Raw genomic sequence first — 57,671 nt, forward strand, 5'->3', positions numbered from 1 at the left:
TTTGGTACTTTAGGCCCACGTTATCAAGATCGTCCAGGTGGATACTTGCGTATTATCAAATGTGGTAATCGTGATGGTGATAATGCACCTATGGCCTATGTTGAGCTAGTAGATCGTGACTAATATTTGATTGGGTTTTAGAACTCAATTTAGTATCAGCAATCTATTGGCCTATGTGCTAAAAAAGAACCTCAGTAACTGTTTAAATTAATGTTATTAAACATGATTTAAGTTAGTTGCTGAGGTTTTCTTATGTCAACTTGTTGTGGTATGAAGCAAGCTATTATTTATCAGCTTAATACAAATATTTGTCTGCTATCACGCTATTAGCTAACAATCTCAGTTACATCTGCAGCGCCTTGACGTATTAATTCTGGGGGGAATTTAGTCATATCAACTACTGTGGTTAGTTTGGTAGTCAGAATACCTGCGTTTATCAATACATCGACATTATTGTATAGCTTTTCTTCGATATCGAATGGATCATCTAATGCAAGCTCCATATTAGGTAGTATTAATGAGCTGGTTAAGATAGGTTCACCCATCTTTTCTAATAATGCTTGTGCAATTGGATTTTCTGGTACTCTAATCCCTATGGTTTTCTTTTTGGGATGTGATAGTTTTTTTGGTACATCTTTCGTGGCTTCAAGAATATATGTAATTGGAGCAGGGGTATGGGCTTTAAGTAGCTTAAACTGTTGGTTATCAACTGTGGCGTAGGTAGCAATTTCACTGAGATCACGGCAAAGTAAAGTGAATTGGTGTTTGTCATCAAGTTGTCGTATTAAACGTAGCTTTTCAATCGCATGCTTTGAGCCAATTTTGCAACCAAAGGCATAGCTGGTATCAGTTGGATAGATAATAAGCTCATCTTTGTTTAGAGCATCAACGACTTGGCTAATGAGTCGTGGCTGCGGGTTTTCTGGGTGAATGTATAAGGTTTGCATGTGATAACTCCTTGTTTGTGTCCGTCATACAGTAGGTAAAATATAAGCAGTCAGACAATGTAGCTAGCTTTCTGTTAGTGTATCATGACAAACATAAGCCAGTGCAGTTAAAAGCGTCCGTGCGTCTTTAGGTATAGTCTCAGGATGCTGGATATAGTGCTTAGTCTGTGCAAAAACGTCAACGGCAAAGGTGCTTTGGCTGGTATCAAAGTTAGCATGTAAGTTATCTTGCGATACATTAAAGCGCCTGCCACACATTAGGCTGAACAAACACTCGATCGCTTGCGGTTTTATTTCAACTTTTTCAAATGCGTGTTGCTGTGCTTCGGTACGTCCATCGGGTGCATACCAGTAACCAAAATCGGGTAGGGTGCGCCGATGAGCGCCTGCAATAGACCAGTGGCTAATCTCGTGCAGTGCACTTTGAAAAAAACCATGTGCAAACTCAATGCGAGCAGGTTGCTGCTTATCTGCTTCAGCGGGGAAATATTCGGGCTCATGCAAACCACGAGCCAGTATGACGTTCTGATCTGCAAATAATAGATTGAACAGAGTTATCAACCATTCCACTTGTTGTGCTTCAATAGACTCTAAGCTGACTTGTGCATGTCGCTGAATTTCAATAGTATGTTGCCATTGTTGTTTTAACTGAATCAGTTGCTCATGCTGCTGGCTTATTGAGGTATTTGCTTGTTGTAGCAGTACCTTTTGCAGTTTTTTAATCGGTAAATCAATAAAGTTGGGTGTGGTGTCATTGCTAGTTAACATATTATTTTCAAAAACCTATTTGGCTGTACTTTATATTAGAGGTTTAAAATATAGTAGTGATTTAAAATAAACGGGCTATCATTGTATTAATACCAAATCTGAAAATTAAGATATCGAGGAAAAAGAGTGCAAACGCTACAAGTAGTAGGTTTAGCGAGTTTGACAAAGATAGGTTATTTTTCAGAAAAGGTATAACACTATGATTATAACATTACCCAGTGAACCGCTGCTAAAGAGCAGACGGCTGATGACAGTCACAACAGGTAGACAGTTAAAAAAGACAGCTAAAAAAAGACAGTTTCAAGAGCCAGTTTCAAGAGCCTGTTGAAAAAGCCAAAAGAGCCAGTTGCAAGAAACAGTGGGCTTGAAACCTTAGCTTTAGCAACTCATATAGATATAAATAGCCTTAGATAGGAATCCCTTTAATCAACACGCAACTTGGCTGATTAAAGTAGACGACATTCAAAAATACTTTTAAAATTAAATGGATACAACATTGAAAAATACTACTGAAAAAAGTGCTGCTACCTTACCAAACCATGTTAATTTAGAAAAATGGGAAGAGGTAGGCTATACTTGGTCAGGTTCGGTAAGCCCAAGTCAGTTTAAGCGACTGCTGGATATTGTGCCTGAACAATATCAGGATCAGCCGATTGAATTGGTTTGTGAGTTAAACAAGCAAGGTCAATTGTTGGCATTGAATCTAAGTTTTACCGGTGATATCTGGACAATTTGTCAGCGCTGTTTAAATCCACTCAATATTGATGTGACTCATGATGCGCAGTTGATTTTATTGCAGCGTGAAGAGCAGCAAAGCTTGGTAGATGAGGCGGATGACTATCTGCTGCTAGAAGAGCTTCTAGCTGAGCAACCTGAAAATAAAAAAGGTGATCGTTTATTGCCACTGAAAAAGCTGGTTGAAGACGAGCTTTTACTTGATGTGCCTTTGTCTGCTAAACATGATGATTGTGAAATGGCAGTGGTGCAAGTGGGTGAAATCGTTGAAGAAGAGGCAGAAAATCCATTTGCTGCTTTGGCCTCATTAAAAGGTAAGTTGTCTTAAGCCGGCTCAGTTGCTGTGAGATAAGATAGCAGCTGAATGATGTTGTTAATAGTTGTAATCTAAGCCTCAGAGACTATAATACACAGTGACAAAAAGTGACATTTGTCACTGTTAGTAGACTCCCTTAACGATTAGCCCTTTATTTTATCTGATAAAGGGAGTATAATCCCTCGTTTATTATTCCCAGATTTTCAACCTATTTGATTTTTAATAAGAGTTGCTCTTATTGAGGTCAATAGAGAACTCATTTTGCAAGGTGTATTGGCTCTTAATTTATTAGATAATTGTCATGAACTTTTATTGTTGTTAACAGTTATTTGCATAATATTAGAGTCTATATTGTTTGCAGTATATTTTAGAATAGGAGCAAGACCCATGGCTGTTCAAAAAAGTCGTAAAAGCCGCTCACGCCGTGATATGCGTCGTTCACACCACCATATGACTGTTGCTGAGATTAGTATCGATGCTACTACTGGTGAAAAACATCGCCGTCATCACATGACTAAAGATGGTTTTTACCGTGGTCGTCAGCTGTTCAAAGCAAACCAAGAAGATTAATTACTCACTATCTTAGATGATAGTGGTGTAATATAAGAGCTAAGTCTTACTAATAAGTATAAGTTATTAGTGGTACTTGGCTCTTTTTTTTGTATCTCTCTTTAGATATCTTTAGAAAAAAGAAGGCTTATAATGTCATTTAAACAATCGCAAGTAGTTAAGAAACAAGGTCAAATCGAAATGCCACGTCGAATAGCTGTTGTTTTTCCTGGTCAGGGCTCACAAGCGGTAGGCATGCTAAATGAGCTGGCTGAAGTGTATCCTATCGTAGAGCAAACCTTTAATGAAGCTAGTGAGGCTTTAGGCTTTGATTTGTGGGCTATCTGCCAAGACGAAGTTGAATTAGCAAAAACTGAATATACTCAGCCAGCGCTATTGACAGCCAGTATCGCTGTTTGGCGCATACTGCAAGAAGCCACTGATATTGAGCCTATTTATTTGGCAGGCCACTCATTAGGTGAGTATAGTGCATTATGTGCTGCTGGAGCCATTTGTTTAGCAGACGCTGTAAAACTGGTGCATGCACGTGGTCAATTGATGCAACAGGCTGTGGATGGTATCGCAACTAAAATGGCAGCAGTGTTGGGATTGGATAATAATCAAGTCATTAGTATTTGTGAGCAAATTGAAAGTAACAATGATGATGCTATCGTTAGTCCTGCTAACTTTAATAGCCCAGGACAAGTGGTAGTAGCAGGTAACCTTAGAGGTATGGAAATCTTAAGCCAACAAATACAGTGTACTGGTAAACGTATGGTACCGCTTAAGGTCAGTGTGCCATCGCATACAGCTTTGATGCAGCCAGCTAGTGAGGCCTTAGCTGAAAAACTGGCAGAGTGTGAGTTTCAGTCACCCAATATACCTGTCATTCAAAACAGAGATGCTAGTGAAGAAAAAACAATTATAGCCATTAAAAAAGCGCTAGCAGAGCAGTTGAGCCATCCTGTATTATGGACTCAGACAATGCAAAAGTTAGCAGATAAACATATCAATTTAATTATTGAATGCGGAGCAGGGACGGTATTAAGCAATCTAGCAAAGAGACAAGAAACGCCTATTACAGCGTATGCTACTGACAAGCCAGAGCGTCTCACTAAGCTATTTGAAAAACTAAATGAGGAGTAGTTATGAGCCGTACAATTACCTTAGTGACTGGTGCCAGTCGCGGTATTGGTAAAGCTATTGCCAAGAGATTTGCCAAGGAAGGGCATTTTGTGATTGGGACTGCAACCACAGTAGAAGGTGCGCAGTCGATTGATGAGTATTTGCATGATGCTGGTGGCATTGGTCGAGTTTTAAATGTCACTGATCAAGAGCAAATTGATAAGCTGTTTGAAGAGATTGAAAGTGTCTATGGTAGTGTACAGGTACTGGTTAATAACGCTGGTATCTCGCAAGATGGTTTGCTAATACGCATGAAAGATGAAGATTGGGATAAGGTGCTCAATACTAACTTAACTTCAATTTATCGTATGAGTAAGCGCGCTATCAAAGGCATGATGAAAGCACGTAAAGGCAGAATTATTAATATCACCTCTGTGGTAGCACAAATGGGTAACGCCGGTCAGGTCAACTATGCTGCCACCAAAGCAGGTGTTGAAGGCTTTAGTCGGACCTTGGCACGTGAAATCGGCTCTAGGCAAGTGACGATTAACTGTGTTGCACCAGGTCTTATTGAGACTGACATGACAGATGAGCTGGATGAGCGTTTACTAAACTCTATGCTAGATGCAGTACCAGTAGGGCGTTTGGGTCAGCCAGAGGATGTTGCGGCGGCGGTATCCTTTTTAGCCAGTGATGAAGCCAGCTATGTCACAGGTGCTGTAATTCCAGTTAATGGTGGTATGTATATGTAAAAAAATGTCGGTATTTGCAATAAAGTTGCAGACATGAGCATTTATTATTGCTAAAATGAGTGAACAAGTGTACATTAAGTCCTAGGCCATTAGGTAGATATGGTCATACAAGGTTGCTAACCTTATCAATTTAATTTACCATTAACTTATTTATAGTATGATACGATAAATTTAGAGACGACAACTAAAGGAAGTTTTTATGAGCGATGATATTGAATTAAAAGTAAAATCAGCAGTGGCTGAGCAGTTAGATGTTGATATTGATGATATTAAAAATGAGTCTTCATTTATCAATGACTTGGGTGCTGATTCACTGGATCTAGTAGAGCTGGTAATGACTTTTGAAAATGATTTTGACATCACTATTCCTGATGATGATTCTAACGAAATTACCACAGTACAAAAAGCGATAGATTATATTAAGTCAAAGCTAGAATCATAATTTTGACTTAACCTATAAGCCTTAAGCTTTAGTTTTGCAAAAGACCACCTTATGAGTGATTCATAAGGTGGTCTTTTTTTGATGGTTATCAGTTATGTTTATTATTAGTAATTTGTTGTTAATAAGTAGTGTTTTTAATAATAAAAACCTGGTTGAAATTAACATGAATTCAGATATGATAAATACAAGCTATATTAGTAGTTATTTAATTTAAAAGTAAACTTAGATAACTTACAACATAGTTTAGCAACATAGTTTAGGACATAAGGCTGATTTAGAACGTAACACTAAATATTTACATAGCTAACATCTAAATTTAGAGTTCAAAAATAACAACATTAGGAGAATACCATGGGTATGTTTAGTTTTGCCAAAGATATTGGCGATAAAATTTTTAATCGTGATGATGCAAAAAAAGAAACCGAATCAAAAGCCGATGCCGCAAATGCACCTGCTGCGACGGAGCCTTCTGCACAGTCTGTTGCTAACCTATTATTAAAGCGTATTCAGCAACAAAACTTAGATATTTCTGAGTTAAAAGTAAAATTCAATGGCGCCACAGACACCGCTGAAATCAGTGGTAAGGCAAAAACGCAAGCTGATCGTGAGAAAGCCATCATTGCTGTGGGGAATGTACAGTATGTCGCCAAAGTGGTTGATAATATTGATATTGAGCAAGATGCGCCTGAGTCGGCCATGTATACAGTTAAATCTGGTGACACCTTGTCAAAAATTGCGCAAGAGGTGTATGGTTCAGCGAATGAATATAACAAAATCTTCGAAGCGAATAAGCCAATGCTTTCAGATCCTGATAAAATCTATGTAGGTCAGGTTCTGCGTATTCCAAAGCCATAAATATTATTAGGATACAGTCCCTAATGGCTAGGGTTTGAGTAGATAATAATTGACAAAGCCACTGACACAGTCGGTGGCTTTTTTTATCCCTAATACACTGAGACAAAAATACGTCTTAAATTGAGCTGTGTCCCGTTTTTGATAGTTGCTCATTAATGGCCCAATGAATGTGTTCATCAAGCATGTCATTATGCTTGCCAAGACGCTGTTGTAATGCCTGAATGTGCACCTGTGCAAAAGGTGCATTACCAATAGCAATGGATAAGTTACGCAAAAAATTAACATAGCCTGTGCGCCTTATGGGGCTACCTTCGGTATATTTTAAAAACATATCTTCAGTCCACTGCCATAAGTCTAGCAATAGGCTGTTATCCAAATTATGGCGGGCATGAAAGTCATCAATAGGGCTAACTTTGGCATAGCGATTCCAAGGACAAATGAGTTGGCAATCATCACAGCCAAAGATTCGGTTGCCAATGGCTTTACGGTATTGCTTGTCAATCACTCCATCATGCTCAATAGTCAAATAAGAGATGCAGGCTTTTGCCTTGAGCTGATAAGGGGCGATGATGGCTTGAGTTGGGCAAATATCAATACAGGCCTGACAGCTACCACAATGTGCGCTAGTCGGTTTGTCTTCAGGCAACTCTAGGCTTAAAAACAACTCTCCAAGCACAAAAAATGAGCCAGCTTGACGGTTAATTAACAAGGTATGCTTGCCAGTCCAACCCATGCCTGCTGCATCTGCTAACGGGCGTTCAAATATGGGTGCAGAATCACTAAAAGGACGAAATACAAAAGGGCGCTCAGCACTGATTTTTAAATGTTGCCACTGAGGTAGCATATTTGCAATTTGTTGCGCCAGCTTTTTGAGACGTGAACGCATCACTTTATGATAGTCACGTCCTCGTGCATAGCGAGCAATGATCGCATAATTTGGACGTAGGTTGTCTTCAATACGCCTAGGCTTAGGTGTGACTTCAAGATAGTCCATCCTTACTGAAATAATGGTGCGAGCGCCTGCTACTAAAAGCGCAGGGTTTGCACGTTTATCATGGTTTTTTTCCATAAAGGTAAGTTGACCATGATAGTCTTGCGCCAGCCATTTTTCTAATCCTTGCATCTGTGCCTCAAATACTGGATTATCAACACTGATAAAGCCACAATCAGCAAAGCCCAGTGCTTGCGCCTGTTGTCGGATCCAGATTTTGACATCATCTGGATGTTGAAAAGGATTAATGGCTATCGCACTGTCGTCTTGTATAGGACTGGTGTTACCGTTCAGCATCATAAACTTAGGCTCAAGGCTTAACTAAAGCGTTATGATAAGTGATAATAACAAGAAAACAAAGGGAGTCGTCCATATATGCTAACGTCAGATACAAGTGCTACTAGTGAGCGCATACCGTCGGTTCAGGTACAGGTGCCACAGAAGTCATTACCTTTATTTGTACCTAAGCAAGTTTATGCTATTGAAAAGCAGTGGTTTGCACAAGGCAATCCTAGCTATGGCCTGATGCAACAGGCTGCTTGGCAAATGGCACAGTGGATAGATCAAACCTATCACCCAAGTAGGAAAGTTAGCGTCTGGGTGGGTAATGGCAATAATGGCGGTGATGGCTGGCTAGTGGCCTGTTATTTGACTCAGATGGGTAGAGTAGTGCAAGTGATTGAAGTGGCAGAAGCGACCAGTACAGATGCGATTTCTGCTAAGTATCAAGCCATTAAGCAAGGTGTGCGGACAACTCGGTTATTAGATATTCTACCGAATCTGGTTCTATTATCTGCAGATATTATGATTGATGCCTTATTTGGTATTGGCTTGGATCGTGCGCCAAAAGGGCAGTATGCAGAGGCGATAGTTGCCATCAATAAATTAAGAGGACGGCAAGCCTCATATCAGGGGCGGCATGCTGTAAGGACAGTTATCAGCCTTGATGTGCCTAGCGGCTTGGTTTGTAGTACAGGGCAGGTGTTTGATGGCTGTGCGGTAAAGGCAGATGTCACCTTGTGTTTGGTAGCACGTAAGTTGGGGCTACATATCAAGGATGGCCCAGATTATAGCGGTCAAGTACTAGACTTTCCACTGATTCCAAGTGTGCTAGAGATGTCGCCGACTGCTAGGTTATTACAAGGTGCCACGCCCATGACCTCAAGGGCGTATAACTCACACAAAGGCAGCTTTGGCCATGCGCTGATTATCGGTGGTAATCAGGTTGCTGGCTCGCAAGGCATGGGCGGTGCAGCGCTACTGTCTGCCAGTAGTGCACTATCTGCTGGTGTTGGTAAGCTGACGGTGGCTTGTCATTCAGCTTTTCATGGTAGCTTAATTACCAAATTACCCAATGCCATGAGTTTAAATTTACAGGATGTGGCTGGGGTCAAGGCGCTGATTGCTGAGTGCGATACAGTGGCAATCGGGATGGGAATGGGGCGTGACACATCAAGCTTACAGCTATGTCATCAATACTTACAAGCAGTACTAGATAGTAACGCAGATCTGATTATTGATGCAGATGGCTTGTTTCATTTGGCGACTTTGACCCAAACTCATCCTCAGCTTATCAAGCAATTGCAGGCTCATGCGAATACACATCAAGTTTGGTACACACCGCACAGTGGCGAAGCGGCTAGATTATTAAATATAACGTCAGCACAGGTTGAGGCTGATAGGGTCAGCGCTATTTCTCAGCTGGCACAGCGATATCAGGGCAGCTGGCTGCTCAAAGGTGTGGGTTCTTTGGTGCTAGATCAGCAACAGCTTTATGTGTGTGCAGCTGGCAATCCAGGGATGGCTACCGCAGGCATGGGCGATGTGCTCTCTGGGTTGGCACTTGGCTTGTTGGCACAAGTTGATTTATCACAGCAGCAACGTAGTTTGCAGCAAGCAGTGATGATCCATGCGCTAGCTGGTGACTTAGGCCAGCAGCGTCTAGGAGAGTGGGCGTTACAAGCCAATGACATGGCGGCCTTGATTGGTATAGTGTTGAAGCAGTTGTATGACCTGCGATAAAGTTGTTATCAACGTTAATGCTAGTGCTAACGTTGTTTTAGCTGATGTACTACCCAGCCGAGTGCCATTAACAAAAGTGGAATCAAGGTTAGCCAGCCAAAGCCTGTGATTAAAAAGCCACAACTGGCCAAGCCTAAAATGCCAATTAAGTAAGCAAACCAGCCTTTATTTAATTTTAAATAACACACAATAGACAGCACATAGACCAAGATAAAGTTTTGGTTGACTAATGCCAGTCCATTTTCTAGAGGCAGAATGCCACTAAATACCAGGTAGCAGACCAAACACAATGCTGCTCCTGTGGTCAGGACACTGGCTTTAGGAATACCGTTTGCACTTAGCTTACTTAGGTATATGGGTAGAATTTGTGCTTTGCCCGACGCGTACAGTGAGCGACTGCAAGCGAATACCCATGCGTTCACATTGGCCAAGATAATGAGTACAATTAGTGCATAAGCAATACGCTCAAAGGGCGTGTTTTCTAATAATGCAAGCAGTCCAGTAACACCACTGACTGAAAAATTGTTGATCGCAGCGCCAGCCGTTAATACCGCTAAGGATAGATAAATGGCGCTGACGATGACAAATGCCCAAGCATAAATCCATTTAATCGCTCGCTTGGTAGCTTCAGTATCACTGCCACTGATTTCTTCACTACCAAAGCTCATATTTTCCCAGCCTAAAAACGCCCAAAATATAATGGCACAAACCGCCCACATACTTTCAAAAGAGACGCTATCGATATGATGAAAAGCATTGGCATAGACGACAAGGCCGGAAGCTAAAAAGTTGTGATGCGCTAAGATCATAAGCCCAATTAGGATAATCAAAGAGGCAACTGAGAGCGTGTTGAGCCAGCCTGAGGGTTTTAGACCCAAATAATTAACTAAGATAGACAGCGCTAAGATGCCCCAAATTAGCCATAATAAGTCTTGATCTGCTAGGCCTAATATTTGCTGCAAATACATGCCGCCCATATAAATACCAAGCGGAATACCAAAAGTGAAGGTCACTGCTAATAGCAATCCCACAGCAGTTTCAGCCCATTGCCCAATAGCAAGGCCTGCAAAGGTTGCGACACCGCCTGCATTACGTACTTGCAATGACAGCTGCATAAAGATGACAACCAGCGGAATGGATAGCAAAATAGAGGCAATCCAACCTAAGGCTGCTACTTCAATACCACCAATTTTTACCGCTAGTCCAGGCAGGCATAACAATCCTGATCCAACCAAGCTACAAATGGCGAGCACCACCCCTTGTGGGATGCTCATATTTTTTTGTAATGAACTCATAAGACACTAATCTTAGCGGATGAATACAGACTCTTAAACATCCTTACAAATGAGGATTAAAGGTAAGATAAAAATAAAAACACGCCCTAAATTAAAAGCGTTTGATACTCTTATCTTTTGGAATTACTTCTTGATGAATTGGGAACTTAGCATGATCATCAAGAGACTGACGGTCATTAAAATAGTGCTTTAAAGTACGTCTTACTGCCTCAAACGCAATCTCATCCCAAGGAATATCGTCTTCAGAAAAAAGCGCACACTCTAGGCTTTCAGGGCCTACATCGAACTTTCCATCTTGCAACTCATTTAGATAGAGGACATAAATCTGACCAATATGAGGCAAATCATATAAGCAGTATAAATGTGGGTTAATAGCAATGGCATCGGCCTCTTCAACCGTTTCACGTGCTGCGCCTTCGGCCATGGTTTCACCAATCTCCATAAAGCCAGCTGGAAGTGTCCAATAACCGTACCTGGGTTCAATAGCACGGCGGCATAAGAGAACTTTGTCTTGATGGATGACCACAGCACCACAAATGACTTTTGGGTTTTCGTAATGAATAAAACCACAGTTAGGACATACCAAGCGAATATTATGATCACCCTCTGGAATTTTATGTTCTGCTTGATGCCCACATTGTAAACAGTATGCCATTTGCATTGCCCTCATGATTATTAATGTGTTAGTTAATGTGTTAGTGTTTTAGTTATTAAACATCACTCTCAACTTTTGGCGTAAGCAGTGGCTTTATTTAGCCCAGCATATTTGATTAAAAGTTGAAAGTTGCATTTTGTTGGCTTTTTGCTTGCTTGTGATAATGGTATTTAAACTATTGATTGCTTGTTCAGACTATTGATTACTTGCTTAGCTAATTTTATCAAGATAGCATACTTATAGTTGATGCGTTAGTCTAGCTAATTGCAATCGTTAACGGTATATTAGCTGTTATGTTTTACAACAAGATTGACACTTTGCAATGGCTAATAACTCAAACACTCATCATGATAATCTTAATGATGTTGAACATAAAAAAACCACCTTGTCTGCTCGTTTTGAAGAACTGGCTATCGTTTTGCCAGAACAAATTACCCAGCCAACCTTAAAGCAGTTGGTGACTCGGGTTCAGCATAGTATGTTGCGACTACCGTTAGCACCACGACAGCGGTCAAGTGATACACAGCAGCCACTAGGTGAGATTACGCAGGCCAATAGATTGCTGCAACAGATGATAGCTACCCCCAATGCGGATGCAGCGGTGCTGGTGTTGATTACCAATGAGCCGCAGCCGAAGATGCTATTAACTCGCCGAGCAGCGCATTTAAGCAGCCATGCCGGTGAAGTGTCTTTTGCTGGTGGTAAGCATGAAGATGGAGATGGTAACAATGTGGTGACTGCCTTGCGTGAGGCTTGTGAAGAAACAGCTTTACCACCCAAAAAGGCACAAATCGTTGGTCAACTTCCAACAGAAGTCTCCAAAAAAGGACTTATTGTGCGTCCCATTGTTGCTTTAGTTGAGCCACCTATTACTTATGTACCTGAGCTAGGAGAGATTGCACGTCTTTTTTGGGCCGATTTTGAACAGTTGATTACCCAGCCGATTACAGATTATATTCTGCCTTATAAGCTAGGTGAGCAGACGATTATGATCAAAACTCCCAGTTGGCAAGTTGATGGTGAAGTCGTTTGGGGGTTAACTGGGCGCATCTTAGCAAGCTTGTTAAAAATAGGTTTTGATCGAGAAGTGCCTTGGTACTATCAGCCAGTAAGCAGTGAGCAAACAATAAACAGCGAAAGCGATAGCAGCAAGTCAGACTAAATACCATGATTAGACTAATAGCCGATCAGGCGTATCGTGCCAGTATAGATATCTATGGTAGTCGCTGCTTGTGCTGCATCAATAGGACGTATTTTTAAGCTTCCATCAGCGTTGATACCCTGTACCACACCTTGTAATATTTTTGAGGTTTGCAGTGCTTGGGTCTGTGTAGCGCTGGCCTGAGCCCACAGCATTTGGTTGATATAGACTTGACGATTTGATAATACATTAACACTCTCATAGTCGTTGATAAATCTGGATAGGGCATAAGGATTGTGGGTAAAGCTACTAAACTGAGAAATTGCCCGTAATAAAGAGGCGCTAACCGCAGTATAAAGGTCTTTTGCGCGTGGTATGTTGAATGCATTTTTTCTAGGCTTAGAGAAGCTTGTATTCGGTGAGACTAAGGAGTTGTTTAAATTGGATACGGCGCTATTAGAGGTAGCTGCTTGATTTTTCTCGACAACTCTAGTTTGTTCGACAATTTGAGACAAACTAATGGCTTGATAATCCATCCCTTCTTTGGTTTTTTCACACAATATTGGTGAAGCGCTGATATTAATACCGACACCCACCACTATGCCGATAATTTTATTATCGCTAATGACGGGTTCAATCAAAATTCCTGCTAATTTATAAAAACTGGTTGTGCTACTTGAGTCTAGTTGATAGTAGCCGATATCATTAGCCCATTTAACACCGATTGACGGTAGTTTTAGTGCATAGCGCTGACGATTAAGCTGCTGAATAATAGGTAGCTGAGTTAAATGGTATCCAATCACTAGAGATAGTAAGCCAGATAAAGGCACTTGCAACGGGTGATATAAAGACAAATAAATATTACCAACCGGCGATTGCCAACTGCGGGTGTGTTGTCCACGACCAGAGGTTTGCATATCGGCAGTTAGCATATAAGGCTTGGTGTTGTTGATTTTTCCTGAGGCTAAGTCTTGTAATAAGACGGTATTGGTTGAGGTGCAAGTGGCAACATGCTGATGGGTGACAGATGTATTTTGAGTAAAAGATAAGGGGCTAAAAGCAGGCATATTGTTAGACATAAAATGAGTTTGTATTAGGGGCGGTATAGAATTGATTTATTAGGACTGTAAATCAATTCTATACCGCCTTTTGTTATTCTTTAAGCTCAAAGTGGCTTATTATCCAGAGTATTAATACCTAAGCGTATCCATTTGCGGGCAAGCTCATCTTGCTCGGTAATCATATTCCATAACGTATCTTCACTAAAAATAGAGTGTGCTTCGCCAGAGTAGTCTAGTGGTAAGTCTGCTTCACGATCCTGCATCCACTGTGCATCCAGATAATAAGTTTGCAGCTCTTGTCTTAACGCTTCAGCTTCAAGCCATTCTTTTTGTGCAGCAAGTTGTTTTTGATATAAACTGTGCCAACGTTCGTATTTTTGTTGCATACTTTGTGGGTCATTGCTGTATATTTGACTTTGATTGTTATTAGACATCTAAGCACTTCCTGTAACTGGTAATAATTCAGATCTAGCAAGGAGTAGTCATTGTATGATAATGACCGCCTGTACACAAAGTGATTATAGTAATTTGCATAAAATCTGAAAAAATATGGGGTTTAGGGTAAAATAGTTTCGCTTTATTGAAAGCGTTTTTTCTTTGTCACTTATTATTTATGCGGCCTTCATGCGTCTAAAATCATTAAAACTGGCAGGCTTTAAGTCCTTTGCCAATCCAACCACCTTCACCTTTCGTCATGGCATCACTGCTATTGTCGGACCTAATGGATGTGGTAAATCTAATGTGATTGATGCCATTCGCTGGGTGCTTGGTGAATCTTCTGCTAAGCAGCTACGAGGCGCAGCAATGAGTGACGTCATCTTTGCTGGTACTGAAAACAAAGCGGCCAAAAGCTTGGCCAGTGTCGAGCTTGTCTTTGAGCATACCCAAGATGAGCAGACTGGTATTCGCCATGAGTTAAATCTTTATCATGAGCTGTCGGTACGGCGTCAAATTAATGCAGAAGGTAAGTCTGATTATTTTATCAATGGCACCCGCTGTCGTCGCCGTGATGTCGTCGATGTGTTTTTAGGTACAGGTCTTGGACCTCGTAGCTACTCGGTTATTCAGCAGGGCATGATTGGGCGCATTGTTGACTCAAGCCCGCTACAATTACGTGAGTTTATTGAAGAAGCAGCAGGGGTAGCTCGCTATCAATCTCGGCGTGAAGAAGCACAAAAAAAACTCGTCAAAACTCGTGAAAACCTAGATCGGCTTAATGACATTGAGGCAGAGCTAACACGACAAAAAAATAAGCTACTAAAACAGGCTCAAAGTGCTAATCAGTATCAGCAAATCAAGCATAGGCTGAGTGAGGTGCGGCAACAATTGGCAACCTATCAATTGTATCAAGCAAAAGCATCTGAGATTGAGCATAAAGCACAGCAGTTAGACTTTGAAAAAGCGTTAACGATCCAGCAAAACGAAGATACGATGCTGAAGAAAAAGCTAACTAAGGTCAGTGCACGACTGGCCGAAGAGCAATGGTTAAAAGATGAAGCGCGTGATCAGTTGCATCAGCAGGATTTGCAACGTCAGCAAGCAGAACACCAACTGACCAATATAGAAGCCAGTCTTAGTCAGCTTGAAGCGCGCTTACAGGCTAATGATGAGCGACAGCAACAGCTACAAGCAAGTCAAGTCACCGCCCAGAAGGACAATGCGCAGCAAAATGCTACTTTAGCTCGCTTAACTCCAGAGATTGAGGCGCTACAAGCACAGCAACAACAACGGCAGTCTGACTCTGCACCATTGCAAGCAGCTTGGGAAGATAGTTGTGCTCAGGTAAGTCGTATAGAAGTGCAACAGCGTGATTTGGAGCAACGCTTGGCACTTGATAAGCAATCAGAGTCTCGCTTGAGTCTGGATTTATCTAAGTGGCAACAAAGAGAGCAGTTGTGGCAGCAAGAGGCGTCAACTTGGGGGCTAGTACAGCCAAATAGGCAGTCCACTGACCGACATCATACAAATAGCAATAGCAACCAAGACAGCTTAGAGCAAGGAGACATCAGACAAACCTTAACGGATGATATTGCTACTATCGATACGATGCTCACAAGTGTGGACAGACAGCAAGAGTCACTTGAGGCCCAACTGGATGTGGAACAGCCAGTTGCTGAGCAGTTAACACAATCATTGGCCCAGCGGCAGACCCAGCTTGCTCAGCTAGAAAAACAGCAGGCGAGCTTGGCGGCAGAGTACGATACGTTACATGCCATTGTACATCCAAAAAAAACACCGCTAAAATCGGCATCAGCAACTGAGCAGGCTGGTGGTCTAAATGCAGAAGAAGTTGCACAGCAACAGGTTTCGATATCAAATAGGCTTGAGAAGTTACCGCCCCTTCATGAGCAGATTAAGTTAACTAAAGCAGGTGAAGTTTATGCCGATATATTAGACCAATGGCTAGACTTTTGGCTCGATGCACGAGTATTAGTAGTAAATAGTAATACAGATGGTGTAAATAATGAGTATGTTAGCTTTATACAAGGTTTATTGTCTGTTAAGTCAGTGACTAATACTGCTAAAAAGCAGAAGCAACCAGATAAAAAAGCAGGTGCACAACAGCTAGGCGTAAATAGTGTGTTTGTTGCGAATAATACAGCGCACACAGCTAATGCAAGTCAACAGACACAGTTAGCTAGCCTAAAGCCTTTATCTGAGCTGATCGCTACACCGTACTTAACAATTTGGCAACAAGCATATTTGTATCTAGATACGCCTGCATACCCTTCGGAAGCCAGTCAGGCTCCAGGGGGATCAGAGATAACACAGGCCCAAGTTAGCCAGTTGCTTGCTAATTTGCCAGCGCATAGCTTTGTGTTAACTCAATCAGGCTGGTTTATTAGTCATCTGGGTGCAGTGCATGTAAGCAAGCTTAATGCAGGATTACAAAGTGAGCAATTGTTAAGCGTACGTATTGAGCAGCAAGCACGCTTAGCTGAATTAGAAGACAGACTAAATGAGGTGGAAGACCAGATTGAAGGTCTGCACAAAGTGTTAAAAGCAGATGCTAATAAGCATCGACAGCTGTCGGTGGTCATAGAAGAGTTATCAGCACAGCTGTCTGCCTTGACATACAAGCGCCATGAGCTACAACAACAGCGTGTCTCTTTGATCGCCAAGCAAGAGCGTCAAGATAGTGAGCAGCAGAGGCTACATAATATGCGTGCTGAGCTAGATGCTGAGCATCAAGAGATGACGCAAGTTAAAATACAGCTGGCAGAAAATATTGCAAAAGAAAGCCAACGCTTAGTAGCGCTTATGCCAGAGTTGGAGACAGCCAAAGCCAAGCAGCAACAGCTTGAGCAACAACGACAACAGATACATCTACAAGAGCGTGAGGACAGCGAAAGGCTGCGCCAGTTGCAGCTACAATATGGTCAAGCCCAGATGGCAGCCAAACACAGTGCTACTCAGCTTAATCAGTATCAATCTGAGCAAAAGCAGCTAATACGTAGCCAGAAAAAGCTCACCCAAGACGCACAAATGAAGCAACAGGAGCTGCCACAACGACAAGCAGCACTGAAGGCTGCCACAGCCCAATACCATGAGCTGAAGGTGGCGCTTGATGAGCGTCAAGCAGTGATTGCCACCTTACAAGCTGAGGTAAATCAGTATCAGACACAGCGTGATAAGTTAGAGCAGCAGTTACAGCAGCTACAAGAATCGCTAGCCCATAGTGTTACGCAAGTGGCCATTGCCAATGAACGCATTAAAGAAGCCAGTGAGCGCTTAGAGGAGCTTAATCCCGATATCAGTGCAACTGCGGTATTGACAGACTATATTACCTATGGGCGCAGTGTCCCTGAAGGCAAGCAGCAACAGTTACAATCAGAAGAGACGCAGTTGGCTACTCAGTTAGAAAGTATGGGTCCAGTTAACTTAGCTGCTGCTGCCGAGTTGGCCGCAGTCGATGAGCGCTTATTGCCACTTGAGCAACAGGTCAAAGATATTACCGTCAGTATGGATACTTTGGTTGAAGCTATTGCGACTATTGATGGCAAAACTAGGACGTTGTTTTTACAGACTTTACAGTCGGTAAATGCGTCTTTGACCCACCTATTCACCAAGGTGTTTGGTGGTGGTCAAGCAAGTCTAACCTTAATTAAAGAAGAAGGTATGACAGCAGATGAGCAGTGGCGGGCAGGCCTTGAGCTAATGGCACAGCCTAAGGGCAAAAAAAATAGCAGGCTGGCGGTGCTCTCTGGTGGAGAGAAGACTTTGACCGCATTGAGTTTGATTTTTGCTATATTTAAGCAGCATCCTGCGCCATTTTGTGTGCTCGATGAAGTAGATGCGCCATTGGATGATGCCAATGTCGGGCGATTTACCAATTTAATTACAGAACTGGCAGACGATGTGCAGTTTATTTTTATTAGTCATAATAAGTTGGCGATGCAAATAGCCGATGAGCTAAAAGGAGTGACCATGCCACAAGCGGGAGTATCAACCTTAGTTAGCGTCAGTTTGGAAGAGGCGGAGCAGTATTTAGAAGCCACAGCTTAGGTTTTTTTGGTGGAGGTAGATACCAGAGGTGTGGTTCTTTATAATTTGTGTTAAAAAGTTGCCTCACCAAGAGCTGAGTGGATGACGAGATGGCAGAAGCGTGCTAGACTAAAGCGCACCAATAATTTGACGTATTTATTTAGGATCTGTATTGTTCCTTGTTCATCTTGTTTATTTTTAACCGTCGGTTTAACTGTATTTAACCGTCGGTTTAACTGTAGGACGCGAATCTCATGACTACCGTACAATATATTTCCATTATTTTTGCTATTGCTATTATGGTGGTCGGTTTATACATGATTGTACGTAGTGTCAAAACCCAAAAAAAGACCAAAACTGGAGCAGAGCAAGCCTTATTTGCAGAGAAAAATGGCATTCCTGTTGTGCCACGTCATCAGCGTCAAGTATCGGACGTGCTGTTAGCCGAAGAACAGGAACAAGGTGAGCAACTAGACGATGAAGCTATTGCTGGCATTGATGATAATCAAGATGCGCAGTTGCTAGAGACGCAAATTGCAAATTCAGCGTTTGAGCAAGCTAACGCCCAATTTATTACTGATTATGACCCTGATAATGTTACCTCTGATTTTGAGCCAAAATCCCAAGAAAAAAGCTATCAAGGTAAAAGCACACAAGCACTAGATGGCATATCGAACACTTCGGATACTGCTGAGGCATTGGATACAAAACATACTGTGACAGATGAGTGTGATGATGTCTTTTCTAGCTTGGCATCAGCGACAGAAAAATTAATGCCTGTGATAGAGACGGCGCAAGAACCCATGTTTGAGGCAAACAGTCCTATGTTAGACCAGCACTTGTTGGCAGAAGCCGACCATGATCAAAATAGTCCGCTTAATCACGCTGAAGAAAATATCAATATTACCTTGATACCAGCTAATGAGTACGAAACTATTGATGGTAAAAAAATATTGGCACTGGTCAATCAGTATGGTCTAAAGTATGGAGCGATGAATATGTTTCATCGCTATGAACATAAGGATGGTTCGGGTATTTTGTGGTTTAGTATGATGGGTATCACTGAAGATGGCATTGCACCATTTGATTTAAATATGTTGCCAAGCTCTCGCTATAATGGCTTGGTGCTATTTTTATCTTTGCCACATCCTAAAGCGATTCAAGGTTTTGACAGTATGATGAGTGTGGTTAACTTAATTTCAAATGACCTAAATGCCTTGATATTGGATGAAAATAATGAAGTTTTAACCCGCGAGCGCCGTCATCAGTTACGTGCGCAAGTACAGCAGTATCAGGCGGCTACCCAAGGCTTATAATACAAGGATTATAATATACAAGGCGTATAGTAATTTAGTCAATTATTGAAATAAATCCAGCTATGTAACCCAGCTATGTAACAAAGTAGCTTCAATTATACAGCCCCTTGTATATCAGAAAAATTACATAAAACGACTTAGTAACGGTAGAGGCATTACTTTCATCGCTTTGCCAACAAACATCCAAGGCCAAGCTGGTACACACGCCTCATCCACTTCAGACTCAATGGCGGCAACCAATGCCTTGCCGCCAGTTTGCTCATCCACTTCAAATGGTAGCTTGGCGGCGCCTTCATTTATTTCAGTACGGATATAGCCTGGATATAAAGTGGTGATTTTAATTGGTAAGTTAGCGGCCAGCATTTCTGCACGAATACCTTCAGCTAAATGTGCCAATCCAGCTTTGCTTGCGGCATAGGTGGTTAAGTGTTTGGGCATACCACGTAGCGCTGATATACTAGAAATAACGACCAGATGTCCATGATTTTGTTCACGAAAAATCTGCATCGCTGCCTCACACTGAGCGAGAGCAGCTATAAAGTCAATCTCTGCTGTTTTGCGGTTGATGTCAAAGCGTCCAGTACCCACACGGCGACCCTCACCGACACCAGCGTTAACAATTATCCTGTCGATAGTACCAAAACTATTTTGGAAGTCTTTAAATACGCTAAATATCGCGTCATAATCACTGACATCTAACTGTCGTAGCTCTACACGTAGCTTAGGGTGGTCTGTCAATATTTGTACTTTTAATTGCTCTAGTCGCTCGGTGCGACGTGCACAAATGGCAAGATTATAGCCGATTTTGGCAAAGTAAGTTGCCATTGTTGCACCAAGGCCTGAGCTGGCACCTGTGATTAAAATGGTCTTACCTTGACCGACTTTTTGGCTAACAAGTGGACTAATATCTTGATTACGTAAGAATTTTTTCGCAGATATTTTATGCTTTAGGTGGGTGGGTAAGGCTTGTTGTAGTCTCTGTTGTATTGAGTTAAAAGTAGCGTTTTTCATAATCATCCTTGTATGTTTTGTGATATTTGGCTTTGTATCGCAATCCTGTATCAAAATAAAGACACGCCATATAAAGACACATCTTAGTGAAAGTTGTTATCATAGCTTATCTTATTTAATTAAAACCAATTTCATGTAACCCCACAACATTTTAATAAGACAGTGATAATGACTAAAACTAACACAGATATGAATAATGCGCCAAGTTTGACGGCCGAACAACGCCAAGTCGTGACCAAAATGCGCACATTAATTGCAGAAGTACGCAAGCATAATAATGCTTACTATGTGATGGATGAGCCGGTGATCAGCGATAATGAATATGATCAGTTGCGGCTTAGCTTAATTTCACTTGAAGAGCGTCATCCAGAGTTGACCCAGACAGATAGCCCAACAGCGAGTGTCGGTGATGATCCCCTGCCGTCTTTTTCGCAAGTTGAGCACGATATTCCTATGTTGTCACTGGGTAATGTGTTTAACTTTGATGATTTGACCGAGTTTATGCGTCGTGTCAATGATCGCTTAAATCCCGCCAATCAAAATCCAGGTTATGAAATAGAAATGAAGCTAGATGGACTAGCGGTTTCTTTAAAGTATCTCAAGGGTAGGTTTGTGCGTGGTGTGACCCGTGGAGATGGTCAAACTGGTGAAGACATTACTCAAAATGTAAAAACCATCAATAACATACCATTAGTAATCGAAGCGGCACGTGATATTGAGGTGCTAGAGGTACGTGGTGAGGTGTTGATGCCAAAAGCAGGCTTTAAGCGTCTCAATCGCTTAGCAGAAGAAAAGGGTGATAAGACCTTTGCCAATCCTCGCAATGCTGCTGCGGGTAGTTTACGTCAATTAGATCCAGCAGTGGCCGCCAATCGCCCATTGGCGTTTTATGCCTATTCGGTCAATCAAGGCTTGCCAGAAGACATTAAATTACAATCTGGTGCATTAAGCTGGCTACAACAGATTGGCTTTACGGTGAGCCGATTTGAATTAGTCAATACTGCTGAGCAAGTGCAACAGTATTATGAATCCATGATAGAAGAACGTGACAGCTTACCGTTTGAAATTGATGGGATGGTCATTAAGGTTGATGAGTTGGCATTGCAAAACCAGTTGGGTGCTTTATCGCGTGAGCCACGTTGGGCCACCGCCTACAAGTTTCCTGCCGAAACAGTGATGACCAAGCTAAATGCAATTGAATGGCAAGTAGGGCGTACTGGGCAAATTACACCAGTTGGTAAGCTGGAGCCAGTGCAAGTAGGCGGGGTGACGGTAAGCAATGTTACTTTGCATAACTTTGGCGAGATTCAGCGCCTTGATGTGCGTGCTGGTGATACAGTGAGTGTGCATCGTGCTGGTGATGTCATACCCAAAGTGACTCGAGTCTGGCATGAGCTAAGACCGGATAATACACAGCCAGTTACCTTGCCAACCCATTGTCCTGTGTGTGGTTCGCCTGTGGTTTTACCTGAAGGGGAGGCCTTGGCGCGCTGTACTGGTGAGTTGTTTTGTCCAGCACAGCAACAAGAAGCATTGATTCACTTTGTATCACGTAAAGCGATGGATATTGACGGCTTGGGCGAGCGTTGGTTGATTAGCTTTTTTGAGCAGGGTATAGTCAAAACTGTGGCCGATATTTATCACTTGCATGAACATCAAGACGAATTGGTTAACTTTGAAAAGCTGGGTGAAAAATCGGTCAGCAATATGCTAAATGCCATTGAAGAGAGCAAAAAAACTACCTTGTCCCGCTTTATTTATGCCTTGGGCATACGTGGGGTTGGAGAAACTACTGCACAAAATTTAGCTCAACATTTTGGCGACTTGCCACCGCTAATGCAGGCCAACATTGATCAGCTACTAGAAACGCAAGATATCGGTACCATTACCGCTGAATTAATTTATAATTTCTTTCGTGCGCAGCATAATATTGAGGTTATAGAGGAACTTCAGCAAGCTGGCGTACATTGGGATAAGGTAGAACAGGGGACGATGGACGACTTACCGCTTGCTGGTCAAACTTGGGTCATTACTGGCACATTGGTAACCAGTGGTATGTCACGAGATGAGGCAAAAGATAAATTACAGGCATTAGGTGCGAAAGTATCAGGCAGTGTATCATCAAAAACCTCTGCATTGTTGGCTGGGGAGAAGGCAGGCTCTAAGCTTACCCGTGCTGAAAGTCTCGGTGTACGTGTGGTCTTAGAGGATGAGTTTTTGCAGATGATTGGCAAGTAGATACATCAAGGTAAGTTGGCCACTTGATTAGGGGTAGTATGACAATAATTTGTTTTACAGAGACGCTGAAAACAGTCTCTTATTTTAGGCGTACCATCTTTGGTGCAATTGCTTGTACTGAACGACAGTATTCTCTATCAAGCTTACAATTGTGTCAACAATTAAAACAAAACAAAAGCCTAGTTTTAATTGATAAACTCAATCAAGATAATCGCTTATATCGCCTATAATAGTGTTATGAAAACACAGTGTTAGGGCTTACGTACGAGTAGATATTATGGCAACTGGTTATCATTTGTGGATCCTCTGAAGGTAAAGACGGACGCTCCATAAATAATAACCAGTCGCTTTTAAAGCCTTGAAAACGTATTTCGCGTAAATCCTAAGTGTTATAAAAAAAAGTGTTATAAAAAAAAGTGTTATGAAAAAGAGGTGGGTTGTTATAAAGATAAGGTTGTTATAAAGATAGTGACCTGCTGACTTTATGGTTATTGGCTATTTTTCTGTTTATTTCTTTACTTGTTTCATTATTTGTTTGCCTCAACTCTTTTCAACGGCTGTGGCTTTAGCTCAGCATATTTGGTTAAAAAATACGTTTCGCTAAGTTAAAAGCAGCAGTCTATATTGGATTGTAATAAGTTGAGAGTGGGGATTGTTTATTTATTTCATTACTTACTTAGCCTTAAGGCTTAGTTACAAGGATAATTTATGCAATACGATGTTATTGTTATTGGTTCAGGTATGGTGGGAACGTCCATCGCATGGCACTTACAAAAAAATAACGCCAAAGTGTTGGTGCTGGACAAAAAAGATCCAGGTGAGGAAACCTCTTATGGGAATGCTGGCTTAATTCAGCGTGAGGCTGTATTTCCCAAGGCATTTCCAAGACAACTGGGTGAGATATTAAGAGTATTGCCTAATACCAGTACCGATATTCGTTATCGGTGGTCTGCTCTTTTTAATTATCAAAGTGCACTATATCAGTACTGGGTCAACTCAAGTCTTAATAAACTTACTAAGATTGAAGATGAGTGGGCAACATTAATTGCACACTGTACCAGTGAGCATGATGTGATGATTAAGGCTTCAGGTGCGGATGATCTAGTGCGCAAAGGCGGTTGGTTTGAATTATACCGTCGCCCAGATAAATATGAAGAGGCCAAGTATAATGCAGAAAGAGCAGCCAAAAAAGGAGTGCAATATCGCCTATTGACCCCAGAGGAGCTGAAAGAATATGAGCCTAATGTCAATTTTGAGCCATTTATCGGTGGTATTCATTGGCAAAACTCTTGGCAAGTAAAAAACCCAAGTTACTTGGTAAAAGCTTACGCCAAAAGCTATCAGCAAATGCAAGGTGAATTCCAGCAAGGTGATGTGACCAATATTGCACAAACTGAAGATGGTGGCTGGCAAGTTACAGCCAGGGTTGCAGATGGTCAGAGCATAACTTTTGACAGTCAACATGTGGTGATTGCCGCTGGGCCTTGGTCCAATGGCCTGACCAAGCCTTTGGGGTATGACTTCCCACTATTTCCAATGCGTGGCTACCATCAGCACTTTGTCGAAACTGAAAAAAACCACCTGAACCACAGTATCTTTGATGCCGAAAAAGGCTATTTGATGGGTCCAATGGAGCAAGGTATCCGTGTCACCACAGGTGCTGAGATGACCACCATGAATGCACCAAAAAACTTTGGACAAATTGAAGATGTATTAAAGGTTGCAAGAGAAGTATTGCCGATAGAAGATGCGGTAGAAGATGAGGCCTGGTGTGGCTCACGTCCATGTATGGGTGATATGAAGCCAGTCATTGGTCCTGGCTATAAGCATAACAATCTATGGTTTGCTTTTGGTCATGCACATCAAGGCTTTACCTTAGGACCAGCTACTGGTCGCTTGGTTGAAGAGATGATCAATGATAAGCCTCTTTATATTGATGCTACGCCTTTTAGTGCCGAGCGTTTTAAGCGTTAATGACATTAGGCCAGCCCCTAATCTTTAACACTAATTCGGCAAAAATTTAACTCAGTCACATTTAACTTAACCACAAAAGACAAAAACAATGCAAAAACTACATAGCAATCAACGCATGAGCAAAATCGTTATCCACAATGACACCATCTATTTGTGTGGTCAGGTAGGTAATGCTGAAGATGATATTGCTGGCCAAACCTTAACGTGCCTTGAAAAAATCGAAGCACTACTAGAAGAGGTCGGCAGTGATAAGTCAAAAATCTTATCTACCACAGTCTGGCTAAAAGATATGTCAGATTTTGCTGCGATGAATGCGGTGTGGGATGAGTGGTTTAGTGATGTCTTACCGCCAGCCCGTGCTTGTGGCGAAGCGGCTTTGGCACGTCCAGAGTTATTGGTTGAGATGATTGTGACGGCAGCCGTTTAGTCTCTTAAGCAAAATTACTAAATGAAGATTACTAAATGAAGATTGCTTTATCAAATAACCCAGTGTTTTTGCACTGGGTTATTTTTTACTAATGACTGTGAGTATCTGACTCAGCCGAAGCAGTCTTTGTTTTATCGCTAGAAGCGGGTAGCTCAGAGGTAATCACAATCGGCAATACCAGCCCACGTGCAAACTCATCAGCCACCACATAATCATGTTGGCTGGCGGCAACGTTGGGGGTGGTATAAATAAATAAAGTGGCTTGTTCTGGCGAGAAGCTGTGTGACAAATAACTGTCACCAAGCTGATCAACAATCTTCTCTATTGGCTCATTGCTGACCATGCCTAAGGTTAAGTTATGTTGTGCTTGTTTTGCTGAAATATTAGAAAACTCAACTTGAGCCTTTACATTATTACTATCTAGCTTAAAAGGGTAGTTAAAGTTGGCTGGGTCAATGGCAGCGACACCAGAGTCAACGGCCTGCCAGTTTATACTGACGGACTTATCACGTGTTGACGCCATTAAATCTGGGTTGGTATTGTCCTGCTCAGCACTACTGTTGGCTGTCGTAACCGCAGCTTTATCCCTTGTCATATCAGCCTTGGCTGCTGCCTTAGTTTGAGAGGAATCAGCACTTTTGGTCTCTGTGGGCTGACAGCCTGCTACGAATAGCATTGCGGCACAAAGACTGATAATAATCGGATGGCTGGAAGTTTTCAGTGAATGGTTTTTCATATGATTTGGCCTATTATCAGACATGTGTGCAGTTAATTTAACTTTTTATTTATTTCTTTATTCAACTCTTGGATTAACGCATTAAATTTAAGCTGAATTTTAACACCTTTGGCAATCGGGTGAAAGACAGCAGGGGTAAAAGCTGGGAGCAGGAGAGAGTGAGAGATAGCAGCGGGTACAAGGCAGCAGAGAGTGAAGCGTGCCAAGCCTTTTTTAGCTCTAGGCGATATTTTTAGCTCTAAGCGGTAGATACTGATAAATAGTGGTGCAAATTTAGCAGTATCTACAAGGCTTAGCTGGTCATGCACGATGGGCTGTATGTGCAAGATTTGTCACAAATTATATTTAGTGTCTGATTTTTGGTAGTGAACAAGTTACACTAAGCGAAATTTAACTGGATTTATGTTATAACAAGTTTATGTTATAAATGGCACATTCATTGGTAAGATTAGTTTAAGAGATGATAATAAATAAGTTTAAAAAAACATATTAAGGAGATTGTATGGCAGGTGGTAGTTTATTGATGCTACTCGATGATATTAGTCTATTAATGGACGACGTATCCGCCATGACCAAAGTTGCGGCCAAGAAAACGGCCGGTGTCTTAGGTGATGATTTAGCACTAAATGCTGAGCAAGTGACAGGTGTTAGCCCTAGTCGTGAATTGCCAGTAGTCTGGGCGGTGGCAAAAGGCTCTTTTGTCAATAAATTGATTTTGGTACCCGCTGCCTTAGTCATTAGTTATTTTATTCCATGGCTAATCACGCCTTTGTTAATGATGGGTGGGCTGTTTTTATGCTTTGAAGGTGCTGAAAAGGTGATTCACAAGTTTTGGCCAAGGCTATTGCCACACGATGAAGCACAGCAAGCTCGTTTGGCTGCCAACGCTGATAGGTCGGTAGATTTGGTAGCATTAGAAAAAAATAAGGTAAAAGGGGCAATTCGTACCGATTTTATCTTATCTGCTGAGATTGTCGTCATTGGATTGGGCACATTAACCACAGCCAGTATGGTGGATAAAAGTATCGTATTGTCCATCTTGGCAATTGGTGTCACAGTAGGTATTTATGGTCTTGTGGCCGGTATTGTTAAGATTGATGATTTAGGATTACACCTAATGCGTCAGTCTGAGCCAGGTACAGGCACTCACAAAATTGGTCGGTTTTTATTATCGGCTGCACCTAAGCTAATGAAGTTTTTGTCAATCATAGGTACCATTGCGATGTTTTTGGTCGGTGGTGGTATTTTAGTACACGGCATCAATTATGTGCATCATGCTGTCGAAGATATTGCGCATTTGACTGGTGTGTTTGAAGGACTTTCGAATACCTTGTTAAATGGTTTGATTGGGTTTGTAGTTGGTGCGATCGTATTGGCGATTGTAACGACCATTCAAAAAGCACGCGGTGCGCATTAGTAGTCTCATATCTTGATTACAACTAATAAAAAAAGAGCCATTACATCTGTAACGGCTCTTTTTTACGGTATCAAAGTTTTGGTATTTTAATTTGATAACTAAGTTTAACCCTAGGTTAGCGATTTAGCTGTCGTTATCTGATCCTGCATCATTTGATGTGGCTGGCTTTTTCGGATCTTCTTTTGCCTTACGACTACGTGCTTTTGGCACTTTTGGTGCGGTTAAATTTAATAATCCAGTTTGAGGTAGCAACTGTTCAGAGATATTCTCAATCATGCTTTTATAGGTCTCAATACTGGTTTTATTAGACATATTCGCTGACTGCTGTGCTTGACTGTCTTCGCTTTCTACACCTGTTTTCCTGTCTTGAGGGACATCTGCCTCTTGTGACTTTGTCGTTAACAGGTCAGTGCCTTGAGTTTTGGCAGCGTCAATATGTGGATGCGCCTCATGCAAGCGATCTTCACTGTCATCACTGACGGCATCTGCTTGTGGCTCATTGACTAAGGCTTCAGCAGGATTCTCAGTGATGGGCTGGGCTTGTTCAACCGACTGAGCCTTAGCTGACTGAGATTCAACCGATTGGGCAACCGACATGATCTCACTCCAAGGTTGACGCAAGGCTTTTAAGAAAGCCGCCTCAGTATGGCCAGAGGCTATGATGTCAACCCCTTCTTGTCCCAGTACTTTAGCAACAAAGTTACCCACATCCAGCTTGAGTAGTTCTGACATTGCTTTGGATGGAGAGATTTGCTCCTCTACACTGACTGTGGTAACTGTATCCGAGTGTGTCGCAGTATTAGACGCGACAGATTCAGATGTATCTGTTACTGAAGCTATTTTTGTTTTGTCTTCAGCCAGTTTTTCACTAGCAACAGCTGGTGGCGTATAGTCTGGATGTTGACCACGTGGATCATTGGCAGCACGAGCGCCAATTGGGGTTGGTGGCACTTCAGTTTTACCTTGCTCAACATTATGAGTCGCTACTGCTGAGGTCATCTGTGCAAAGCGCTGTAAGTAGCTTGGTGACAGTGACTGGTAGCCATAGTTAACAAAACTAAAGGCTGGTAGTGATTCAGCATCAATGACTGGCTTCGTTTGAGTTTGACTTTGTGCTGTCGCAGGCACTGTGTATGAGCCTGACGTTTCTTTGTGTGCATTTAAGGCTGCTAAGAAACAAGCAATCACCCCGTCTTTGGCTAAGCGCATCCGTGGCTGTGCTAAGTGAGTATGAATAAATTGACCCACAGAGCCACTGATTTTAGCAGTAGTTGGTGCAGGTGCTACTGACTTAGCAGCGGCTTGCTTATTAAGCTGACGTGCTAGTGAAGCCTTAATGACACGAGGATCATTGCTCGCTTTGCCGTACTTTTTGGCAGCCACATAGCGGTCTGCAAACAGTGTGGCAGTATCAAAGCTTAAAGTTGATGCGTCTGTATTGGTTTCGGTCTCAGTCGCTTTCACTGAAACTGTTTTTGTGTCATCCGCTTTATCTGCTTTATCAGCTTTATCTGCTTTAGTATTTGGCATATCCTCTACACTATCGGAAGCTATGATAGTGATGTTGCTATCTACTTCGCCATCAGTTGCGTTATCGCGTGCTTTGTGAGTCGCTTCAATTGCATCTATTGCAGGAGTGCTGTCAAGAGCTTCTTTTGCTTGCGTATTCGCACTGTTAATACTCTTGTTATGTATATTACTGTCAGAGCATTTGTTGGCTTTATTATCAACCGTTTGTTGTGCGACTACTGATTGAGACGCAGAGCTAGATTCTGGCTTTGAGCTTGACTTAGACACCGTCTTCGACTCGGTTTTTGCGTCAGATTTGGCATCATCTAAAGAGATATGCACTACCTCTGGTTTCTTTAAGGTGGCTTCCGCCTCTGTCACACGTAAATTGACCTCATTTGGATCTATGTGACGCTCATTGCTGTGATCACTACCTTTAACTTGGTCTTTTGCTTTGCTCTTAGCAAGATCTTTTGTGTTATCGACTTTGTGGTGATCTGCCTTTGACTGGCGCTCACTGCGGTTGTCTTTGTCTTGAGCATTAGACTTATGACTTGGCTGCTTTGGCTCGCCACGCTCGATAGGACCACGAGACTCACGTTTGCTATTTGGCTCACGTTTTGGCAGATCTTTTGCAGACTGCGTTTGTTGTGTTGGTATTGATTTATTACTGTCTCCGACGCTTTCTATTGATTTTGTATCGTCTTTTCCAGAGGTGCGGCGGCGATTGTCAGATTTGTTACGCTTATCATTTTTATGACGGCTGCGGTTGTTACGAGTACGACGACGATCCTTGTCTGAGTTGCTGTCGGCTTTTTCATCTGTACCACTGCTCGAGCTGCTGTCGGCTTTTTCATCTGTACCACTGCTTGGCTGGGTAGATGATTTTTGTGGTTGGCTAGTAGTAGCCTGAGGGGTTGGCGCCACTTGTGCTGGTGGGGTAGGCGCAGTTACTTGACCAAAAGCCCCCAGGCTTTGAGCGCCCGTATTAACGATGGCTTCAATGGCTTGGGCGGCATCGGCACTACTAACACTGGCAACTACTTGTGCCTGTGGTGTTGGAGCAAACAGATTGGACAACCAAGCAACTGCTGCAGGTTTGGCCATCTGAGTTGTTGCTTGCGCAGGCGCATCTTGGGTTACAGGGGGTAGCTGTGGATTGGCAATGGCGCCTGTGGTATTTGCTGGCTTATTTGCTTTTCTAGCTGGGCTGTGTGCTTGTGCCGATGCTGGCACCGCATTGGCGGCAGCGTTGTCGCTTTGACGTGGCTGACGTACGGGTTGCTGTTCAGGGCGCTCTGACTCAGCAGTCTGCCAATCAACATCATAGCCAAGACCGCTGGTCTCTTGCTGCTGAGTGTCAGTGACACGCTCATAGCTGGCCGGCGCAAAGCCATGATGGTTAAAGTGGATGTTAAAGTTGGGTGATTCTAAATGCGCATGTGGCAAGATGGTAATACGGGTGCCACTATCTTGCTCAAGATAGACCAAGCTTTCACGTTTTTCGTTCAATAAGAAGGCGGCGATGTCGGTTGGCACTTCTGCTTGTACTTCACCATGACGCTCTTTTAGGGCAGTCTGTTCAATCTGACGCATGATAGACAGCGACAGTGAGCGCAAATCACGAATCATGCCATTGCCATGACAGCGTGGGCAGATATAACCGGTAGATTCTTCTAGTGATGGACGCAGACGTTGACGGCTCATTTCCATTAAGCCAAAGCGTGAAATCTCACCAAACTGGACACGAGCACGGTCATATTTGGTGGCTTCAACCAAGCGTTTTTCAACTTCTTTTTGATGCTTATTGTCACTCATGTCAATAAAGTCGATGACAATCAAGCCGCCCATATCACGCAGACGTAGTTGACGGGCAATCTCGTCAGCCGCCTCTAAGTTGGTGTGGTAAGCGGTTTCTGAAACATCGGCACCTTTGGTCGATTTGGCCGAGTTAATATCGATTGATACTAAAGCTTCGGTTTGATCGATAACAATTGAGCCACCTGAGGGTAGGCGTACTTCACGTTGATACGCAGTTTCGATTTGACGCTCAACCCCGAAGTTTGAAAACATAGGTTCAAAGTCGGTGTATTTGCGCAGTTTTTCAATTTGAGTGGGCATCACTGCTTTAATAAAAGTTTCTGCTTCTATAAAGGCTTCTTCATTATCAATCCAAATTTCACTGATGTCATCACGCAAATAGTCACGCACCGCACGAGTCACCACACCAGCTTCTTGGTGTACCAAACGTGGTGAGGCGTATTTTTTGTTTTGATCTTGAATGGCATTCCAGATATTAAGCAGATGGTTTAAGTCATGCTGTAAGTCATCTTGAGTCTTGCCAATACCTGCCGTACGGACGATGACGCTCATGCCTTTTGGTAAGTCTAAATTGCCCAGCATACGCTTCATATCTTCACGCAGCTTACCAGAGATTTGGCGAGAAATACCGCCACCTTTTGGATTGTTTGGCATTAATACCAGATAGCGACCGGCAAGTGATACGTAAGTTGAAAGGGCGGCGCCTTTATTGCCACGCTCTTCTTTTTCAACTTGGACGATAAGCTCATCGCCTTCTTTGATTAACTTGCGGATATTTTCTTCACGTGGGTTACCAGGCATGTATTCGCTGGCAATCTCACGCACAGGCAAGAAGCCTTGACGTTTTGAGCCATATTCAACGAAGACAGCTTCAAGTGATGGCTCGACACGGGTGACATGGCCTTTATAGATGTTGGCCTTTTTTTGCTCACGGGTACGGTTTTCAAGATCGAAGTCATAAAGATGATTGCCTTTGCAAAGGGCAACACGAACTTCTTCGTTGTGAGTGGCGTTAATTAGTATGCGTTTCATTGGTGTATCCTAGTTTGGGTCATGATACACAATGGCTGATACTAAAGAGGAGTGGGCAACAGATGCTTTATTTTGTATTGTTAAGGGTCTTACTTTTATAAAAAAAGTAGTTGCTATATCAGTAATACACACGCAAATTAGTCTGTTTTTTTATAATAAAAGTTACAAGATGATAAGTTAAATAAAACGTTAAAAATTAGCTGGTTGTCACAAATTAAGACATAGAGCCTAGCTGTTTATTTTATATTTTGCAGTTATAAAAAGACGGTGAGTTGTAAGGTCACCTTAATGTCATCTTGGTCTGGCAAACTAGGTAAGGCATCAGAACGCAGATGCGTGATAGCGTGCCTAGGGCGTCATTGACCGTCAAAGTCATAAAAATAAAGTCAGGCTACTAAATTGCTTAATCATATCGGTTTGTTAATGATGTCGGTTTGTTAGTGATGTCATTAAATCCGTTAGGTTGTTCATTTTAAAGTTTTTTCAGTTATCAATATCGAGCAAAAGTTGGCGGGGCGTACTTGGCAAATAACGGCTGATTTATGATAAAACGCAAGATTTGTTAAGCGTTATTACAGTTATTTGACCGCCAATTTAGCACAGTCAGTTCTTTTATTATCATGCCTATCATCCAGTGACATCAGCGGTAGCATCTACTTTTTGGTCATAGGTGCAAGGTGTAAGGTTGCACGGACAGAGTCGTTGGCTACTTAAGGTCGTCTGGGCTGTTCTCTTAAGATATTAAAGCATTGTGTTCATGTTAAATTAAAATGGGGGATGTGGTGCCAAGTTGGCAATCTGGTAGTTGTAAGCTACAAAAACCACTCACCCTATACTATAAGTTGGTTTATAAAAAAGTTAGTTTATAAAAATAACACTTTGGTTAATAAAAAATAACCTTTTGGGTTGACTTTGCTAACAGCGATATCCGAATAAAATATACCAGTTTAGCAAAATACTAGCCTAGTATAGATATATGGCTACCCATATGTGGTATATCAATATAAAAGTTATCGAAACAAAAACAATCATAACAAAAAGTATCACAATACTCATGATTTTTTGTTGAATAAGTTGTCAGTATGTTATTGATATACTTAGGATATAAATGGATCGTGACTTACTCAGCTTGCCCAAAAAGTGAGCTTTTACTGATAACAATACACGAGACACAAAGTCAACGTGTTAGACTATACCAAATCTTTTGCCAAATACCTAACAAAATATGTCAAAAGTATTCCCTAAACTTGAGAAAATTGAAGATAAAATGAATAATGAAAACCCAAAGATAGAGCAAGATTTACAAGGTTTGATGAGTAGTGTGGGTGTGAGCCCTAGTGAAGTAAGACGACATTCTACTAAGGCACGCCCACAAAGTGCCGATAAAGACATTGCAGACTTTGGTCAGGTGAACCATTTAGAAGTTACTCGTAATCAGCATGGGCAGCGAATAGATAACTTTTTATTAGCCAGACTAAAAGGTATGCCACGGGCACATATTTACAAAATGATTCGTGCTGATGAGGTGCGTATTAATAACAAACGCTGCAAGCCATACGACAAGCTTGAGCGTGGTGATGTGGTGCGTATTGCACCTGTAAAATTAGCGACTCGTGAAAAGCCGGTGATTAGTGACAGCTTTGCCAAAAGCTTATTGCAGCGTGTGATTTATGAAGATGAAGGCTTGATGGTGCTGAATAAACCATCGGGAATGGCAGTACATGGCGGTAGTGGCATTGACTTTGGTGTCATTGAAGCGATGCGTGAGGCGACGGGTAAGAAGTACTTAGAGCTGATTCATCGTATTGACCGAGACACTTCAGGGCTGTTGATGATTTCCAAAAAGCGCTCAACTTTAAAAGTGCTGCAACAGCATCTGCGTGATAAGACTATTCAAAAGCATTATGTGTGCTTAGTGAAAGGTCAGCCTGCGTTAAATGAGTTCACGATTGATGCGCCCTTATTGCGTTATACCTTAGCCAGTGGTGAGCGCCGCGTTAGAGTTGATAAGTCGAGTGCGGATGCCAAACCAAGCCAGACCGTGTGTCGTGTATTGACCAGATTTAAGCTGAATGGTGAGTCGGTCAGTGTGATTGAAGCGATGCCATTAACGGGTCGTACCCACCAAATTCGAGTGCATTTGGCGTATTTAGGGCATCCATTACTGGGTGATGATAAATACAATGAGCAAGACCAATCAGGAGTGCGTCGCCTGTGTTTGCATGCTTGGAAGCTGGATGTACCTGAGTATGAAGACATTATTGCGCCACTGCCAGAGGACATTCAGTCATTGTTGCCGGCAGATTTTCATTTAGCCTAATTTATTGAGCTTAACGACAAAAGGTGAACTATGAGTGATGTAGAAAGTGAGATTGCAAACAAGTCGTTAATGATTTTTGATTGGGATGGCACTTTGATGGATTCGATTGGCTTGATTGTCGAGTCCATGCATATTGCTGGTGAAGCTCATGGCTTTACTACGACAGATGATGCGGTTAAATCTATTATTGGGTTAAGCCTGATTCGGGGTATCCAGATTTTGTACCCGCAAGCGACCCTAGAGCAGCAAGCCGCTATTCAACAAAGCTATGCAGATTATTATATTCAGACCAGTGTGGCACCCAATCAGCCGCATTCGCAGTTTTTCGTTGGCATTGAAGCCATGCTGCAACAGCTGCAAGCGCAAGGCAAACAGTTGGCAGTTGCTACCGGCAAGAAGCGGGCAGGTTTAGATAGAGTGATGGATTATGCCAATAGCCGTCATTATTTTGTCACCAGCCGCTGCGCCGATGAATCAGGCTCAAAGCCAGATCCGCAAATGCTGCTAGATATCTTGGCAGAAACTGGCGTTGACGTGGCCGATGCCTTATTTGTCGGTGACAGCATTCACGACATCCAAATGGCTAAAGCGCTGGGCATGACTTCTATTGCGGTGAATTATGGTGCAGCCAATGCCGAGACGCTGGCCGCTGAAGAGCCGACTTATCAGGTTGACACACCGCAGCAGTTGATTGACTTATTAACGGGTAACTTAACCGATAATTGAATGGGTAATGAATTTGGTCAATTGGCATTGACCTAATAACCCAATAGTTTGTTGCCCAGCTAGCAAGCTTCTTTTTCAAGCTTTATTAATATAGACACAAACCAACCATGACACAGACCAAGTTTACTTCTCAACACTCTGTTGCCTCACGCCCTAAGTTAAGTTGGCGACAAAAACTAATGGCATATATCCATCTCACCCGCTTTGATAAGCCAGTAGGGATTGAGCTGTTATTGTGGCCTACTTTATGGGCAGTGTTTTTGGCTGCTTTTGGTGCTCCGCAGCCGTTGCTAGATGATGCGCTAAATCCTAACAGTGCACCAAGCACACTATTTCCACAATTACCAAGTTTAAAAGTAATCCTTATTTTTGCCCTCGGTGCAATCTTGATGCGGGCGGCTGGTTGTGCGATTAATGATTTTGCCGACAGAAAGGTTGATGGGTCGGTTTCACGCACAAAGAATAGACCGCTTGCAGACGGCCGTTTAAGCGCAAAAGAGGCAGTTGCAACGTTTTTAGTATTATCAATAGTGAGTTGTAGTTTACTATTGTGGTTACCGATACAGGTGTTTTATTGGTCGTTTGGTGCGGTGGCACTGGCATTTATATATCCCTTTATGAAGCGCTTTACTCATCTGCCACAAGTGTTTTTGGCGGCGGCTTTTGGTTGGGCTATTCCGATGGCGTATGTGGCAGTGCAAGGTGCGCCAGATATGTGGTGCTGGCTGTTGTTTGCCGCCTATATGTGCTGGACGATTGCTTACGATACTCAGTATGCAATGGCGGACAGAAATGATGATTTAAAAATCGGCGTCAAGTCGACCGCTATTTTATTTGGTCGTTATGATGTGGTGATTATTGCAGCGCTACAAACGGCCTTTTTGTTACTGATGGGATTGGTATTGGCGCATTATTTTGCAGCAACTAAGGTTGGGATGATACCTGTCTATGGCTTAGGTTTGGTGGCGGTTTTATTTACTCAACAAAATAAAGCCTGCGCTACCCGTGAGCCAATGGTGTGTTTTAAAGCGTTTTTGGCCAATGTCTGGGTCGGTCGTTATTTGTTCTTATTGATTTCTATCAGTTGTTTATGGGTGGCATTTTATGGGCATGCGTGATGTTCAATCGTCTCAGTCCTCAACGTCGACTAAGCCGACAAGCTCAGCTAAAGAGGCATTGCCGCTGGGGGTAGACTTTGAAGCTAACTTAAGGCAGCAAGGGCTGACCCGTCAGCAAGTGATTGAAATGGAGCGCAGCTTGGCAAAGTTTGCCAATATGATGGACTCTGTGGTGCGTGTGCCTTTCACCAAGCAGGGCGTGGGCGCAGATGCCGCCTTATCTACCTTGCCGATCGCGGGTGATGTGGCAGGGCTTGTGCTGACAGGATATGCCTTCTTACTGGGAAGAAAAATGGGGGTGCCGGCTCGTAAGCTAACTCCTGCCGTCCGCTTGGCGATCATTGACCTGCTGGTAGGTGTGGTGCCTGTGGCTGGGACGGTGATGGATATCTTTATTCGACCAAGCCGTAAGACTTTAGAGATAGTGCGTGAGCATCTGCAAGCCGAGTATGGCATTGCCGATACCTTGCACGTTGATCGTCCCTTTATGCACCAGTCATTACAAAAGAAGCAGCAGCGTTCTGGTTTTTGGCGCAACCCAGTGGTGGCTTGGATATATTTGCATATTCCAGATATTTTGGGCTTCTTGTTTTTACTACTGATTGCCGCTGCTTTGTGGGCAGGTATTAGCTGGTTTATTGGACTATTGACTGGTATTGATCTTGGATTAGGATTGAATTCAGCGGTTAACTCTATTGGGCTTTCACTACCGCCGTATCCGTACTGATCGCATCTAAGGTAGTCGCTTGTCCTTCAAATAGCAGATCAATTGAGCTACCGCCTTGATGGGTGACCAGTTCAATACTGCCATCGACAGAGCGATAGGTGGGATTATTGCCTTGAGCTGCTGGTGCCGTCAATACGATCACTTTACCAGAAGGTAGGCGTAGATTCGCTCGCAGCTCAGAAGTTGCTGAAGTTAGGAAGGTGATATACATACTGTGGCCCTGCTTATCTTGGTACTCGACTTCGGTGATTTGGGTCTCTGGTGCCAAGCTTGGAGTAGCTGTGTTGAGTGATGTAGAGGGTGTCTGATATGATTGGATTGCTGCGTTACTATTTTTATTGACATTTGCATTTGAGTCGATATGGTAAGGATCTAGCGCAGAAGATACCGTACCAGTAGCTGAGTCTGCTTCCATATTTGTTGTATCAGACATAGCAAAAAGCTCAGAAGCAGCTTGTGTGTCGCTGTCAGCATTTGCTATGCCATCTGGGCTTGCCTGTGTATCAGATGTGTTATTAGCTAGGGTCTGAGATTGGGCGTCTGTCTTCGTATGAGTATTTTCTTGCGTATGAGTATTAGTAGGATCTTTGTCTGTTTTTTGACAGGCGGTCAGCAACAAACTGCCAGTTAATATTGTCAACATTGTCACTAAGCCAGCGGCCGTTGAGAGGCTTTTTTTGCTGTCTTTTGACTTATTTTTTGCTGAGTGTATTACAAATGTGGGTGTTGGCGTACGCAAAGCATTGATAAAGCGCATAACTCTCTCTTTAAACTGGATTGAAAAACTCATTATCTAATAAATATTGAGCCTGTGAGTGTTTACTTTTTAAGGTGTTTTGTACTGTTTGCAAGCTGCTGGCAGCGCTGTCACCGGTCTCGTATTGCTGCTGCGCTACTTTTTGCAACGGATTTAAGCAGTCTTCAATCAACTGCTGGATACGACTAATTTTTTGTTTAATTAAGGCTTTTTGATGCTCACTTAACGGCGGTAGCTCATCCACTTCTTTTGAGCCATTTTCGCTATTTGAAGATTGTGCGCCAGATGCTTGTAAGTGAGCAGTTATTGATTGGCGCAATAGCTGTGGCAAGGCTTGTGCCAAAATCTGCTGAAAGGCTGGTAAAGACGGCTGCTGGCTAAGTAGAGCTTGGCTATAAATAAAGGTCTGCTCGGTCGCAGCGGTTAACTGTCCCAATTGAATGAGTAAATCATCACCTAGCAGTGCATCATGTTGCGCCAGTGCAAGCTGTGTTGGTGCGGCTTGATCACGGTCTATCAGATAGCTTAGACCTTGGTCTTTTAATTGTTCTGTGCTGGCAGGCTGTTCTAATGCATCCGCTTTTAATATCGGCGCTTTGATACCTTGAGCACTGGTTTGGCTGCTGCCATCAGGCTGATATTCACCATACACTGCCTGCAAATAACTGCGATTGGCCAGAATATTACTGGCAACCTGAGCCTGTCCCTCTTGTTGTACTTGTTGCAAAAACTCTAAGATAGACGTCAGCTGACCGTAGACAGCATCTTGGCTGGTCAGATCATTGGTGCTATCTATAATGTGCTGCTCGGCATAGTCTTTGTCGAGACTCAAATAGGTATCAATGATTTCTGGCAAGCGGGTACCGGTGAGTTTATCAACATGAAAACGCTGTTCTGGTGCCAGATTGACACCGGCTAAAGTCAGATATTGACTGTGAATCTGGGTCAATAATTGTCGGAAGCTAATCGGCAGACTCGGTAAGTTGCGATAAGCGTTAATGTGTTGGGCAATCTGTAATTGCTCAGCTGTGGGCTGATTGGCATTGGCTTGGGTAGCTGATTGACGATGACCAATAAAAGCCTGACCTTTATTTTTATTTGCCAACAGTTTTTGCTTTGACCTGCCTTTGACCACAAATACAGTGGGGACAATGACAATAACGCTTAAGATTAAAAGTAAGAGGGGATAAGACATGGCAAGTTGGCTGTGTAATAAAGGGTGAATAAAATATAAGCGATAGTTATTGACTATTTCAGACAGAAAAGTAGCCAAAAAAGCAGACAGAAAAAAAGCCAGACCCATCAGTGATAAATAGTGCGATGGCAAGCTGCTGCGAGTAGAGCACCGTTTAACTGATTGAATCTGACTTTTTATGACCTTATTTTAAATCAGGGATTTAGCTGATATTAAAACAAGCATCAACTGTGCTATTGAACGCGCGTTTGATATTCGCCAGTACGGGTATCCACACGGACCACTTCGTTTTGTTGTACGAATAAAGGCACACGAACCACAGCGCCAGTTTCTAGTACAGCTGGCTTACCGCCACCGCCAGACGTATCACCACGGACACCTGGATCGGTTTCAACGATTTCTAACTCGACAAAGTTAGGTGCTGTGACCGATAATGGTACACCGTTGAATAGGGTAATGGTACACAAATCGTTACCGTTTTCTTTTAGCCATTGCTTCGCATCAGCCATTGCAGTAGCATCTGCTTGTAATTGTTCAAAGGTCTCAGGGTGCATAAAGTGCCAGAATTCGCCATCGTTATATAGATAGTTCATTTCGGTATCGATAACGTCAGCAGCTTCTAGCGACTCACCTGATTTGAAAGTTTGCTCAAGCACTTTGCCTGTACGTAAGTTGCGTAGCTTGACACGGTTAAACGCCTGACCTTTACCTGGCTTGACAAATTCATTATCAATGATGGCACATGGGTGGCCGTCATACATAACTTTAAGACCGGCTTTAAATTCGTTGGTTGAAAAACTTGCCACAATATTGCTCCTGATGCTTTTCAAGTTAATAATAAAATCCGATGATAGGATCTAATGAAGGATATGTAGGATAAATGTAGGACTATTTAACGTTTCAGTTATACATACACTAAATTACCTATAATGAGTCACATGATAAACCATTTACCCCAACAAAAAAATAGGAAAATCCCTTTTGTATCCTCTGATGATAACCAATCTGAGCAAAGTTTGCATCCTAGCGAGCATAAGGATGAGGCTAGCATGGTTATTAATAGTGATACCAACAAGTGCCGCACTGCAGATGAAGTTAATCGGCAGACCCTAGTTAATTGGCAGACTCTATTGGCCGAGGTCATTACAGATTTAGATTGGCTGTTAGCTAAGTTGAATATCAGCCATATCAAGCCTGAACTATATGTGCCAGAAGGCTTTAGCTTGCGTGTGCCCAAAGGCTTTGTTGCCAAAATGCAGCCAGGCAACCCGCAAGATCCATTGCTGCTACAAGTATTGCCAAGTAAGCATGAGCAGGTTGCGGTGACTGGCTATGTGCCAGATCCGTTGGCTGAAAATAATCAAAACCCCATAAAGGGCTTGCTACATAAATACCACTCGCGCGTATTAATAACAGTCACAGGGGCTTGTGCCATCCACTGTCGTTATTGCTTCCGTCAGCACTTTGACTATCAAGCTAATATGCCGCGATCTGAGCAGTTAACCCAGATTCAGTCGTATATCAGCGAGCATCCTGAGATTAGCGAGGTGTTGCTCAGTGGTGGCGATCCTTTAACCTTGTCCAACCGCCGCTTGTTTTTGTGGTTACAAGTGTTAGAGGATTTGCCACAGGTGCAAACCATACGCATCCACACCAGATTGCCGATTGTGATTCCTGAGCGTTTGGATACAGCGTTGCTAGACAGATTGCAGCAAAGCCGTTGCCGTATCGTGATGGTGCTACATAGTAACCATGCCAATGAGATTGATGCACACACCAAGCAATACTTGCTGCAAGCCAGAGACAAGGGCATAACACTGTTAAACCAAACGGTGCTGTTGGCAGGGATTAATGATACGCTTGAGGCACAAGTGGCGCTCAGTGAGCGTTTGTTTGAGGCTGGCGTGTTGCCTTATTATCTACACGTACTCGACAAAGTAGCTGGTGCCGCACATTTTGATATGCCACAGGCACAAGCGGTAGATTTGTATTGGCAGATGTTGGCTAAGCTACCAGGCTATTTGGTGCCAAAGCTGGTGCAAGAATTGCCAAATCGGCCCTTTAAAACGCCTGTTGATCTATATAGATAAAAGTAACCGTAATAAACCTTAAAAATAAATTTCAATGAGTGAGTGAAGCATGTTTTTGTTCAAATCAAGTTCTATGGCGCCTTGGGTCACACTCTTTAAACCAATATCTGTGGTGATGGCGGTGATTGGCGCTACTGCGCTGACCGGCTGTACGCCAACACCGCCAGATCATAGAGCGCAAGTCATCGCACCTGTCTATGATGGTGGCGATAGTATCCAAGGCAAAAAGCTCTATGCTGATCACTGTGAACAGTGCCATACCCTCAAGCCTGGCAGCAACAAAAAAGGCCCACAGTTAATTGGGATTTATATGTCGCCTTCAGCTGTTCTGGAGGATTATAATTATAGTGAAGCGATGGATCAGGCCAATTGGGTGTGGGACGCTAAGACTCTAGATGCCTATATTGCAGATGCTGAGGCAGCTTTGCCAGATACCAGAATGTTGTCAGATCCGATGCCGAATGCGCAAGACAGACAGGATATTATTGCTTATCTGTCTACCTTGGGACGAGATCCTGTACTTGACTCTGAATCAGACAACTAAAACAACTCCCTGGTTATAGTAAGGGCTTGCTACTTAGGCTCAGAACCCTCTTGTGCAGTATCTGTTTGTGTATCTTGATACTGACCATGATTTTTTGCCATTCGCTTTTGCAAAATAAGCTCAGCATCACGCACACGAGGATCGTCTAAATCTAGCTCATCTAAATTAACAGTACCTTGATTTAAAAAATCTTCTGAGTTTAGGTTTGTATCTAACCCTGAGATGCTTGTGCCAGTTGCGTTATCAGTGGTTGCGTTATCGGCATATATGGCAGTAGAGTCTGCATTAGACTCAATATCTGAATGAGCATCAAAATCAGAATCTGCTGTCTGTAAGTCCTTTTCAAGCTCAGCAATCACAAATGCCGTTAAATTTTCTGCCGCATTCTCTAGTGTATGGGGGTTATGACGTGGTAGCGCTTGTTGCAAGCTGTCATCAAAAATATCGGTAAGTAGGGCGTCAAAGCGCACTGCATTATACTCAATTAATTGCTCGGACTCTTGCTCGGTTATTTTGCCATCTTTTAATGCAGTCAAGACATGGTCTTCGAAGGTTAAACCCAAAAACTCGCCTTTATGCTCTGCTTTTTTAAAGGTCTGCCATAAAGGCTCAACCTGACGCAGCATTTGATAAGCATTTTCTATACGCCCTGTGCTGCACTCTGGGTTGGTCGAATAATATACATAGTTTTTGAGTTGTTCACGGAAGGGGTTGTCTTCACCATCGACCATGATGAGATCACCAACTTTTTGTTTCAGCGCATCGCTTGGCTTGTTGGTAAAGCGGCCAAACGGGAAACACACCTTTTGTACCAAACTGGCGGCCAGACGATTTGGGAAGTTGGCAAACAACTCAAAAAAGGCTTCTTGGATGGTGTACAGTGATTTCTCTAATGCCAAGCGGGCATGTAAACGCTCCGCCTCAGACTGACTGCCTTGCGCATAATATTGCAAAATTGCACTCATAATAAATAGCTGTGCATGAATATCGGCCAAACGACCAGACAGCATTTCTTTGCGCTTTAAGTCACCAGCCAATAAGCCCAGCGCCATGTCAGCGGTCAACGCAAAGTTGGCACTCAAGCGGTTAATCTGTTGATAATAAGGACGGGTGAAACTGTCAGCAAAATCAGGCGCTTTGCTACTGCCACCAACGAAGCCAGCCACAAAGGATTTGGCACCACGGTTAAAGGTGTAGGCCAGATGCTTGAAGAATAAGGTATCAAACTGCTTTTGCGCCTTCGCCTTATCTTCGCTTTGTAGCAGCTGCAACTCATCAAACAAGTAAGGGTGACAGCGCATAGCCCCTTGCCCAAAGATCATCAGCGAGCGGGTCAGAATATTAGCGCCTTCCACAGTAATGGATACCGGAATAGCCTGATAAGGTAGGGCTAAGAAGTTACGGGGGCCTAGCTGAATGGCACGGCCGCCGACAATGTCCATGCCATCGTTGACCACTTGGCGCATGGTTTCGGTAGCATAGTATTTCGCCATAGCAGTCATCACCGATGGGGTACCACCTTGGTTAAGACCACAGGTTACCAAATGACGGAACGCTTCTAACATATAGGTGTTACTGGCGATGTCACTGCTGGCATCTTGCACGCCTTCAAACTTACCGACTGAAATTTTAAACTGCTCACGTACCTTGGCAAAAGCGCCAACTGTTAAATAGCTCATTTCGCCAGCTGAGGTCGACAGCGCAGGCAGGGAGATACCACGACCAACAGCCAGACATTCCATCAGCATGCGCCAGCCTTTACCCACGTTGTCCACACCGCCAATGATGAAGTCCAATGGGATAAACACATCTTTACCCACCACTGTACCGTTCATGAAGGGTGAGCCTGGATTGTGACGTGGACCAGTCTCTACTCCAGGATGGCCAGCTGGAATGAGGGCACAGGTAATGCCGTAATCCATCTTTTTATCATCACCCAACAAGCCGTCTGGATCATAAAGCTTAAAGGCGAGACCAATAACCGTTGCAACAGGGGCAAGGGTAATCCAGCGCTTAGAGAAGGTCATATTCAGACCAAGTACTTGTTTGCCCTGATAGTTACCATAGCAGACAATACCAATATCTGGAATGGCACCCGCATCTGAGCCAGCTTCAGGACCAGTTAAGCCAAAGCAGGGAATTTCGGTGCCAGCAGCCAGTCCGGGCAGCCAGCGCTGCTTTTGTTCTTCAGTGCCGTAATGCATCAACAGCTCACCTGGGCCTAGTGAGTTAGGCACCATACAAGTTACTGCTGCGGTTAAGCTGCGTGAGGCAATTTTGCTCATAATTCGGCTTTGAGCATAAGGTGTAAATTCACGGCCACCGTAGCTTTCTGGGATAATTAACCCCAAAAAGCCATTGTCTTTAATAAACTGCCACGCTTGAGGTGATAAGTCTTTATCATGATGATGAATTTGCCATTCATCGAGCATGGCGCATAAGGTTTCTACTTCGTTATCAAGAAAAGATTGCTCTTTTTCTGACAAGGTCGGATAAGGGTAACTGGCAAAGGTATCCCAGTCTGGTGCGCCCATAAACAGCTCTTTTTCCCACCAGCTACTGCCTGCATCTAGCGCTTCACGCTCGGTATCACTCATATTCGGCATGGCAGCGGCTAGTTTTTTATAGGCAGGCTGGCTAATGAGCTGGTTGCGCATTGGTCTGATAAATACGATTAAGCTGGCAGCTATCAGAGGTACGCCAAGGAGTAAAGACCAAGGTGTAATAAATACGGCGGTCGCCACAGCCACAATAATAATCACCGCGACAGCAACAGAGCGGCTCAAGGCATAGAAAAATACCATTAATAGCGCCAGCAGTTGGATAGCGATGGCTAATAGCAGTAAGCCAACTAGAGTCAAAGAAGACATAGTAAATAACCTAAAAATAAGCAGCCAAAAAAACAAGCACAGTAACTAAGCGTAATAGCAACTTAGAGTAACAGTAACTAAGAGAATAATAAACAACCTAAATAAAGAATTAAACAGTTATAACGTGATGAACAATGGGTATTATGAGTATAGGGTAAGTAGGTATTGATAGATAATCAAGACCAGAATCTTTACAGTGCGTTATTTTAATAAGTTCTGTACAGACGCTAATAAACAACATATAGATAATATGCAGCCATTAAAAAGGCTCAATCCCTGTTTCAGCAAAAGATACCGTTTGATTGCGACCGACAATAATATGGTCTATCAAATTAAGATCTATTAACTGACAACCCTCTTTTAAGGTTTTGGTGAGATGAATATCAGCGGTAGAGGGAGTGGCATCTTGATTGGGATGATTGTGAGCAATAATCAGCTGACTGGCACCAAGATTTAAAGCGTGGCGCAGCACTTGCTTAACGCATACCGAACAAGAAGAAATACCGCCAACAAACAGCACGCTAAAATCGAGCAAATTTAAGCCATTGTCCAAGCACAGCACTGCGAATACTTCCTTTTTTTCACGCCGCAATTGGGTGGTGACATAATCTTTCACCACTTGTGAGCGGTTGAGTGCGCTACCTGTTTTTAGCTGACTGTTTAAATAGCGTTTGCCCATCTCCAGGCTGGCAAGCAGCTGAGCGTATTTGGCAGGACCAATGCCATGGCACTCTAATACCTCGGCTTTTGGTGCGGCTAAAAGCTCAGCAATACTGCCGAAGTGTGCAATCAAAGATCGTGCAAGCTCAATGGCAGACTGATCCTTGGTGCCGGTACGCAAAAATATTGCCAGTATTTCGGCATCTGTTAAGCTTTCTGCACCGTACTTGAGTAGTTTTTCTCTGGGTCTGTCATCTTCGTGCCAGTCTTTGATTGCCATTGGCGTCATCCATGATATAGTCAAAGTTAAGATAAATAGCGGTTCAATTATAAGCGGTTCAATTATAAGCGGTTCAATTATAAGCGGTTTAATTATAATAAGAAGCGATAAACTGCTTGCTGTCTTTCAATTTGAGTCTAGCAATTAACCTACCTGATTGACAGCAGTATTGTATAAAATAGCAAACAATACAATTAAGTTAGTATTTAACTTTAAATCTATGAACCGTATTGGCTTGTCGCTCAGAACATAAAAAACTGCTAAAAGCATCTTTAAAATCAACAAAAACTTGCTACCATAAGCACATTTTTATGATTCTAGCTATTTGGCTTTCTAACTATTTAAATTCTAACTATTTGGCTTTCTAACTATTTAAATTAAAGCGCTAAAACAAACGTAAACATAACGATATAAACAAGGCAACCCAACCTCATGACTGCAATTTTTACCCCCGTTACTCCAGCGACCACTGACATAACCAATGTTTTGCTTGCCATTACAGGTGGTATCGCCGCTTATAAATCTGCCATGCTCGCCCGTCTGCTGGTCAAAGAAGGCTTTAATGTGCGGGTGATAATGACCCAAGGGGCGCAGCAGTTTATCACGCCCTTGACCTTGCAAGCCCTAACTGGTAATGGGGTGCATACTGAGTTACTAGATACTGACGCAGAGCTGGGTATGGGTCATATTGAGCTGGCAAAGTGGGCAGACTTAATGCTCATCGCCCCAGCATCTGCCAATACTTTGGCACGCTTAGCGATGGGTATGGCGGATGATCTATTGGCGACCGTCTGCTTGGCAACCGCTGCCCCTGTCCTGATTGCGCCGGCGATGAATCAGCAGATGTGGGCACATCCAGCCGTGCAGTTAAATATACAGACCTTAACAGACTTAGGGTATGACATTATCCAGCCTGACAGCGGTATTCAAGCCTGTGGTGATATAGGAGCAGGGCGCCTGCCAGAGCCAGAGGTGCTATGTCGCCGTGTGCTCAATTTCAAAGCCAAGCACAATACGCCACAATGCTTGGCCGGCAAAAAAGTAACCATAACCGCAGGTCCTACGGTCGAGTCTATTGATCCAGTGCGCTTTTTGTCCAATCATTCAACTGGTAAGATGGGTTTTGCATTAGCTAGAGCTTGCCGAGATGCTGGCGCAGAAGTCACTTTGATTGCTGGTGGTAAGGTGGACTTGACGACGCCACTTGAAGTACGGCGTGTCGATGTGATGTCAGCCAGTGACATGATGCAAGCGGCCAATCAGGCAGCAGAAGCAGGCTGTGATATTTTTATCGCCACTGCCGCCGTTGCTGACTATCGTACCCGTGAAGCCGCACCCCAAAAGATTAAAAAGACCCAAGATCAGATGACGCTAGAGTTGGTCAAAAACCCAGATATCTTAGCCACGATTTCGCACAGTTACCCAGATATGTTTGTAGTGGGTTTTGCTGCTGAGACCCAAGAGGTCGAAAAATACGCACGAGGTAAGTTGGCTACCAAAAACTTAGACATGATTGCTTGTAATGATGTGTCCCGTGCTGATATTGGTTTTGCCAGTGATGCCAATGCAATGACCGTATTCTTTGCTGATCAATACCAGCAGTCACCACAAACTTTGGCCAAAGCCAGTAAAGACGATATCGCCAAGCAGTTAGTGGCTTTGGTAGGGCAGTTACAGTCTTAATGAGGGTTAAGACAGCAAAAAAGCTAAATCGTTGAGATGGGCAAGTCATATATTTGCAATGTACCACCATTCACATCCAACACAATCTGGAGCCAATCCCGCCATCCGCTCATATCTTGCCCACCCACTGGCGCAGTGACTATTGGCTAGGCGCGTTCCAACATACGAGCGACCACGCCTAGCCAAGTCACTGCAAGCCAGTGGTCGTCCAAGGATACCCGCTACTGTCGGGGCTAAACCGCATCCCGCATCCACATTCAAGGCATAAACAATAAATCCATCCCCTGAGAAGCGTTAATAAAAGCTCTGGGAGAGCTTTTTAGCTTCGCAAGAGCCAAGCTGTGCTTAGCAAAAGGAAAAAGAAGGGAGTTTTATGCCCACATTCAAGGCACAAATAAAGCTCATTTTTGCCGTCTAAATGTTGGGTGTCGTACCTCGATACCAACCTACAAATTGTGCAATCCATCAAGTTTTGTACGGCAAAAGAAAGTAGCGTGGGTGTTAACCCACGTATATTACGCAATGTATTCATAATCCGTGGGTTTTGCGTTGCGACACCCACGCTACACGTCGTGCAATCAATAAATTACGTAGAAAGCTTGCACGATGTAAAGTCCCCCTTTTTCAAAGGGGGATTAGGGGGACTTCCACCGTGAGTGTGAATGGGTGGTGCGGTTTAACCCTTGAGCACCGCCAAAAAACTGCACTGCAATTTTAGATGCGCAAGAGAAAATCGCTTAAAGGCGATTTTCTAAAGCGGATATACTTGGTAACGCAGGATTGGCTCCAGCAGTATTTTGATTAGAAATGTTTAATAAAGGTTGGGTCAGGTTGGCTGTGGCTTTGTAATCAAATTGCTTTAGTTGTGTATCGATGACGTATCTTAGGCCTGTGGTGCTGGCGATTAAGTGCGATAATTTGTGCGGTGAAATGGTGCTGTGATAGGTAGGGAGGAATCCAAGGTTTATAATAGACGCAGTTGCCATTTTTGAACCAGTTTGTATTTCAATAAACCAGGGTGTTCATCATTATTGATGTTATTTAATACTTATGTTATTTAAGGGGAAAATTATGAGTCAAGCTATTGCACATCCAGTGACCAGTTCTACCATTGAGACTTTGTTAAATCATCGCTCTGTGCGTCAGTTTACGGATGAGGCGGTTGCGCCTGAGGTGTTGGAAACTTTGTTTAATGTTGGGCGTATGGTGTCAACTTCAAATTATTTACAGGCGGTGAGTGTGGTGCGGGTGACTGATCCTGAGCTTCGTCGTAAGTTTCGCCAGATTTCGGTGGATATGGATGAGGAAACTTATAATAAAGCAGTCGCTGAGGGCAAAAAATTAGGGCATCCGTATGTGGAGACAGCGCCTGAGCTTTTGATATTTTGTATCGATACTCATCGTCATCATCAACTGGTGCCAAGTGCACAAACCGACTGGATGGAGGTAACTTTGATTGGGGCGGTGGATGTGGCCTTATTTGCGCAAAATATGATGGCGGCAGCCGAGTCGATTGGGTTAGGGGGCGTATATTTGGGCAGTATGCGCAATGATGTGAAGCGAGCTTCCGAGCTGATTAATGCGCCTGAGCATGTGTTCCCGTTATTTGGAATGTGCTTGGGCTATCCTACCGAAGAAGCGAAGCAGATTGCGCAAAAGCCACGCTTGCCACTAGAGGCTTTGGTGTCCGAAAATAGCTTTGAGCCAGCCACGCAACCACAGTTGGATAGCTATAATGCAGAAGTGCGTGCTTATTATGAGGCACGTGGTGATCATAAGCTGGCTGACTGGACAGCACAGGTTGAAAAAACCTTTGGTACACCGTTACGTTCTGACGTGAAGGATGTGCTGAATACGCAGGGTTTTGGTAAGCGCTAATGGTTTTTATGCTAAGCTGTGAGTAGGACGTCACATTTAACATAAATTGTGACACTTAATACTAGTGGTTTGCGATGGATATTGAGTCTCTACTGTTATCAGCCATATTCGCCATAGCGTCACTGCTACATGGCATTAGTGGTCTGGGCGTTACTTTGGTAACCACCACAGCGCTGGCGAGTATGTATCCCCTGCAGCACGCCATTATTTTGATTATTATCCCCTCTATGATGCTCAACCTCATGACTTGGATGCATGGGGGTGAGCGCAGTATGTGGGGCGATTTCGTTTATTACCTAAAAAATTACTGGCTATTGGCCTTGATGAGCCTTGTGGGCAGTCTGCTGGGTGTGAAGTTGCTACTTTGGGTCGACAGCAGTTATATTTTGTTGCTGTTGGCGGCAGTGATTGCCTTTTATGTTGGCAGTCATGTGCTGGGCAAGCGTATTGTTTTACCCAATACCAAGCCAGTATTGATTGTTACTGGTGTTGTGGCAGGTATTATTGGTGGCGCAACCAACGCGATGTCAACGATTTTGTTGATGTATTTATTGTCAGCAACTGAGGATAAAAACACCATCGCCAAGGTGGGTAATATGTGCTATTTCTTGGGTAAAGTGGCACAAATCATTATCCTATGGGAGCCAATCAAGGCGCTACCAAGCAGTGACTGGATGTTGATTGTGCTGTTGACGCTGGTTTCTGTGATGAGTATTATGCTTGGTATCAAGTTACGCCAGTATTTGTCGCAAGCCAGATTTCGGCAATTGGTCTTGGTTATTTTGACTGTGCTTGGCTGCCGAGTGGCTTGGCAGGCGTTTAGTGGGTTACTTTAACTCTTGTAAAATAAAAGCAAATAGGGCGCATATTGATATACGCCCTGTTTGCTTTTAATAATCTGAGTTGTCTTTCAACAAAGATAGCCTAAGCGACCTGTGTCACTTTTTCACGATGATAATGACGCAATTGATGCTCACGTCTGCGTCCTTGGCTAAAGGCAGAGACCCGTTTTAGATAGCCGATAATGCGAGTGGCATGATCCACATCCTGCGAACCACAGGCTTCACAATGATATTGGGTGGCCTTGTCAATGTGCTGACACTCATTACAAATGGTGGTGCGCACGTTGATACAAAAGTACTGACAACCTGTCTTAGCAGCGATATCTAATATCTTGCGGTATTGGGCATGGTCTAGGCTGTCGTCTAAGTTAAGATGCAACGCTGAGCCACCGTCTAACCACTGGGTCAACTCACGTCCATGTAGCATAAATTTGTCTAAACTGGTGGTGCTGGTGTCTTCGACGAGGTATAAGTATGAGTTGTAGCAATCACGGTTGACCTGATAGCCGTCACGTTTGTCCCATTTGGCATTTTTGATACCTAGGTTTTCAGCAGGCACAAATTCGGTATTAAATTTTACCCCGTATTTGGCACTGGCTTTGCGGTTTTCATCATAAATGGTTTTTAAAATGCCATTCACAAACTCACGGTAAGCGGCATTGTTACCGACCACGATGCCTTGGCTTTCAGCGGCTTCGGCCATACCGTTAATACCTAAGGTCAAAAACTGCTTGTCCAGTTGGATAAATCCAGCGTCATATACAGGCAGCAAGCCTGCTTCCAGATAAGATTCGATTAACTTACGATAGCTGACTTGATAGCGGTGGATTTTGCGAACTTCGGCCGCCAAGTCACTGCCGTTTTGGGTTAAGCGGTTTAGGTTTAAGGTGATGACGTTGATTGAGCCAGTCGCCACACCGCCAGCACCTAAGGTGTACGAGAAGCTGTGATCGCTAATTTCGTTACGCAAACGACAGCAAGACGCCAGTGAGTCTGGATTATCACTTTGGTAGATAAAGAAGCTATTTTTTTCCGCCAGTTCTTTGGCCAATAAGTCGGCGTATTCATCATCTTTACATTGGCCATTTTCGGTCAGCATGGCACAAGTGACCACAGGGAAGGTCAAGATGGCACGTTTGCGCTCTTCATTAAACCAGCTTAAAAAGTGAGCTTGCAACTTTTTGACCGTATTCCACACCGGACGATCACCATCTGGGAACACAAAATTAGTGAACATCGCTTCAAAGTAATACTGATCATACAAAGAGATGTTCCAGAATACACTTTGGTAGCCACGTGCTGCGGCCGGCTGGTTAATCGAGTACACCACTTGCTGGAAATAATTGTTAATCAGATCAGGATGAGTCTCTAAGTAGTCTTCGCCATAATCTTTGCGAGCAAAGTAATCAAAGTAGGTCAAAAACTCAACCGTGGCCACTGCGCCAGCAAATTGTGAGCTAATAGCAAACACTAGGTTGATAAATGACCCACAAAACGACGCTAAATGCTTAGGTGGCTCAGACTCACCGCCCAGTTTTTTTAAGCCATCGAGCAAGAATGGATACAAAGAAACAGACACACAATAAGGCTTGAGGCTGGTCTCATCATGCACATAGATTTCGTGATCTTCAATCTGGCGCAGGTACTCTTGCGCCTCATCTTCACCAAATAATTTGCTGATCTCTTGTTGCACTTGGCGGCGATTAATCTGGATAAAATAATCCTTCATAATCTCAGCTTCTAAGGTGGCGATATTCTTAGTGGTGACGTTAGCGTTGGCATCAACACGTGAGCCATCAGCCGCATTTTGTGCATGGATATAGTCATCAATAAAGGACAGTTTGTCGGTCAGTTGCTGTGAGGTTAACTTGGTCATGTTATTTCCCTTTTTGCCCTGTTTTGTTATTGGGTTGTTTCTATGTTTGGTTGATTGATTATTTAATTGATTGTTTATTTGATTGAGTGATGTAGTTTGGTTAAATCGTTGGGTTAGGCGACTGAGGCAACTGGATGCTTTATCCATCCTCAAGGATTTAGGGGGATTTTGCGATACTCATTAAAAATCCATCCCCAGCCCTTCCTTTGGAAAAGAAAGGGAGTTAAACCCCTCATAATCCACCGCCTGCATTCTAAGTTGAGATTGGCGTTATCAGCTATCAGTAAAAGACTTTAGCCAGCTTCTCGGTGAAATAAATGGTTTAACGTCTCACCAGTATGGCAGTTGATAAACTTCTGATTGGTGGTTGGCTGATCTAACCCGCCCAATTCCCTGATCCAAGGTCCGGTTTTTAGATAGGTTAATTGTGCCTGTATCTTAGGGTCGATCTGCTCTAACCCTGTGTATAACGCTGTTTTTAATTCAGCTTGGTTGACCTGTTTTAAGGCGGTAAGTAGCGCCTTTGGTTGCCATTCTCCGCCCATAAATAGCACACAGCTGATCAGACCTTGATACTGCTGCAATAGTTGTTGTAAAACTGCCTCAGTTAATGGGTTACCCAAATTAGGGTTCCAAGTATCTGCACGATGACAGCCACGACATTTCACGGGGCATCCTGCTATGGTTAAGGCCAAACTAACTTCGGTTGGCACTTCTTGGAAGACGATATCGTACTCGACTAGGTTCAACATACAGGCACCCATGGTTGGATTAAAAACACTATATATAGTAGGCAATTTGAATTATAAACACAACATGTAGTTTTAGAGATTGAAGCTTATTCAGCTTGGTTTTGTGCTTTTATTTGAAATTTCGTAACAGTCTATGTATCGATTATGGAGGGCTGATTGAGAAAAATTGAGCGTGGGATAACCTAGGTTAAGAAAGCCTTACTAATATTATGGGTTTAGATGTTGTCGGTAATCCTTTGCAGAATAAGGGCGCAACTGGAATAAAAGCAAACAAGTGTTGAGTACAAAAGAGCACTGCGATAACTCGTTAATATTTTTGATGATTTATCCAATCAGTTCGTCAGTTTAAATTGGACTAGGATTAGTTTTATTCAGCTTATAGTCAGCGAACTACTAAACGCTGTGTTTCGCTAAGCCTACCTTTTTGGAGTACTTGCGCTCGGTTGTCTTGCCACCATTTTAGACTTCTTTGACTATATATATGGATATATGGATATATGGATAAGTAGTTTTAGTTGTAAGTTCTGTTTTTTAGTGAGGTATTTTTAGTGGTTGGATTTGGGCAGAGTGATTTGATATGTTTATTGATAAAAACTGATAAATAAAAATGGATAAAAATGAAAAGACTAGGAAACATTTATGACAAATGTGCGTAGGAGTATCGCTAATTCAAAAGAACTGAAGGCGCATATTGAGCGCCTAATTGAGATAGAGCCTCGTTTTGCATCTATCTACCGACAAATCGGTGTGCCTGATTTGCGCCGAAATGAAGGTGGATTTGGCCGCCTAATGCGTGCCATGGTAGGGCAACAGTTGTCGGTGGCAGCGGCCAGTAGTATTTGGCATAAGCTAGAAGTTGCTGGATTGACTAAGCCACAGAGTATTAGAGACGCTGATGATGAACAACTGCGGAGGCAGGGTCTGTCGAGACAGAAGATTCGTTATGTGCGCTCGTTGGTAGAGCACAATATTGATTTTGAGGCATTGAACGAGTTGCCAGATAAAGAGGTGATTAAGACCTTAACTGAGGTCACTGGCGTTGGTAACTGGACGGCAGAGATGTATTTATTATTTAGTCTTGGGCGGGCGGATGTGTTGGCGGTAGATGACTTGGCAATTAAAGTGGCAGCGATGGACTTATTAGGGCTTGATGCCAGACCAACTCCCAAACAGTTGCGTGAGTTAACCGCACACTGGTCACCGTATCGCAGTGCGGCCAGTTTGCTGCTGTGGGAGTATTATGGCTGGCTAAAACAACGTGACGCGTTGCCGGTTTAGGGTTATTTATTATTCATCTGCTTTACAATGTAAGTATTTACTTGTCTTGCAACTCAAGCAGTCGTTGATACAGTGCATTTTTCTTAACGCCTGTTAAATCCGATGCTAAAGCAGCGGCTTTTTTCACCGATAAGTCTTCTAATAAGCGTAATAACAGCTTGTCATGGGCGCTGTCATCGTCAGTTTTGTTGTTGACGTCACCGCCCACCACCAACACGATTTCCCCTTTTTGTTGATTGTTGTCTGCTGCCACAAACTCTGCTAGCTCGCTGAGTGTTGCTTTTTTAACCGTCTCAAAAGTTTTGGTGAGCTCACGGCACAAGGTGGCAGGACGGGTGTCACCAAACACTGCCGCCATGTCGTTCAAGCTAGCGATGATGCGGTGTGGCGCTTCATAAAAGATTAAGGTTTCAGTGCGATTGGCGTATTGCTCCAGCTGTTTGATGCGGCCATGAGTCTTGGCGGGTAAAAAGCCAACAAAGCTAAACTTATCTGAGGGCAGTCCCGCAACACTTAGGGCGGCAATGGCGGCACTGGCACCAACGATGGGTACGACCTTGATACCAGCCTTATGAGCCGCTTGCACCAGTTGATAGCCGGGGTCACTGATTAGTGGGGTGCCGGCATCGCTGATTAATGCAATAGAATGACCACGCTGGATCATTTCAATAATTTTTGGGGTTTGGATTTCGCTGTTGTGCTCGTGATACGCCCAAGTTTGGGTATTGATACCAAAGTTAGATAGCAGCTTGCCAGAGGTGCGGGTATCTTCGCAGGCAATGATATCGACTTTATTTAGCGTATTGATGGCACGAGCGCTGATGTCGCTCATATTGCCAATAGGCGTGGCAACGATATAAAGGGCAGCTATATTGGGCTGAGTGTTTATGGCTGTGTTTGGCTGAAAAAAGGTGTCTGTTGCTGTCATAAAAGACCTTAATTATACGATTGTTTAAAGATAAAGCTAGGTTTACTGTTATCAGTCTATCACGATGTGATAATATATCCTTGTGATGCGTGTCACTTTGTCAGGGTCACTTATTGACCAAAGATATTGACCAAAGACGAATTACTACTATCAGTCAGACGATGGTGGTCAGTCAGACGATGGTGGTTAGTCAGACGATGGTGGTTAGTCAGACGATGGCCGTCTTGCCAGCAGGTAAATGACATCAATACCAGTATCAATATATTGATATTGCGATATTGCGTCATGTAGATAAAGTTTTAACCCATTATTAAGAGGGGTTGTATTGATATCGATAAACTTCAATGCTAAGGATAGCAGATGCCTTCTAATCCCGACTTACTGGCCTCACCAAAGCAATGCCACGGCGGCTACTATGAGCAGTTAGCGGCTAGCTATTTGCAGCAACAAGGGTTGATATTGATTGCTAGTAATTGGCAGCAACCCAAAGTAGGTGAAATTGATTTGGTGATGTTGCATTTGGGCAAATGCTGGCATGTGCTGCTGTTTATTGAGGTGCGTAAGCGTAAAATAACAAGTTATGGTGATGCGGCAATGAGCGTGACCAAGGCCAAGCAGCGCAAGTTGATTAAAACTGCGTATTATTTTTTACAACAGCATCCGCAGTATGCCAAGCTTGATTGTCGGTTTGATGTGGTGGCCTACAACCAACCAGCCTTTGCCATTCAATCTACTGTTGAACCACAAAATCAGTACAACAACCAGCCGGAATGGATACAAGGCGCATTTCTTGCACCTGCATGGTAACAAAGTTTTTAGCAAACTAAGACAAATTAGAAACAAGTCAAAGAAAAATCAAAGAAAATAAGGATATCAACATGGCGAGTTCTTGGTTATTAGCCAATAAGGTTGTTCGTAATAGCAGACGGTGTACATTGGGTGCGCTGTTAGGTGTCGGCTTGTTGTCTGGCTGTACATCGATACAGACCATCAATGCCCCAAATGAATCTTATGGTGTGGCAGTAACTGATCGAACCTTAGCGCAACGAATCTTGGATAAAAGTATTGAAAATACAGTACTGGTCAATATCAATCGGATAGATCCTACCTTGCATCAGCGTAGCCGTATCAATGTGTATAGCTTTTATAGTACAGTGCTAGTGACTGGCGAAGTACCAGATGAGATGACCAAAAAGCAAATTGATACGATTATTGCCTCCATGCCAGATGTAGAACAGTTTTACAATCAACTTAGTATTGCCAATCAAAAAGGCACCAGTTATACCGTGCATGATGCTTATATTAGCTCTAAAGTTAATGCTAAGATTTTGGCAAATAAGGGCATTAGTGGCCGTCAAATTAAAATTGTCACCGATGAGGGAGTGGTATATGCTATGGGCAAACTAACCCCATCACAACGTGGGCATTTGATTAATATTGTTGACAGTACGGTCGGTATTAAGCAGTTGGTACTGCTCACAGACTTGGTTGATAATAACGGCAGACCGTTAGATGAAAGTAGTATTACTCAAGAGGCAGGGCTTGAGCCACCAGCGGCACGCTATACCGAAGCGCCAGTAGAGATTGAAGCGCCAGTAGCCCAGGCTTATGCTGGTCAAGTGGTTGCCAATCAAGGTGTTACTATGCAAGAGAGGACTCAAACTCAAGCGAGTGTTCAGGTAGCAAGCGTACCTGTCATTACACCGCAAGCGCAAAGTGGAGGACGAATGCAAGGTTCTAGTCAAGTTGCCAATCAGTCAGTGACTCAGAATACGACTCAAGTGCCACAAACACAAGACACATCAAATCCAAGAGGGCAGATGCCAGCAGGTCAGGACTCAAATACTTATACCAGTCCTTATATTGAGATGTATAAGCAAGAAGTGCCTGGTTGGTAGGCAAACCTTAATCACACTTGCTATAATCACCAGCAGTTATGGACCAGCTATGTTCAATGTTAACAATTAAAGCTGGTTTGACCCATTTGCTTAGCTGTTTTTAAGTCATTATTATTTTTTACTTTTTCTAAAATCATATTTACAACCTAAAATCATATTTACAACAAAGGTAGCCCCCATGAGTATGAACGCTGAAGATTTAATTACATTTTTACAACCTCACTTCCCAGATGCACTCATTCAGGCAGCCAATCAAGGTAATAAGTTTGATGTACGTGTGGTAGATATCAGCTTCGAAGGCAAGCGTCAAGTACAGCGTCAACAAGCGGTATATGCTTTGGTCAACGAGCTTATTGCCCGTGGTGATATTCACGCCCTTAATATCCAAGCATTAACCCCAGAAGAGTGGCAGCAAATGCAGGCAGAGCAATAAGCCAAGCCGCCGTTATTTGCTTTTGTGCTAACCAAGAGGTTAAGCCAAAGCCATTTCTGGCATAGACACCGTATTTTTTAGTTAATTTTATCGTAAATCTAGTTTAGGACACTGTTCAATGGATCAATTCTTAATCACTGGCCGCAGTCGTATCGCAGGGGAAGTTACTATCTCGGGTGCAAAAAATGCCGCATTACCTTTATTAGCGGCTATGATTTTAGCAGAAACTCCGACGACGCTGAATAATGTTCCCACCTTGCAGGATGTGCGTACCCTAGTTAAGCTGATCGCAGGGATGGGTGTTAATATTGTGAAAGAAGGCAGCACGGTACGTTGCGATACTAGCAGTATTGAAAATTACTTTGCGCCTTATGATTTAGTGAAGACCATGCGCGCCTCAATCTTGGTATTGGGTCCTTTGTTGGCAAGATTTGGCGAGGCAGAAGTATCTTTGCCAGGGGGGTGTGCCATTGGCTCACGTCCTGTGGATCAGCATCTAAAGGCGTTTAAAGCCATGGGTGCAGACATTATGGTTGAAAACGGTTATGTCAAAGCCAAAGCCCCTGAAGGAGGCCGTTTGATTGGCTGTGAATTTAGCTTTGATATGGTCACCGTTGGTGGTACAGAAAACGTGTTAATCGCAGCAACCTTGGCGAAAGGCACCACGATTTTAGAAAACTGTGCGCGTGAACCAGAGGTGGTTGATTTAGCCAATATGTTGGTCGCTATGGGTGCTAAAATTAAGGGTATCGGTACTGCGGTTATGACCATTGAAGGGGTGGATAGCTTACATGGCTGTGACTACTCTGTGGTGCCAGATCGTATCGAAACGGGATCTTATCTGGCTGGAGCGCTGATGACCTGTGGTGATGTAACCGCCAAAAATACTGCCCCAAGCCTTTTGCAACCAGTGTTACAAAAGTTTGAAGAAATGGGTGCTGTTATTACCACAGGGGATGACTGGATTCGTGCACAAATGTCAGGTCGTCCTAAACCTGTCAATATCCGTACCCAGCCACATCCAGGCTTTCCTACCGATATGCAAGCACAACTGATGGCGGTATGCTGCTTAGCAGATGGCACCAGTACCATTAGTGAAAATATCTTTGAAAACCGTTACATGCATGTGCCTGAGCTGAAGCGGATGGGTGCAGACATTCAGGTCGATGGTCATACGGCTATTATTCGTGGCATTG

Annotated in this window: 50 protein-coding genes (2 of these 50 running past the window's edge); 30 read left to right on the forward strand and 20 right to left on the reverse strand. The window is 43.2% G+C overall.

Translation table 11 applies throughout. The features are described 5' to 3' along the window. Positions 1-123, forward strand: the final stretch of a protein-coding gene (rplQ, locus tag H140_RS0100330; protein WP_019671658.1) for a 50S ribosomal protein L17. It extends 237 nt beyond the left edge of the window; 123 of the gene's 360 nt are visible here — the last part of the coding sequence; its start codon lies beyond the left edge, outside the window; it ends in the stop codon at positions 121-123. Between the two features lie 203 nt (positions 124-326). Here the strand turns inward: rplQ and H140_RS0100335 are convergent, their stop codons facing one another. Beyond that, positions 327-947 (reverse strand): L-threonylcarbamoyladenylate synthase, encoded by a 621-nt coding sequence (locus H140_RS0100335; protein WP_019671659.1) that lies wholly within the window; start codon positions 945-947, stop codon positions 327-329. Positions 948-1,010: 63 nt separating this feature from the next. Next, a complete protein-coding gene (locus H140_RS0100340) occupies positions 1,011-1,715 on the reverse strand; it encodes an elongation factor P hydroxylase (protein ID WP_019671660.1) in 705 nt (234 codons plus the stop codon). A 496-nt stretch (positions 1,716-2,211) separates the two neighbouring features. On the opposite strand from H140_RS0100340, the gene H140_RS0100345 reads away from it, so the two are divergent. The 6 genes from H140_RS0100345 to lysM all read left to right on the forward strand — a co-directional run bounded on the left by H140_RS0100345 (position 2,212) and on the right by lysM (position 6,489). Then, complete coding sequence (locus H140_RS0100345) at positions 2,212-2,778, forward strand: YceD family protein (RefSeq protein WP_019671661.1); 567 nt, start codon at positions 2,212-2,214, stop codon at positions 2,776-2,778. A gap of 375 nt (positions 2,779-3,153) precedes the next feature. Continuing rightward, positions 3,154-3,336, forward strand: coding sequence for a 50S ribosomal protein L32 (gene rpmF, locus H140_RS0100350; protein WP_019671662.1), 183 nt, complete (start codon positions 3,154-3,156; stop codon positions 3,334-3,336). Positions 3,337-3,468: 132 nt separating this feature from the next. Continuing rightward, the gene (fabD, locus tag H140_RS0100355; protein WP_019671663.1) at positions 3,469-4,461 is read left to right on the forward strand and encodes an ACP S-malonyltransferase; all 993 of its coding nucleotides are present in this window, start codon (positions 3,469-3,471) and stop codon (positions 4,459-4,461) included. A gap of 2 nt (positions 4,462-4,463) precedes the next feature. Beyond that, entirely contained in the window at positions 4,464-5,192 is a 729-nt protein-coding gene (gene fabG / locus H140_RS0100360; RefSeq protein WP_019671664.1) for a 3-oxoacyl-ACP reductase FabG, read from the forward strand. 199 nt (positions 5,193-5,391) lie between these two features. Beyond that, entirely contained in the window at positions 5,392-5,634 is a 243-nt protein-coding gene (gene acpP, locus H140_RS0100365; protein ID WP_019671665.1) for an acyl carrier protein, read from the forward strand. A 351-nt stretch (positions 5,635-5,985) separates the two neighbouring features. Then, positions 5,986-6,489 carry a peptidoglycan-binding protein LysM gene (lysM, locus tag H140_RS0100370; RefSeq protein ID WP_019671666.1) on the forward strand — a complete coding sequence of 168 codons (504 nt, stop codon included), beginning with the start codon at positions 5,986-5,988 and terminating at the stop codon, positions 6,487-6,489. A gap of 115 nt (positions 6,490-6,604) precedes the next feature. Here lysM and queG read toward each other — a convergent pair whose 3' ends face one another. Beyond that, a complete protein-coding gene (gene queG / locus H140_RS0100375; RefSeq protein ID WP_019671667.1) occupies positions 6,605-7,777 on the reverse strand; it encodes a tRNA epoxyqueuosine(34) reductase QueG in 1,173 nt (390 codons plus the stop codon). A 78-nt stretch (positions 7,778-7,855) separates the two neighbouring features. Between queG and H140_RS0100380 the strand changes: the two genes are divergently transcribed. Next, complete coding sequence (locus tag H140_RS0100380) at positions 7,856-9,502, forward strand: bifunctional ADP-dependent NAD(P)H-hydrate dehydratase/NAD(P)H-hydrate epimerase (protein ID WP_019671668.1); 1,647 nt, start codon at positions 7,856-7,858, stop codon at positions 9,500-9,502. Positions 9,503-9,528: 26 nt separating this feature from the next. On the opposite strand, the gene H140_RS0100385 is transcribed toward H140_RS0100380, so the two are convergent. After that, complete coding sequence (locus tag H140_RS0100385) at positions 9,529-10,797, reverse strand: APC family permease (protein ID WP_019671669.1); 1,269 nt, start codon at positions 10,795-10,797, stop codon at positions 9,529-9,531. Between the two features lie 91 nt (positions 10,798-10,888). Beyond that, on the reverse strand, positions 10,889-11,452 hold the full coding sequence (locus H140_RS0100390) for an NUDIX hydrolase (RefSeq protein WP_019671670.1): 564 nt from the start codon (positions 11,450-11,452) through the stop codon (positions 10,889-10,891). 322 nt (positions 11,453-11,774) lie between these two features. Here H140_RS0100390 and H140_RS15005 point away from each other — a divergent pair, with 322 nt between their 5' ends. Continuing rightward, on the forward strand, positions 11,775-12,614 hold the full coding sequence (locus tag H140_RS15005) for an NUDIX hydrolase (protein WP_019671671.1): 840 nt from the start codon (positions 11,775-11,777) through the stop codon (positions 12,612-12,614). 14 nt (positions 12,615-12,628) lie between these two features. On the opposite strand, the gene H140_RS0100400 is transcribed toward H140_RS15005, so the two are convergent. Together H140_RS0100400 and H140_RS0100405 are read right to left on the reverse strand one after the other, a co-directional pair. Beyond that, positions 12,629-13,672 carry a biotin--[acetyl-CoA-carboxylase] ligase gene (locus tag H140_RS0100400; protein ID WP_227672895.1) on the reverse strand — a complete coding sequence of 348 codons (1,044 nt, stop codon included), beginning with the start codon at positions 13,670-13,672 and terminating at the stop codon, positions 12,629-12,631. 86 nt (positions 13,673-13,758) lie between these two features. Continuing rightward, a complete protein-coding gene (locus tag H140_RS0100405; RefSeq protein ID WP_019671673.1) occupies positions 13,759-14,088 on the reverse strand; it encodes a DUF4298 domain-containing protein in 330 nt (109 codons plus the stop codon). Positions 14,089-14,278: 190 nt separating this feature from the next. On the opposite strand from H140_RS0100405, the gene H140_RS0100410 reads away from it, so the two are divergent. Together H140_RS0100410 and H140_RS0100415 are read left to right on the forward strand one after the other, a co-directional pair. Then, complete coding sequence (locus tag H140_RS0100410; protein ID WP_019671674.1) at positions 14,279-18,160, forward strand: AAA family ATPase; 3,882 nt, start codon at positions 14,279-14,281, stop codon at positions 18,158-18,160. Positions 18,161-18,393: 233 nt separating this feature from the next. Next, the gene (locus tag H140_RS0100415; protein WP_019671675.1) at positions 18,394-19,455 is read left to right on the forward strand and encodes a cell division protein ZipA C-terminal FtsZ-binding domain-containing protein; all 1,062 of its coding nucleotides are present in this window, start codon (positions 18,394-18,396) and stop codon (positions 19,453-19,455) included. A 123-nt stretch (positions 19,456-19,578) separates the two neighbouring features. Here the strand turns inward: H140_RS0100415 and H140_RS0100420 are convergent, their stop codons facing one another. Further along, entirely contained in the window at positions 19,579-20,466 is an 888-nt protein-coding gene (locus H140_RS0100420) for an SDR family oxidoreductase (RefSeq protein ID WP_019671676.1), read from the reverse strand. 168 nt (positions 20,467-20,634) lie between these two features. Between H140_RS0100420 and ligA the strand changes: the two genes are divergently transcribed. The 3 genes from ligA to H140_RS0100440 all read left to right on the forward strand — a co-directional run bounded on the left by ligA (position 20,635) and on the right by H140_RS0100440 (position 25,105). After that, positions 20,635-22,704, forward strand: a complete 2,070-nt coding sequence (gene ligA / locus H140_RS0100425; protein ID WP_019671677.1) for an NAD-dependent DNA ligase LigA — start codon at positions 20,635-20,637, stop codon at positions 22,702-22,704. A gap of 708 nt (positions 22,705-23,412) precedes the next feature. After that, positions 23,413-24,678 carry an NAD(P)/FAD-dependent oxidoreductase gene (locus H140_RS0100435; RefSeq protein ID WP_019671679.1) on the forward strand — a complete coding sequence of 422 codons (1,266 nt, stop codon included), beginning with the start codon at positions 23,413-23,415 and terminating at the stop codon, positions 24,676-24,678. A gap of 88 nt (positions 24,679-24,766) precedes the next feature. Next, positions 24,767-25,105, forward strand: a complete 339-nt coding sequence (locus H140_RS0100440) for a RidA family protein (RefSeq protein WP_019671680.1) — start codon at positions 24,767-24,769, stop codon at positions 25,103-25,105. A gap of 88 nt (positions 25,106-25,193) precedes the next feature. Here H140_RS0100440 and H140_RS0100445 read toward each other — a convergent pair whose 3' ends face one another. Together H140_RS0100445 and H140_RS0100450 are read right to left on the reverse strand one after the other, a co-directional pair. Further along, entirely contained in the window at positions 25,194-25,841 is a 648-nt protein-coding gene (locus H140_RS0100445; protein ID WP_019671681.1) for a hypothetical protein, read from the reverse strand. Positions 25,842-25,873: 32 nt separating this feature from the next. Further along, positions 25,874-26,167: a hypothetical protein gene (locus H140_RS0100450; RefSeq protein ID WP_156819032.1), complete on the reverse strand. Its 294-nt coding sequence runs from the start codon at positions 26,165-26,167 to the stop codon at positions 25,874-25,876. 176 nt (positions 26,168-26,343) lie between these two features. Between H140_RS0100450 and H140_RS0100455 the strand changes: the two genes are divergently transcribed. Then, the gene (locus H140_RS0100455; protein ID WP_019671683.1) at positions 26,344-27,258 is read left to right on the forward strand and encodes a DUF808 domain-containing protein; all 915 of its coding nucleotides are present in this window, start codon (positions 26,344-26,346) and stop codon (positions 27,256-27,258) included. Between the two features lie 123 nt (positions 27,259-27,381). Here the strand turns inward: H140_RS0100455 and H140_RS0100460 are convergent, their stop codons facing one another. Further along, the gene (locus H140_RS0100460; RefSeq protein WP_019671684.1) at positions 27,382-31,620 is read right to left on the reverse strand and encodes an Rne/Rng family ribonuclease; all 4,239 of its coding nucleotides are present in this window, start codon (positions 31,618-31,620) and stop codon (positions 27,382-27,384) included. A 1,267-nt stretch (positions 31,621-32,887) separates the two neighbouring features. Between H140_RS0100460 and H140_RS0100470 the strand changes: the two genes are divergently transcribed. From H140_RS0100470 to H140_RS13635, 4 genes are all read left to right on the forward strand, one after another. Beyond that, entirely contained in the window at positions 32,888-33,940 is a 1,053-nt protein-coding gene (locus H140_RS0100470) for an RluA family pseudouridine synthase (RefSeq protein WP_019671686.1), read from the forward strand. 30 nt (positions 33,941-33,970) lie between these two features. Further along, positions 33,971-34,666, forward strand: coding sequence for an HAD family hydrolase (locus H140_RS0100475; RefSeq protein WP_019671687.1), 696 nt, complete (start codon positions 33,971-33,973; stop codon positions 34,664-34,666). A 179-nt stretch (positions 34,667-34,845) separates the two neighbouring features. Beyond that, positions 34,846-35,784 (forward strand): 4-hydroxybenzoate octaprenyltransferase, encoded by a 939-nt coding sequence (gene ubiA / locus H140_RS0100480; RefSeq protein ID WP_033426732.1) that lies wholly within the window; start codon positions 34,846-34,848, stop codon positions 35,782-35,784. 127 nt (positions 35,785-35,911) lie between these two features. Beyond that, positions 35,912-36,511, forward strand: coding sequence for a DUF4112 domain-containing protein (locus H140_RS13635; protein WP_227672946.1), 600 nt, complete (start codon positions 35,912-35,914; stop codon positions 36,509-36,511). On the opposite strand, the gene H140_RS0100490 is transcribed toward H140_RS13635, so the two are convergent. The 3 genes from H140_RS0100490 to efp all read right to left on the reverse strand — a co-directional run bounded on the left by H140_RS0100490 (position 36,477) and on the right by efp (position 39,269). After that, a complete protein-coding gene (locus tag H140_RS0100490) occupies positions 36,477-37,268 on the reverse strand; it encodes a hypothetical protein (protein ID WP_019671690.1) in 792 nt (263 codons plus the stop codon). The genes H140_RS13635 and H140_RS0100490 overlap by 35 nt on opposite strands. A gap of 10 nt (positions 37,269-37,278) precedes the next feature. Continuing rightward, the gene (locus tag H140_RS0100495; protein WP_033426734.1) at positions 37,279-38,463 is read right to left on the reverse strand and encodes a hypothetical protein; all 1,185 of its coding nucleotides are present in this window, start codon (positions 38,461-38,463) and stop codon (positions 37,279-37,281) included. A gap of 233 nt (positions 38,464-38,696) precedes the next feature. Then, positions 38,697-39,269, reverse strand: a complete 573-nt coding sequence (gene efp, locus H140_RS0100500) for an elongation factor P (RefSeq protein WP_019671692.1) — start codon at positions 39,267-39,269, stop codon at positions 38,697-38,699. A gap of 132 nt (positions 39,270-39,401) precedes the next feature. Between efp and epmB the strand changes: the two genes are divergently transcribed. Both epmB and H140_RS0100510 read left to right on the forward strand, forming a co-directional pair. Next, the gene (epmB, locus tag H140_RS0100505) at positions 39,402-40,553 is read left to right on the forward strand and encodes an EF-P beta-lysylation protein EpmB (RefSeq protein ID WP_019671693.1); all 1,152 of its coding nucleotides are present in this window, start codon (positions 39,402-39,404) and stop codon (positions 40,551-40,553) included. A gap of 49 nt (positions 40,554-40,602) precedes the next feature. Continuing rightward, positions 40,603-41,097 (forward strand): c-type cytochrome, encoded by a 495-nt coding sequence (locus H140_RS0100510; RefSeq protein ID WP_201546808.1) that lies wholly within the window; start codon positions 40,603-40,605, stop codon positions 41,095-41,097. 29 nt (positions 41,098-41,126) lie between these two features. On the opposite strand, the gene H140_RS0100515 is transcribed toward H140_RS0100510, so the two are convergent. After that, complete coding sequence (locus H140_RS0100515) at positions 41,127-43,967, reverse strand: acyl-CoA dehydrogenase (RefSeq protein ID WP_019671695.1); 2,841 nt, start codon at positions 43,965-43,967, stop codon at positions 41,127-41,129. A gap of 259 nt (positions 43,968-44,226) precedes the next feature. Then, complete coding sequence (gene radC, locus H140_RS0100520; protein WP_019671696.1) at positions 44,227-44,907, reverse strand: RadC family protein; 681 nt, start codon at positions 44,905-44,907, stop codon at positions 44,227-44,229. 432 nt (positions 44,908-45,339) lie between these two features. Between radC and coaBC the strand changes: the two genes are divergently transcribed. Continuing rightward, on the forward strand, positions 45,340-46,590 hold the full coding sequence (gene coaBC, locus H140_RS0100525) for a bifunctional phosphopantothenoylcysteine decarboxylase/phosphopantothenate--cysteine ligase CoaBC (RefSeq protein ID WP_019671697.1): 1,251 nt from the start codon (positions 45,340-45,342) through the stop codon (positions 46,588-46,590). A gap of 737 nt (positions 46,591-47,327) precedes the next feature. Here coaBC and H140_RS0100530 read toward each other — a convergent pair. Further along, positions 47,328-47,576, reverse strand: a complete 249-nt coding sequence (locus H140_RS0100530; protein ID WP_019671698.1) for a hypothetical protein — start codon at positions 47,574-47,576, stop codon at positions 47,328-47,330. Between the two features lie 85 nt (positions 47,577-47,661). Here H140_RS0100530 and nfsA point away from each other — a divergent pair, with 85 nt between their 5' ends. Together nfsA and H140_RS0100540 are read left to right on the forward strand one after the other, a co-directional pair. Beyond that, positions 47,662-48,468, forward strand: a complete 807-nt coding sequence (gene nfsA / locus H140_RS0100535) for an oxygen-insensitive NADPH nitroreductase (protein ID WP_019671699.1) — start codon at positions 47,662-47,664, stop codon at positions 48,466-48,468. A 74-nt stretch (positions 48,469-48,542) separates the two neighbouring features. Next, positions 48,543-49,304 carry a sulfite exporter TauE/SafE family protein gene (locus tag H140_RS0100540; protein WP_019671700.1) on the forward strand — a complete coding sequence of 254 codons (762 nt, stop codon included), beginning with the start codon at positions 48,543-48,545 and terminating at the stop codon, positions 49,302-49,304. A gap of 88 nt (positions 49,305-49,392) precedes the next feature. Here the strand turns inward: H140_RS0100540 and nrdD are convergent, their stop codons facing one another. Then, positions 49,393-51,333, reverse strand: a complete 1,941-nt coding sequence (gene nrdD / locus H140_RS0100545) for an anaerobic ribonucleoside-triphosphate reductase (protein WP_083932615.1) — start codon at positions 51,331-51,333, stop codon at positions 49,393-49,395. A gap of 146 nt (positions 51,334-51,479) precedes the next feature. Next, positions 51,480-51,938, reverse strand: a complete 459-nt coding sequence (nrdG, locus tag H140_RS0100550) for an anaerobic ribonucleoside-triphosphate reductase activating protein (protein WP_019671702.1) — start codon at positions 51,936-51,938, stop codon at positions 51,480-51,482. Between the two features lie 639 nt (positions 51,939-52,577). Between nrdG and H140_RS0100555 the strand changes: the two genes are divergently transcribed. Continuing rightward, positions 52,578-53,216 (forward strand): DNA-3-methyladenine glycosylase family protein, encoded by a 639-nt coding sequence (locus H140_RS0100555; RefSeq protein ID WP_019671703.1) that lies wholly within the window; start codon positions 52,578-52,580, stop codon positions 53,214-53,216. Positions 53,217-53,253: 37 nt separating this feature from the next. Here H140_RS0100555 and rsmI read toward each other — a convergent pair whose 3' ends face one another. Beyond that, on the reverse strand, positions 53,254-54,144 hold the full coding sequence (rsmI, locus tag H140_RS0100560) for a 16S rRNA (cytidine(1402)-2'-O)-methyltransferase (protein WP_019671704.1): 891 nt from the start codon (positions 54,142-54,144) through the stop codon (positions 53,254-53,256). Between the two features lie 113 nt (positions 54,145-54,257). On the opposite strand from rsmI, the gene H140_RS16365 reads away from it, so the two are divergent. The 5 genes from H140_RS16365 to murA all read left to right on the forward strand — a co-directional run. After that, positions 54,258-54,386, forward strand: a complete 129-nt coding sequence (locus tag H140_RS16365; RefSeq protein WP_019671705.1) for a hypothetical protein — start codon at positions 54,258-54,260, stop codon at positions 54,384-54,386. 118 nt (positions 54,387-54,504) lie between these two features. Then, a complete protein-coding gene (locus H140_RS0100570; RefSeq protein WP_019671706.1) occupies positions 54,505-54,951 on the forward strand; it encodes a YraN family protein in 447 nt (148 codons plus the stop codon). A gap of 71 nt (positions 54,952-55,022) precedes the next feature. Continuing rightward, entirely contained in the window at positions 55,023-56,042 is a 1,020-nt protein-coding gene (locus tag H140_RS0100575) for a BON domain-containing protein (RefSeq protein ID WP_019671707.1), read from the forward strand. 184 nt (positions 56,043-56,226) lie between these two features. Beyond that, positions 56,227-56,475 (forward strand): BolA/IbaG family iron-sulfur metabolism protein, encoded by a 249-nt coding sequence (locus H140_RS0100580; protein WP_026348708.1) that lies wholly within the window; start codon positions 56,227-56,229, stop codon positions 56,473-56,475. A gap of 118 nt (positions 56,476-56,593) precedes the next feature. Further along, positions 56,594-57,671 carry the 5' portion of a UDP-N-acetylglucosamine 1-carboxyvinyltransferase gene (murA, locus tag H140_RS0100585; protein ID WP_019671709.1) on the forward strand. The gene runs 191 nt beyond the window's last position, so the window shows 1,078 of its 1,269 coding nt (coding positions 1-1,078); the start codon lies at positions 56,594-56,596; its stop codon lies off the right edge, out of view.

Origin of the sequence: Psychrobacter lutiphocae DSM 21542 (assembly GCF_000382145.1) — a bacterium.
Taxonomy (GTDB): Bacteria; Pseudomonadota; Gammaproteobacteria; order Pseudomonadales; family Moraxellaceae; genus Psychrobacter; species Psychrobacter lutiphocae.

Bases quoted from the DNA above. Each gene is read 5' to 3' on its own strand.
- radC (WP_019671696.1), bottom strand. From the start codon at position 44,907: ATGGCAATCAAAGACTGGCACGAAGATGACAGACCCAGAGAAAAACTA.
- queG (WP_019671667.1), bottom strand. From the start codon at position 7,777: ATGCTGAACGGTAACACCAGTCCTATACAAGACGACAGTGCGATAGCC.
- H140_RS0100470 (WP_019671686.1), top strand. From the start codon at position 32,888: ATGAATAATGAAAACCCAAAGATAGAGCAAGATTTACAAGGTTTGATG.
- nfsA (WP_019671699.1), top strand. From the start codon at position 47,662: ATGAGTCAAGCTATTGCACATCCAGTGACCAGTTCTACCATTGAGACT.
- H140_RS0100475 (WP_019671687.1), top strand. From the start codon at position 33,971: ATGAGTGATGTAGAAAGTGAGATTGCAAACAAGTCGTTAATGATTTTT.
- H140_RS0100555 (WP_019671703.1), top strand. From the start codon at position 52,578: ATGACAAATGTGCGTAGGAGTATCGCTAATTCAAAAGAACTGAAGGCG.
- H140_RS0100405 (WP_019671673.1), bottom strand. From the start codon at position 14,088: ATGTCTAATAACAATCAAAGTCAAATATACAGCAATGACCCACAAAGT.
- H140_RS0100440 (WP_019671680.1), top strand. From the start codon at position 24,767: ATGCAAAAACTACATAGCAATCAACGCATGAGCAAAATCGTTATCCAC.
- fabG (WP_019671664.1), top strand. From the start codon at position 4,464: ATGAGCCGTACAATTACCTTAGTGACTGGTGCCAGTCGCGGTATTGGT.
- H140_RS0100445 (WP_019671681.1), bottom strand. From the start codon at position 25,841: ATGAAAAACCATTCACTGAAAACTTCCAGCCATCCGATTATTATCAGT.
- H140_RS0100530 (WP_019671698.1), bottom strand. From the start codon at position 47,576: ATGGCAACTGCGTCTATTATAAACCTTGGATTCCTCCCTACCTATCAC.
- ubiA (WP_033426732.1), top strand. From the start codon at position 34,846: ATGGCATATATCCATCTCACCCGCTTTGATAAGCCAGTAGGGATTGAG.
- acpP (WP_019671665.1), top strand. From the start codon at position 5,392: ATGAGCGATGATATTGAATTAAAAGTAAAATCAGCAGTGGCTGAGCAG.
- H140_RS0100335 (WP_019671659.1), bottom strand. From the start codon at position 947: ATGCAAACCTTATACATTCACCCAGAAAACCCGCAGCCACGACTCATT.
- nrdD (WP_083932615.1), bottom strand. From the start codon at position 51,333: ATGGATAAAGCATCCAGTTGCCTCAGTCGCCTAACCCAACGATTTAAC.
- H140_RS0100495 (WP_033426734.1), bottom strand. From the start codon at position 38,463: ATGTCTTATCCCCTCTTACTTTTAATCTTAAGCGTTATTGTCATTGTC.
- H140_RS0100410 (WP_019671674.1), top strand. From the start codon at position 14,279: ATGCGTCTAAAATCATTAAAACTGGCAGGCTTTAAGTCCTTTGCCAAT.
- H140_RS0100490 (WP_019671690.1), bottom strand. From the start codon at position 37,268: ATGCGCTTTATCAATGCTTTGCGTACGCCAACACCCACATTTGTAATA.
- H140_RS0100340 (WP_019671660.1), bottom strand. From the start codon at position 1,715: ATGTTAACTAGCAATGACACCACACCCAACTTTATTGATTTACCGATT.
- lysM (WP_019671666.1), top strand. From the start codon at position 5,986: ATGGGTATGTTTAGTTTTGCCAAAGATATTGGCGATAAAATTTTTAAT.
- H140_RS15005 (WP_019671671.1), top strand. From the start codon at position 11,775: ATGGCTAATAACTCAAACACTCATCATGATAATCTTAATGATGTTGAA.
- coaBC (WP_019671697.1), top strand. From the start codon at position 45,340: ATGACTGCAATTTTTACCCCCGTTACTCCAGCGACCACTGACATAACC.
- rsmI (WP_019671704.1), bottom strand. From the start codon at position 54,144: ATGACAGCAACAGACACCTTTTTTCAGCCAAACACAGCCATAAACACT.
- H140_RS0100415 (WP_019671675.1), top strand. From the start codon at position 18,394: ATGACTACCGTACAATATATTTCCATTATTTTTGCTATTGCTATTATG.
- H140_RS0100570 (WP_019671706.1), top strand. From the start codon at position 54,505: ATGCCTTCTAATCCCGACTTACTGGCCTCACCAAAGCAATGCCACGGC.
- nrdG (WP_019671702.1), bottom strand. From the start codon at position 51,938: ATGTTGAACCTAGTCGAGTACGATATCGTCTTCCAAGAAGTGCCAACC.
- H140_RS0100380 (WP_019671668.1), top strand. From the start codon at position 7,856: ATGCTAACGTCAGATACAAGTGCTACTAGTGAGCGCATACCGTCGGTT.
- H140_RS0100580 (WP_026348708.1), top strand. From the start codon at position 56,227: ATGAACGCTGAAGATTTAATTACATTTTTACAACCTCACTTCCCAGAT.
- H140_RS0100435 (WP_019671679.1), top strand. From the start codon at position 23,413: ATGCAATACGATGTTATTGTTATTGGTTCAGGTATGGTGGGAACGTCC.
- H140_RS0100460 (WP_019671684.1), bottom strand. From the start codon at position 31,620: ATGAAACGCATACTAATTAACGCCACTCACAACGAAGAAGTTCGTGTT.
- ligA (WP_019671677.1), top strand. From the start codon at position 20,635: ATGACTAAAACTAACACAGATATGAATAATGCGCCAAGTTTGACGGCC.
- H140_RS0100400 (WP_227672895.1), bottom strand. From the start codon at position 13,672: ATGTCTAACAATATGCCTGCTTTTAGCCCCTTATCTTTTACTCAAAAT.
- H140_RS13635 (WP_227672946.1), top strand. From the start codon at position 35,912: ATGGAGCGCAGCTTGGCAAAGTTTGCCAATATGATGGACTCTGTGGTG.
- H140_RS0100515 (WP_019671695.1), bottom strand. From the start codon at position 43,967: ATGTCTTCTTTGACTCTAGTTGGCTTACTGCTATTAGCCATCGCTATC.
- epmB (WP_019671693.1), top strand. From the start codon at position 39,402: ATGATAAACCATTTACCCCAACAAAAAAATAGGAAAATCCCTTTTGTA.
- H140_RS0100455 (WP_019671683.1), top strand. From the start codon at position 26,344: ATGGCAGGTGGTAGTTTATTGATGCTACTCGATGATATTAGTCTATTA.
- H140_RS0100385 (WP_019671669.1), bottom strand. From the start codon at position 10,797: ATGAGTTCATTACAAAAAAATATGAGCATCCCACAAGGGGTGGTGCTC.
- H140_RS0100540 (WP_019671700.1), top strand. From the start codon at position 48,543: ATGGATATTGAGTCTCTACTGTTATCAGCCATATTCGCCATAGCGTCA.
- H140_RS0100575 (WP_019671707.1), top strand. From the start codon at position 55,023: ATGGCGAGTTCTTGGTTATTAGCCAATAAGGTTGTTCGTAATAGCAGA.
- H140_RS0100390 (WP_019671670.1), bottom strand. From the start codon at position 11,452: ATGGCATACTGTTTACAATGTGGGCATCAAGCAGAACATAAAATTCCA.
- H140_RS0100510 (WP_201546808.1), top strand. From the start codon at position 40,603: ATGTTTTTGTTCAAATCAAGTTCTATGGCGCCTTGGGTCACACTCTTT.
- H140_RS0100420 (WP_019671676.1), bottom strand. From the start codon at position 20,466: ATGAAAAACGCTACTTTTAACTCAATACAACAGAGACTACAACAAGCC.
- fabD (WP_019671663.1), top strand. From the start codon at position 3,469: ATGTCATTTAAACAATCGCAAGTAGTTAAGAAACAAGGTCAAATCGAA.
- rpmF (WP_019671662.1), top strand. From the start codon at position 3,154: ATGGCTGTTCAAAAAAGTCGTAAAAGCCGCTCACGCCGTGATATGCGT.